Annotated in this window: 54 protein-coding genes and 1 pseudogene; 47 read left to right on the top strand and 8 right to left on the bottom strand. The window is 29.8% G+C overall.

Annotation, left to right across the window (positions count from 1 at the left end):
* Positions 1–70: 70 nt before the first annotated feature.
* Positions 71–439: a MerR family transcriptional regulator gene (locus NNC19_RS17545; protein ID WP_310939976.1), complete on the bottom strand. Its 369-nt coding sequence runs from the start codon at positions 437–439 to the stop codon at positions 71–73.
* Between the two features lie 113 nt (positions 440–552).
* On the opposite strand from NNC19_RS17545, the gene NNC19_RS17540 reads away from it, so the two are divergent.
* Positions 553–891 carry a multidrug efflux SMR transporter gene (locus tag NNC19_RS17540; protein ID WP_310939975.1) on the top strand — a complete coding sequence of 113 codons (339 nt, stop codon included), beginning with the start codon at positions 553–555 and terminating at the stop codon, positions 889–891.
* 3 nt (positions 892–894) lie between these two features.
* Positions 895–1,209, top strand: coding sequence for a multidrug efflux SMR transporter (locus NNC19_RS17535; protein ID WP_310939974.1), 315 nt, complete (start codon positions 895–897; stop codon positions 1,207–1,209).
* Positions 1,210–1,333: 124 nt separating this feature from the next.
* On the opposite strand, the gene NNC19_RS17530 is transcribed toward NNC19_RS17535, so the two are convergent.
* Positions 1,334–1,654, bottom strand: coding sequence for a helix-turn-helix domain-containing protein (locus NNC19_RS17530; RefSeq protein WP_310939973.1), 321 nt, complete (start codon positions 1,652–1,654; stop codon positions 1,334–1,336).
* Between the two features lie 155 nt (positions 1,655–1,809).
* On the opposite strand from NNC19_RS17530, the gene NNC19_RS17525 reads away from it, so the two are divergent.
* From NNC19_RS17525 to NNC19_RS17510, 4 genes are all read left to right on the top strand, one after another.
* Entirely contained in the window at positions 1,810–2,619 is an 810-nt protein-coding gene (locus tag NNC19_RS17525; protein ID WP_310939972.1) for a protein-ADP-ribose hydrolase, read from the top strand.
* Complete coding sequence (locus NNC19_RS17520; protein ID WP_310939971.1) at positions 2,570–3,475, top strand: NAD-dependent protein deacetylase, SIR2 family; 906 nt, start codon at positions 2,570–2,572, stop codon at positions 3,473–3,475. Before NNC19_RS17525 ends, NNC19_RS17520 begins: the two co-directional genes overlap by 50 nt.
* A 187-nt stretch (positions 3,476–3,662) precedes the next feature.
* Positions 3,663–4,064, top strand: coding sequence for a pyridoxamine 5'-phosphate oxidase family protein (locus tag NNC19_RS17515; RefSeq protein ID WP_310939979.1), 402 nt, complete (start codon positions 3,663–3,665; stop codon positions 4,062–4,064).
* 140 nt (positions 4,065–4,204) lie between these two features.
* Positions 4,205–4,831 (top strand): 4Fe-4S binding protein, encoded by a 627-nt coding sequence (locus tag NNC19_RS17510; RefSeq protein ID WP_310939970.1) that lies wholly within the window; start codon positions 4,205–4,207, stop codon positions 4,829–4,831.
* A 94-nt stretch (positions 4,832–4,925) separates the two neighbouring features.
* On the opposite strand, the gene NNC19_RS17505 is transcribed toward NNC19_RS17510, so the two are convergent.
* Positions 4,926–5,816: an AraC family transcriptional regulator gene (locus NNC19_RS17505; protein WP_310939969.1), complete on the bottom strand. Its 891-nt coding sequence runs from the start codon at positions 5,814–5,816 to the stop codon at positions 4,926–4,928.
* Positions 5,817–5,965: 149 nt separating this feature from the next.
* Between NNC19_RS17505 and NNC19_RS17500 the strand changes: the two genes are divergently transcribed.
* Positions 5,966–6,751 (top strand): histidinol-phosphatase HisJ family protein, encoded by a 786-nt coding sequence (locus NNC19_RS17500; RefSeq protein WP_310939968.1) that lies wholly within the window; start codon positions 5,966–5,968, stop codon positions 6,749–6,751.
* A 98-nt stretch (positions 6,752–6,849) separates the two neighbouring features.
* Complete coding sequence (locus NNC19_RS17495) at positions 6,850–7,464, top strand: sugar O-acetyltransferase (RefSeq protein ID WP_310939967.1); 615 nt, start codon at positions 6,850–6,852, stop codon at positions 7,462–7,464.
* 173 nt (positions 7,465–7,637) lie between these two features.
* On the opposite strand, the gene NNC19_RS17490 is transcribed toward NNC19_RS17495, so the two are convergent.
* Positions 7,638–8,531 (bottom strand): LysR family transcriptional regulator, encoded by an 894-nt coding sequence (locus NNC19_RS17490; protein WP_310939966.1) that lies wholly within the window; start codon positions 8,529–8,531, stop codon positions 7,638–7,640.
* Positions 8,532–8,777: 246 nt separating this feature from the next.
* Here NNC19_RS17490 and NNC19_RS17485 point away from each other — a divergent pair, with 246 nt between their 5' ends.
* A complete protein-coding gene (locus NNC19_RS17485) occupies positions 8,778–9,641 on the top strand; it encodes an MBL fold metallo-hydrolase (protein ID WP_310939965.1) in 864 nt (287 codons plus the stop codon).
* A 64-nt stretch (positions 9,642–9,705) separates the two neighbouring features.
* On the opposite strand, the gene NNC19_RS17480 is transcribed toward NNC19_RS17485, so the two are convergent.
* Positions 9,706–10,281 carry a PadR family transcriptional regulator gene (locus NNC19_RS17480; protein ID WP_310939964.1) on the bottom strand — a complete coding sequence of 192 codons (576 nt, stop codon included), beginning with the start codon at positions 10,279–10,281 and terminating at the stop codon, positions 9,706–9,708.
* Positions 10,282–10,459: 178 nt separating this feature from the next.
* On the opposite strand from NNC19_RS17480, the gene NNC19_RS17475 reads away from it, so the two are divergent.
* The 18 genes from NNC19_RS17475 to NNC19_RS17390 all read left to right on the top strand — a co-directional run bounded on the left by NNC19_RS17475 (position 10,460) and on the right by NNC19_RS17390 (position 25,935).
* A complete protein-coding gene (locus tag NNC19_RS17475; protein WP_310939963.1) occupies positions 10,460–11,914 on the top strand; it encodes an MDR family MFS transporter in 1,455 nt (484 codons plus the stop codon).
* Positions 11,915–12,160: 246 nt separating this feature from the next.
* Positions 12,161–12,565, top strand: a complete 405-nt coding sequence (locus NNC19_RS17470) for a MerR family transcriptional regulator (protein ID WP_310939962.1) — start codon at positions 12,161–12,163, stop codon at positions 12,563–12,565.
* Between the two features lie 119 nt (positions 12,566–12,684).
* Positions 12,685–13,218, top strand: coding sequence for a flavodoxin family protein (locus NNC19_RS17465; protein ID WP_310939961.1), 534 nt, complete (start codon positions 12,685–12,687; stop codon positions 13,216–13,218).
* Between the two features lie 314 nt (positions 13,219–13,532).
* The gene (locus NNC19_RS17460) at positions 13,533–13,904 is read left to right on the top strand and encodes a cupin domain-containing protein (protein WP_396136451.1); all 372 of its coding nucleotides are present in this window, start codon (positions 13,533–13,535) and stop codon (positions 13,902–13,904) included.
* A gap of 45 nt (positions 13,905–13,949) precedes the next feature.
* A complete protein-coding gene (locus NNC19_RS17455; protein ID WP_310939978.1) occupies positions 13,950–15,122 on the top strand; it encodes an iron-containing alcohol dehydrogenase in 1,173 nt (390 codons plus the stop codon).
* Between the two features lie 21 nt (positions 15,123–15,143).
* Positions 15,144–15,467 carry a carboxymuconolactone decarboxylase family protein gene (locus NNC19_RS17450; protein ID WP_310939959.1) on the top strand — a complete coding sequence of 108 codons (324 nt, stop codon included), beginning with the start codon at positions 15,144–15,146 and terminating at the stop codon, positions 15,465–15,467.
* A 258-nt stretch (positions 15,468–15,725) separates the two neighbouring features.
* Positions 15,726–16,127, top strand: coding sequence for a MerR family transcriptional regulator (locus tag NNC19_RS17445; protein WP_310939958.1), 402 nt, complete (start codon positions 15,726–15,728; stop codon positions 16,125–16,127).
* 42 nt (positions 16,128–16,169) lie between these two features.
* Positions 16,170–17,930, top strand: coding sequence for a 1-deoxy-D-xylulose-5-phosphate synthase (locus NNC19_RS17440; RefSeq protein WP_310939957.1), 1,761 nt, complete (start codon positions 16,170–16,172; stop codon positions 17,928–17,930).
* 43 nt (positions 17,931–17,973) lie between these two features.
* Positions 17,974–18,828: a DUF3737 family protein gene (locus NNC19_RS17435; protein WP_310939956.1), complete on the top strand. Its 855-nt coding sequence runs from the start codon at positions 17,974–17,976 to the stop codon at positions 18,826–18,828.
* Entirely contained in the window at positions 18,818–19,981 is a 1,164-nt protein-coding gene (locus tag NNC19_RS17430) for a MalY/PatB family protein (protein WP_310939955.1), read from the top strand. Before NNC19_RS17435 ends, NNC19_RS17430 begins: the two co-directional genes overlap by 11 nt.
* 304 nt (positions 19,982–20,285) lie before the next feature.
* Positions 20,286–20,588, top strand: coding sequence for an urease subunit gamma (gene ureA, locus NNC19_RS17425; RefSeq protein WP_310939954.1), 303 nt, complete (start codon positions 20,286–20,288; stop codon positions 20,586–20,588).
* Between the two features lie 15 nt (positions 20,589–20,603).
* Entirely contained in the window at positions 20,604–20,963 is a 360-nt protein-coding gene (ureB, locus tag NNC19_RS17420; RefSeq protein WP_310939953.1) for an urease subunit beta, read from the top strand.
* A gap of 22 nt (positions 20,964–20,985) precedes the next feature.
* A complete protein-coding gene (gene ureC, locus NNC19_RS17415) occupies positions 20,986–22,707 on the top strand; it encodes an urease subunit alpha (RefSeq protein WP_310939952.1) in 1,722 nt (573 codons plus the stop codon).
* Positions 22,708–22,721: 14 nt separating this feature from the next.
* Positions 22,722–23,201 carry an urease accessory protein UreE gene (locus NNC19_RS17410; protein ID WP_310939951.1) on the top strand — a complete coding sequence of 160 codons (480 nt, stop codon included), beginning with the start codon at positions 22,722–22,724 and terminating at the stop codon, positions 23,199–23,201.
* Positions 23,202–23,209: 8 nt separating this feature from the next.
* On the top strand, positions 23,210–23,887 hold the full coding sequence (locus NNC19_RS17405) for an urease accessory protein UreF (RefSeq protein WP_310939950.1): 678 nt from the start codon (positions 23,210–23,212) through the stop codon (positions 23,885–23,887).
* A gap of 9 nt (positions 23,888–23,896) precedes the next feature.
* Positions 23,897–24,505 (top strand): urease accessory protein UreG, encoded by a 609-nt coding sequence (gene ureG / locus NNC19_RS17400; protein ID WP_310939949.1) that lies wholly within the window; start codon positions 23,897–23,899, stop codon positions 24,503–24,505.
* Positions 24,502–25,308, top strand: a complete 807-nt coding sequence (locus NNC19_RS17395) for an urease accessory protein UreD (protein WP_310939948.1) — start codon at positions 24,502–24,504, stop codon at positions 25,306–25,308. Before ureG ends, NNC19_RS17395 begins: the two co-directional genes overlap by 4 nt.
* Positions 25,309–25,368: 60 nt before the next feature.
* Positions 25,369–25,935, top strand: a complete 567-nt coding sequence (locus tag NNC19_RS17390; protein WP_310939947.1) for an FtsX-like permease family protein — start codon at positions 25,369–25,371, stop codon at positions 25,933–25,935.
* Positions 25,936–26,045: 110 nt separating this feature from the next.
* On the opposite strand, the gene NNC19_RS17385 is transcribed toward NNC19_RS17390, so the two are convergent.
* Entirely contained in the window at positions 26,046–26,444 is a 399-nt protein-coding gene (locus NNC19_RS17385; RefSeq protein WP_310939946.1) for a MerR family transcriptional regulator, read from the bottom strand.
* A gap of 132 nt (positions 26,445–26,576) precedes the next feature.
* On the opposite strand from NNC19_RS17385, the pseudogene NNC19_RS17380 reads away from it, so the two are divergent.
* The 16 genes and pseudogenes from NNC19_RS17380 to NNC19_RS17305 form a co-directional block, all read left to right on the top strand.
* A pseudogene (locus NNC19_RS17380) lies at positions 26,577–26,822 on the top strand (aldo/keto reductase); the annotation flags it as partial.
* A gap of 158 nt (positions 26,823–26,980) precedes the next feature.
* Positions 26,981–27,817, top strand: a complete 837-nt coding sequence (locus NNC19_RS17375) for an SDR family oxidoreductase (protein ID WP_310939945.1) — start codon at positions 26,981–26,983, stop codon at positions 27,815–27,817.
* A gap of 27 nt (positions 27,818–27,844) precedes the next feature.
* A complete protein-coding gene (locus tag NNC19_RS17370; RefSeq protein ID WP_310939944.1) occupies positions 27,845–28,822 on the top strand; it encodes an aldo/keto reductase in 978 nt (325 codons plus the stop codon).
* A gap of 361 nt (positions 28,823–29,183) precedes the next feature.
* The gene (locus NNC19_RS17365; RefSeq protein WP_396136450.1) at positions 29,184–29,903 is read left to right on the top strand and encodes an ABC transporter ATP-binding protein; all 720 of its coding nucleotides are present in this window, start codon (positions 29,184–29,186) and stop codon (positions 29,901–29,903) included.
* A gap of 17 nt (positions 29,904–29,920) precedes the next feature.
* Positions 29,921–30,745: an ABC transporter permease gene (locus tag NNC19_RS17360; protein ID WP_310939942.1), complete on the top strand. Its 825-nt coding sequence runs from the start codon at positions 29,921–29,923 to the stop codon at positions 30,743–30,745.
* Between the two features lie 11 nt (positions 30,746–30,756).
* Positions 30,757–31,524 carry a hypothetical protein gene (locus tag NNC19_RS17355; RefSeq protein WP_310939941.1) on the top strand — a complete coding sequence of 256 codons (768 nt, stop codon included), beginning with the start codon at positions 30,757–30,759 and terminating at the stop codon, positions 31,522–31,524.
* A 137-nt stretch (positions 31,525–31,661) separates the two neighbouring features.
* Positions 31,662–32,174 (top strand): sigma-70 family RNA polymerase sigma factor, encoded by a 513-nt coding sequence (locus tag NNC19_RS17350; RefSeq protein ID WP_310939977.1) that lies wholly within the window; start codon positions 31,662–31,664, stop codon positions 32,172–32,174.
* On the top strand, positions 32,171–32,623 hold the full coding sequence (locus NNC19_RS17345) for a hypothetical protein (RefSeq protein ID WP_310939940.1): 453 nt from the start codon (positions 32,171–32,173) through the stop codon (positions 32,621–32,623). Before NNC19_RS17350 ends, NNC19_RS17345 begins: the two co-directional genes overlap by 4 nt.
* Positions 32,604–33,128, top strand: a complete 525-nt coding sequence (locus NNC19_RS17340; RefSeq protein WP_310939939.1) for a hypothetical protein — start codon at positions 32,604–32,606, stop codon at positions 33,126–33,128. Before NNC19_RS17345 ends, NNC19_RS17340 begins: the two co-directional genes overlap by 20 nt.
* Complete coding sequence (locus tag NNC19_RS17335) at positions 33,121–33,414, top strand: LiaF transmembrane domain-containing protein (RefSeq protein WP_310939938.1); 294 nt, start codon at positions 33,121–33,123, stop codon at positions 33,412–33,414. Before NNC19_RS17340 ends, NNC19_RS17335 begins: the two co-directional genes overlap by 8 nt.
* A gap of 65 nt (positions 33,415–33,479) precedes the next feature.
* A complete protein-coding gene (locus tag NNC19_RS17330) occupies positions 33,480–33,626 on the top strand; it encodes a hypothetical protein (protein ID WP_310939937.1) in 147 nt (48 codons plus the stop codon).
* On the top strand, positions 33,605–34,996 hold the full coding sequence (locus NNC19_RS17325) for a S8 family peptidase (protein WP_310939936.1): 1,392 nt from the start codon (positions 33,605–33,607) through the stop codon (positions 34,994–34,996). The genes NNC19_RS17330 and NNC19_RS17325 overlap by 22 nt, the downstream gene beginning before the upstream one ends.
* A gap of 374 nt (positions 34,997–35,370) precedes the next feature.
* On the top strand, positions 35,371–36,006 hold the full coding sequence (locus NNC19_RS17320) for a response regulator transcription factor (protein ID WP_310939935.1): 636 nt from the start codon (positions 35,371–35,373) through the stop codon (positions 36,004–36,006).
* 260 nt (positions 36,007–36,266) lie between these two features.
* On the top strand, positions 36,267–36,854 hold the full coding sequence (sipW, locus tag NNC19_RS17315) for a signal peptidase I SipW (protein WP_310939934.1): 588 nt from the start codon (positions 36,267–36,269) through the stop codon (positions 36,852–36,854).
* A 109-nt stretch (positions 36,855–36,963) separates the two neighbouring features.
* On the top strand, positions 36,964–37,461 hold the full coding sequence (locus NNC19_RS17310; protein WP_310939933.1) for a TasA family protein: 498 nt from the start codon (positions 36,964–36,966) through the stop codon (positions 37,459–37,461).
* A 102-nt stretch (positions 37,462–37,563) separates the two neighbouring features.
* Entirely contained in the window at positions 37,564–38,223 is a 660-nt protein-coding gene (locus tag NNC19_RS17305) for a hypothetical protein (protein ID WP_310939932.1), read from the top strand.
* Positions 38,224–38,343: 120 nt separating this feature from the next.
* Here the strand turns inward: NNC19_RS17305 and NNC19_RS17300 are convergent, their stop codons facing one another.
* Entirely contained in the window at positions 38,344–39,402 is a 1,059-nt protein-coding gene (locus NNC19_RS17300; protein ID WP_310939931.1) for an AraC family transcriptional regulator, read from the bottom strand.
* A 327-nt stretch (positions 39,403–39,729) separates the two neighbouring features.
* Here NNC19_RS17300 and NNC19_RS17295 point away from each other — a divergent pair, with 327 nt between their 5' ends.
* The 4 genes from NNC19_RS17295 (at position 39,730) to NNC19_RS17280 (ending at position 45,894) form a co-directional block, all read left to right on the top strand.
* On the top strand, positions 39,730–41,109 hold the full coding sequence (locus NNC19_RS17295; protein WP_310939930.1) for an MFS transporter: 1,380 nt from the start codon (positions 39,730–39,732) through the stop codon (positions 41,107–41,109).
* A gap of 28 nt (positions 41,110–41,137) precedes the next feature.
* A complete protein-coding gene (locus tag NNC19_RS17290) occupies positions 41,138–44,023 on the top strand; it encodes a family 78 glycoside hydrolase catalytic domain (RefSeq protein WP_310939929.1) in 2,886 nt (961 codons plus the stop codon).
* Positions 44,024–44,106: 83 nt separating this feature from the next.
* Positions 44,107–44,943 carry an MBL fold metallo-hydrolase gene (locus NNC19_RS17285; protein WP_310939928.1) on the top strand — a complete coding sequence of 279 codons (837 nt, stop codon included), beginning with the start codon at positions 44,107–44,109 and terminating at the stop codon, positions 44,941–44,943.
* A gap of 45 nt (positions 44,944–44,988) precedes the next feature.
* A complete protein-coding gene (locus NNC19_RS17280; protein ID WP_310939927.1) occupies positions 44,989–45,894 on the top strand; it encodes an ROK family protein in 906 nt (301 codons plus the stop codon).
* A gap of 184 nt (positions 45,895–46,078) precedes the next feature.
* Here NNC19_RS17280 and NNC19_RS17275 read toward each other — a convergent pair whose 3' ends face one another.
* The gene (locus NNC19_RS17275; protein ID WP_310939926.1) at positions 46,079–47,977 is read right to left on the bottom strand and encodes a cellulase family glycosylhydrolase; all 1,899 of its coding nucleotides are present in this window, start codon (positions 47,975–47,977) and stop codon (positions 46,079–46,081) included.
* Positions 47,978–48,072: the final 95 nt, after the last annotated feature.

Genomic DNA, 48,072 nt, shown 5'->3' with positions numbered 1-48,072 from the left:
AATGTGAAGTTTGTCTCTATTTTTTTATAAAATTTTTTAACTGTAAATATATGTTATGATATTTTCTCAACTATAGTATATTAAATAAAGATTCAGTAGTTTTTACTTTATTAGAGATTAGTTCTTTTATAGCAACAAGTCTATTAATTTCCTTATCTATTTTTTTATTTTGCTTATTTAAAAGGGATATCAATTCTTTTGGATTTCTTATATCTAAATATGTTTTAATTTCTTTTAATGGCATTCCTAATTCTTTTAATGCAGATATTACAAAAAAAGGTTCAACTTGAAAAGCAGAATAATATCTATATTCATTTTCTCCTTTTACTTGTGGAGAAAATATTCCTAATTTATCATAATGAAAAAGTGTATGTTTTGTAACTCCAACAATTTTTGCAAATTCACCAGTTGTAAAATAGATTTTTTGATTTTTATTCATAATGTTAAACCTCCTTGACTATCGTGTAACACTATACTTTATTATATGAGATATAAAAGTATACTTCAATGTGAAGTATAGAATATAAAAATTTATAGGAGGAGCAAAATTTAATGAATAAAAATTGGATCTTTACCATTTTTGCAGGAATTATAGAAGTACTTTGGGCTATAGGTTTAAAACATGCCAATAGTTTCAGTAGTTGGATTGGAGTTGGTATACTTATTTGTTTGTCTTTTTTATTGTTGTTTGAGGCTACAAAAAAATTACCTGTGGCAACAGTTTATGCTGTCTTCACAGGAATAGGAACAGTAGGTACAGTTTTAATTGGAATGCTTTATTTTAATGAAGCTTTTAGTTGGAGCAAAATAGGTTTTATTATTATTCTTTTGATAGGGATATTAGGTTTAAAGATTGTCACAGCAGAAGTAGATAAGAAAGGAGAAAATTAATATATGGGTTGGATATTTCTAATTTTAGCTGGTTGCTTCGAAGTAATTGGTGTTGATAGTATGAATAGGGTGATAAAATATAAAAATATACAGTCTTACATAAGATTATTTGTTGGGTTTATATTAAGTTTTACTTTTTTATCATTAGCAATGAAAACTCTTCCAATGGGACTTTCTTATGCAGTATGGACAGGAATTGGAACTGTAGGAGGAACACTTGTAGGGATGATATTTCATGGTGAATCAAAGGATTTTAAGAGAATTGTATTTATAGGTATGATTTTAATTGGAGTAATAGGATTGAAGCTAACATCATAAATACAGCAAAATTATAATTTGAAAAAATCTCATCTATTGCTAAAAAAATTACTAATATGTAGATTATAAATTTTATAGTTTGGAGCAGCAGTTATTCTTTATAGTTGAATAGCTGCTGTATTTATTATTTAATATTATTTTTATATGAAGTACCCCATTCAATCATAGAATTAAGTATAGGCTTTAAACTGTATCCAACCTCAGTTAATGTGTAGTCAACTCTTGGAGGAACTTCAGCATAAACCTTTCTAGTAAGTAATCCAGACTCTTCCATCTCTCTTAAGTTTTGAGTAAGAACCTTTTGAGTTATTGAACCAACAGATTTCTTTAATTCTCCAAAACGTTTTGTTCCTTCAAGCAAATCCCTAATTATAAGTACCTTCCACCTATTACCTATAAGTTGTAGGGTCATTTCAACAGGGCATGCAGGTAATTCTTTAGTCATCTAAACACACTTCCTTTTTTAATAGTTTCTTTTTAGATACTATAGCACTTTTAAGTGCTTACTTTACATTAGATATCATAAAATTTATTATAAAATCAAAGATTAGGAAAATCAATATAAATTAAAAACAATTAGGTCAGGGAGCGTAAGTAGATATGAATAAAATGGAACAGTTAGATTTTTTAATTAAAGAATTAATTAGTGAGGATGAAAGATATAAAAAGCTTAAAATTCCAAAAGATTATAAAGAAAAACGGAAATTACTAAGAGCTTTAATGAACGTTAGAGAGCCTTATAGAGCAAGTGAAGAATTTATTAAAGTTCAAGATGAATTTCTTAAAAAAGAATGTGAAGAAAAAGGAATAGTAGAACTAAAAGATTTAACTATATTAAATGAAATGTTTCCAGAGAAGAGCAATAAATATGGAAACAAGATAATTTTATGGCAGGGGGATATTACAAGATTAAAAGTAGATGCAATTGTAAATGCAGCTAATAATCAAATGCTAGGATGTTTTGTTCCTTGTCATGGATGTATTGACAATGCAATTCATTCTGCATCAGGAATACAGTTACGTAATGAATGTAATGAGTTAATGAATAAACAAGGAGTTATAGAGTCAATAGGAAGTGCTAAAGTAACTAAAGCGTATAATCTTCCATGCAAACATGTTATTCATACAGTAGGCCCAATTGTAAGTGGACCATTAACATATGAAGATTGTAATAAGCTTGAATCTTGCTATAGATCCTGCTTGCAAATAGCTGTAAAAAATAATATAAAATCAATTGCTTTTTGCTGTATATCAACAGGGGAATTTCATTTTCCAAAAGAAAAAGCAGCAGAAATAGCTATAAATACAATAAATAATTTTCTAGAGATGAATAATGAAAAAATTGAAAGGGTTGTTATAAATGTTTTCAAAGAAGAAGACTTCGAAATATACAAAAACTTATTGGGATAATATTGGAGATGCTATAGATCTAATTAAAAATGCTGATCGTGTGTTGATTGGAGCTGGAGCAGGACTTACTGCATCTGGTGGTATTTATTATGGAGATAAAGAGTTATTTAAAAAATGGTTTCCTAAATATTTTGAAATGGGATTTGAGAGTATTCTTGAGTTGCAGTCAGTGTTTTGGGAATTAAATGAGAAAAATGTACTTTCATATTGGGGATATTGGGCAAGGCATATTGAAAATATTCGTTACAATACTCCTGCAACTAAGCCTTATTTAATGTTATTTGAATTGTTAAAGGATAAAGAATACTTTATTTGTTCTACTAATGTAGACAGTCAATTTCAAAAGGCAGGTTTTCCAAAAGAAAAGATTTTTGCACCACAAGGAAACTATGGACTATTTCAATGTTCAAGGGCTTGCACACAGGATGTGTATGATAATAAAGAAATGATAGATAGAATGATTAATAATATGGGAGAGTCACTTAAAATCAGAGAAGAAGACATTCCAAGATGTCCAAAATGTGGCGAGTTTTTAGTGCCTAATCTTCGTGTAGATGATTCGTTTGTGGAAAAACCACATTATTTTAATGTATCAAGTTATGAAAATTTTGTTAGAGAAGCTAAAGAAAAAAAGCTTGTACTATTAGAATTGGGGGTAGGATTTAATACTCCTGGAATTATAAGATATCCATTTGAAAATATAACTTATCACTATTCATTGGCTAATTTAATAAGAATTAATATGAGTGATGCAGGTGTATCTATAGAAATTGAGAAAAAGTCAGTTGTAATTTCAGAGGATATTGGAAAAGCATTGAGTGATATTCTTAATTATTCCTGTGAAAAGTTAGAGTGAAATGAAAAAAGTCAATTAATAGTATCTTATTGGAAACTATACCACTTTAAAGTGCTTACTTCACAGTAGAAAGCTAAGTACTTATAATGAAAATATAGGAAGTGGCCACTTCGTAAAATAAGGAGCTTATAATATGAGTTTTAAAGAAATAATTAAAAATGTTTTTGAAAATAAAGGAGATAACAAAATGAAAGAAGTAGTTGAATTTTTACAAGCAAATCCTGTTCAATATTTAGCAACTGTAGGACGTGACGGAAAAGCAAAATGTCGTCCATTTATGTTCTGTTTTGAACAAGAAGGAAAGTTGTGGTTCTGTACAAATAATACTAAGGATGTTTACAAGGATCTTAAAGCAAACCCAGAATTAGAAGTATCTGTTTCAAGTCCAGAATATGCTTGGATTAGATTAAATGGGAAAGCTGTATTTGAAAATAACATGACTGTTAAAGAAGGATGTATGGCAAATCCTATAGTAAAAGGACAATACAATGAAGCTTCAAACCCGATTTTTGAAGTGTTCTACTTAGAAAATGCAAAAGCAGTAATAGCAGATTTCTCTGGTAATCCACCAAAAGAATACAAGCTATAAGATAAAATGTTACGTTTAAGAATGCAAATAATATTCTTAGAGTGCGTAAAAACTTATAACAGCAGCCTTGAAATGTATTTCATTTTAGGGCTGTTGTTGTATTGAAATAGTTCAATATAAAAGATTAATGGAGGAAAGTTATGGGGACAAAAGAGTATTTAAATATCTTAAAGGAAGAAATTCATTCAACTGTATTTGCAACAGTAGATGAAAATGGACAGCCACAAACTAGAGTTATTGATATTATGCTTGTGGATGATAATAGCTTGTATTTTATTACTGCTAAAGGGAAAAAGTTTTATCATCAGCTAATGGATAAAAAATATGTAGCAATAAGTGGAATAACTGGTGGAGAGGGATCATTAAGCAAAAAGGCAATTTCTATTGGTGGAAAAATTAGAAATGTTGGGCAAGAATTATTAGAAAAAGTATTTGAGGCTAATACATATATGGATGATATATATCCAAGTAAAGAAAGTAGGATGGCTTTAGAAGTTTTTCAATTGTATGAAGGACAAGGTGAGTACTTTGATTTATCTACAAAGCCAATAACAAGAGAAGCTTTTGCACTAAGGGGACAAGTAGAAGCAAAAGGAGGATATTTTGTTACTGATAAATGTAGGGGATGTAAAATATGTTATTCAAAATGTCCACAAAAATCTATTGATATATCAGTAAAACCAGTGGTGATTAAACAGGAAAATTGTTTGCATTGTGGAAATTGTATGGCAGTATGTCCATTTGGCGCAGTTGAGAAAAGAATTTAAAAGCTGGAAAGGAGTTTTATAAGAATTATTATTAAAACAATTCTTATAAAACTCCTTGAAGGTATATAAATAACTTCAAGGAGTCATCTGAATTTTAATTATTAAATTTAGCTTTTCTATATTCAGAAGGTGTACAGCCTAACTTTTTATGGAATATCTCGGTAAAATAACTAGAACCAGTAAATCCACATTGAAGAGCTACGTCAGTAACAGAAAGTGAAGGAATATTTAGCAATTCAATACTTTTTTCCAACCTATAGTCTTTTAAATAGGAGACTGGGGTTTTATTTAAAATAAGCTGAAAGATATTGCAGCAACTACTACGACATACATTTCCTGATGCAGCAATTTCATTTAAAGTGATTTTTTTCTGATAATTATGTTGGATATAACCTATCATATTGTGCAATGACTTTAATTTTTTATCATCGTTTGTTTCTGGAGTTGAAATATCACTATTCATATTTTGATAGAGACTAGAACACAAAGAATAAGAAAGGCTTATTATATTTAATTCAAAGCAATCTTTTTCTTCAGTACATAATTTATAGATATTTTTTAAAATTTCAATCATGTTTCTTTGCCAAGATATCTCAGGGCGCAATATACAAAAGGGATGAGAAGAATCTGAACAGATTGGTACTACATAAGTTTCTTTGATTTTTTTTATATGAGAAAGAATGGAAGGGGGAATCTGAATATATATGAAGTTACAATCAGAACCATCAGTAGAATATCCATAATGCATTTGTTTAGAATTTATAAAAATTCCTTGTCCTTCTTTCAATTCATAGCTTTTTGCATTTACAGAATACCACATGGTACCTTCTAAAATTAATATAAACTCCCAATCATTATGCCAATGGTTAACAGCGGCCATAGCTGGATAGTATGAAAGCCAGTTTCTTTTTGCAGCAATAGGAAAATCTGAGAAATTATAAGATATAACTTCTGAATTATCACTTAATAGTTTTATTTCAAACATAACTTATCCTCCTGAAGTTGTGAATATACGATTGTTATAATAGTGTAGCTTATTCTTATATCATTAGCATATAATATGAAATATCATTATAGTATAGATATTTTAAGAAAGCAATTTGAAAATTACATTTAATGGAGGGATATTTTATTATGTTAGCAGATTATCATGTACATACAGAATTTAGCGATGATTCTGATTATTTCATGGAAGAATGTATTAAAAAAGCAATTGAAATAGGTCTTGATGAATTATGTTTTACAGAGCATATTGATTATGGTGTGAAAACTGATTTAAATTGTAATCTTAAGGAATATCAAAAAGAATTTCTTAGATGTAAGGAAATTTATCAGGATAGAATTAAATTAAGATTTGGAATAGAGTTTGGTATACAGACAGGGACAGTGAAAAGGTTTCAAAAAGATTTTGATGAGTATCCATTTGATTTTGTAATTTTATCATGTCATCAAGTGGATAACAAAGAATTTTGGACACAGGATTTTCAGAAAGGAAAAACCCAAAAAGAATATCAAGAAAAATATTATGAAGAAATTCTTCGTGTGATAAAGAAATATAAGGACTATAGTGTATTAGGGCATCTGGATATGATAAAGCGTTATGATAAACAAGGTGAATATCCTTTTGAAAAAGTAAAACCTTTGATTGAAGAAATCTTAAAGATTGTTATAGAAGATGGTAAAGGAATAGAAGTTAATACATCATGTTTTCGTTATGGAATTAATGACTTGACACCATCAGTTGATATTTTAAAGTTATATAAAACCTTAGGTGGTGAAATTATCACAATTGGCTCTGATTCACATGAAGAAGGACATTTGGGATGTAAAATCTCTGAAGTTAAAGAGATCTTAAAGGAGCATGGATTTCAATCTATATACACATTTGAAAATATGATGCCAATATCAAATCCACTTTAGAATCTAGTATTTATTACTAAGTAGTATTACTTAAGGGGATAATAAGTTAATGTAAATAGGTAAAAAATAGTTAAGAAATAAGAAAAGGAGTGCAAAATATGAATCATAAACAGAGAATGTTAGCAGGATTACCATATAAGGCTTGGTTAGATGGACTTAGTGAAGAAAGAATGGAAAATAAGTTAAAAATACATGAGTATAATTTACTCGCTCCAAATGAAACTGATAAGATAGAAAAATTGATTAAAGATATATTAGGGAAGACTGGAGAAAAAATTTCTATAGAACAACCATTTCACTGTGATTATGGTAAAAACATTGAAGTTGGTAATAACTTTTATGTTAATTATAATTGCACAATATTAGATGTTGGAAAGGTGATAATAGGTGAAAATGTTATGTTTGCACCTAATGTATCAATTTATACAGCAGGTCATCCAATTCATCCAGAATCAAGAAACTCAGGTTATGAGTATGGAATTGGAGTAACAATTGGAGATAATGTATGGGTTGGGGGAAGTGTTGTAATAAATCCAGGAGTTAAAATAGGTAATAATGTTGTTATTGGTTCTGGAAGCGTTGTAACAAAGGATATTCCAGATAATGTTATAGTAGTTGGGAATCCATGTAAGGTTATTCGTGAGATTACAGAGGCAGATCGTAAATATTATTATAAGAATCAAGAATTTGATGTTGATGATTATAATGATTAGTTATATAGAATGAAATATATTAAAGTTATATTAGAAAATAGATTGAAAAATTGTATTATTCAAAAGTTGAATAATACAATTTTTTTATCAAATATTAATGATATTTAAATAGATAGATTTTGTTTTAACTTAATATATTCATATAATCATTACAAAATTAATTGCAACTAAATTTATTCTGATAAGTTCATAAACCACATTTTTATATAATTTATAAAGTTTTTGGTTGAATGTGATAGATACGAGCCTTTTTTTGTAATCAAATAGACATCCCAAGTGCAAGTAGTATCTTCTAATGGCAAATAAAGAACATTATCAAATTTAATATCTGAATTTATATAATCAACAGTAAAAGAAATACCATAATCCATATGGCATAATTTATACGCAGAACTAATTTCAGATATATCAAAACTAATATTAGGACTAAATCCAAAGTGATTACATTTTTCTACAATAATATTATGTGTTTTAAAATTCTTATTAAACAATATAAAAGTCTCATTTTTTAAATCTTCAAAGGATATGGTATCTTTTTTTGATAGTGGATTTTTAATATTAACAAGCAAGTTAAGGTTATGTTTTTGAAGATGTATATAATCAAATTTATCTGTATTAATTGGACCTAAGGTAAGGCCTAGAATGAAATTTTCTTCAGAAATAGCTTTATCAACTAAAAGATCAGGATATTCAATTATTTTCAATTTTATATTAGGATTAGCTTTTTGGTATTTAAGTAAAAATTCAGGGGATAAAGCATTTATTACTCCATAGGCACATGAAATTACTAATTCTTCTTGTAGTGCATTATTTGAATTTATAAGTTCAGAATGCATACCTTCAACATCACTTAATATATATTCAGCATGTTTTTTTACAATCTCTCCATATTCAGTTAAAATTAAGCCGTTAGTTGTTCGATAAAAAAGTTGAAATTGTAGTTCATCTTCCAAATTTTTAAGTGATTTGCTAAGTCCTTGTGGAGTAATATAAAGTGGTTTAGCTGCTTTCCTTATGCTTTTATCTTTGCAAATTTGTAAAAAAAATTTTAAGTCTTTTATATTCAATATATCATTCCTCTTATAATTATTTAACTAAATATATTTTATACTTGTTTGAAAATATCTTCAAGAATCAACACTAAATTTGTAAACTTTTGGTTTAATGGTGAAAAAAAATAGATTATATCTAGTTAGAAATTAGTAATGTTATAATAAAATTATTGGAAGAATAAGTCTATTTATATATTAATGTTTTTACAAGTTGAAATAAAAATTTTATTAGAGATTTGATAAAGTGAGGTAATAATTAATATGAAAGAAAAATTACAAACAAAAGTATTCATAAGTAGTGATCAATATGATGGATTTGGTGTTTCATCAACTATCATATATGGACCAACTGAAGCGTTATTATTTGATGCACAATTTAGTCGTTCAAATGCACACCGTGTAGTTGCTGAAATTCTAGAAACAGGCCGTAAATTGAAGCTAATATTCATAAGCCATTTTCATCCAGATCATTATTTAGGATTAGGAGTTATAAAAGAGGCATTCCCAGATGCTCGTGTTATAGGATATAAAGAAACAGCTGATGAAGCAAATGATGCATTCAAACACAAAGTTGAGTATTGGGGATCAGAAGTATTAGGCAATAATGGCTGTAAGACAGTAGTAAATATTGAACGTATTAATGAACAATATATTACTATAGATAATGAAAAAGTTGAAATACTTGGATTAATGAGAGGAGATTGTGAGAATTTAGCGGCTTTGTGGATTCCATCTACTAAAACATTAATTGCAGGTGATTTTGTATTTTCTGATGCACATCTATGGATAGCTGATGCTAGAACACCAAAAGAACGTCAAGATTGGTTAGATAGTTTAGATAAATTAGAAAATTTAAAACCTAAATTAGTTATTCCAGGGCATGCTTCAAATAATAAGCCAATTGATCCAAATTGCATAGAATTTTCACGTCGTTATATAAAGAATTTTATAAGAGAACTTAAAGATTCAAATAATTCTGTTGATTTAATTGAAAGAATGAATAAAATATATCCAGATCTTGCAGTACCAATATGCTTAGAAATGAGTGCTAAAATATTGAAAGATAGAATACATTGGGAAGGAGATTGGCCTGTTTCTCTTCGTAATAAAGAAGTTATCATTTAAGTTAAAATAAAAAATGTTCTATAGTGTTAGAATTTCTATAGGACATTTTTTTAATAAGTAATGATTATATAAATGGATTTTCTTCGAAAAGGTCAGTAATATTTTCTTTATCATATAAATTATAAGCCCACCTACACCATTCCATTCCCCATTTTGCGTCACCAATTATTTTATTTAATATAACAAATCTACTAAAGTAGCCTGAGCTAGTTGTAGTAAGTTCTTCAACACATTCCTTTTTTAATTCTTCAAGACTTTGTTGATAACGAAGAAATTTTTCTTTATACATTTCTTCTCTTTCTTTAATTAAACTTTTAGCTTTTTCCTTGTCTAATATGTGCAGACAGTATGTCTTTAGTAGCATTTCATCCTTTGAAACAGGAGCATTAGTATCATCAACAAGCCAAAGTTTTATAGCATCAATTCCTTTTTTAGTTGGAGTATATATTTTTTTATCAGGTTTACCAGATTGATTAACTAATATAAAGTCAACATACCCTTCTTCCTCTAACTTGGCAAGTAAAGGGTATATATGGCTATGTCTAGTATGCCAAAATAAATTCATCTTTAAGTTTAAATCATATCCTGACATGGATTCATTTGCTAAAAATCCTAAAAGACCGTAAGATAACGTGTTCATAAAAAACCTCCTTATATGTACAAATTGACATATTAATTTTTAAGTAGTAATATTTTATATTATATGTCCATTTGGACATATAATCAAATGATATAAGGGACAATCAAAAATATTCATGGCAACTTTGGACTCGTTATTTATTTTCATGTCCCTAAATTAAGAATTGAGGATGATATATTTGAAAATTACACAAGATAAAAAAACAACATTTTGGGCAGTAATGTTCCCCTTATTTTTAGGAGTATTTTTAAGTTCTTTTAATACAAGTGCTATAAATATTGCATTGCCTTCATTTATGGAAACTTTTAATACAAGTTTGGAATCTGTAAAGTGGATATTAACAGGATTTATGCTAGCAACAGGAGTAGCATGTCCATTAGCTGGTTATTTAGGAGAGAGGTTTAGCTGTAAGAAGTTATATCTATTAGCTCTTATAGGATTTACTTTATCATCAATTTTATGTTCTTTTTCATTTAACATTGTTATGCTTGTAACATTTCGTGTTATGCAAGGGATTTTTAGTGGATTAATTATACCTACAACTATGACCATTATATATCAAGTTGTTTCAAGGGAAAAACAGGCATTAGCAGTAAGTTTATGGAGTATGGCATCTATGCTTGCACCTGCACTTGGTCCAACTATAAGTGGTTGGTTAGTTCAATATTATAATTGGAAAGCCATTTTTATGGTTAATGTACCAATAGGTATTATAGCTATTATTTTAGTTATTTATTTTATACCCAAATATAATCTATCTAATGATAGTTCCTTTGATTTTGTAGGACTTTCAGCTGTTGTTGTTTTAAGTTTAACTATGTTAGTTGCTTTTAGTGAAGGCTCTGCATGGGGATGGACATCACCACAAATAATTATTTTACTCACTATTAGCATTATTTCCATGGTAATTTTTATTAGAAGAGAGTTAAAGGTAAGTTCACCAGCTCTTGATATAAGATTATTTAAATATTCAAAATACACCATAAGTATAATAGCAATAAGTATAGTTACAATGGCTTTGTATGCAGGGACTCTATTAACACCACTATATCTACAAAATACACAACATTTGTCAACTTTAGATACAGGACTAATATTATTGCCACCATCACTTGTTATGGCACTTATGATGCCAATTGTAGGAACTTTATATAGTCGTATAGATCCAAGAATTATAATAGGAATAGGTATTTGTTTTATGGCTTTAGGTTCATGGGAAATGTCAAATTTATCATATAATACATCACATTTATATATAATATTTTGGATGACAGTTAGATATATTGGAATTTCATTTTCAACTATGCCTATAACAAACTCAGGAATGTCAATTATACCAAAAGCATTATCAGGACATGCATCATCTATTAATAACTGGATTCGTCAAGTATCGAGTTCTTTGGCTATAGGTGTCTTTAGTTCATTACTTGTAATGCGAACAGCTTTTCATACAAATGAATTAGGTAATGGGGTAGATTTAATTCAAGAAAAAGCATTTACTATGGGGATTAATGATATATATTTAATTTCTACAGTAATAGTTCTTATTGGATTGCCTTTAAGTTTTATGCTTAGAAAAGATAAAGCAGATAAAAAGGTAACTTCAGAAGAAATTGCATCCTTAACAAATTAATATTCTAAATTTAGAAACTCATTGTATAGATATTTTTATATTTGTACAATGAGTTTTTTATTTTAGTGAATTACTTACTTAAAGCTTAAAAATTTGGACAATTTATAGTAGTGAAAGTTTATAGTAGTGAAAGTTTATAGTAGTGAAAGTTTATAAAAAAATATAGATTTATATAGCTTAAAAAAGTATTGACTTGAAGTTAACTTAAAGATTTATACTTTATTTATTATAAAGGAGGTAATGTATATGACTATAAAAGAAGCATCTGAAATAACAGGTATTTCAATAGATAACTTACGATATTATGAAAGAATAGGTCTAATACCAAAAGTTCCTAGAACAGAGTCTGGTATTAGAAATTATGATGAAATGTCAATTCACTGGATTGAGTTTGCCATGAAGTTTAAAAGGGCAGGGGTTTCATTGGAATCTATTCATGAATATATACAACTTGCTATTCAAGGGGAATCAACAAAAGAGGCAAGAAGAGAAATATTACTTGATACAAAAACAGAGTTAGAAAAAAAGATGTATAGCATACAACAAACATTAGATGTTATTAATTATAAAATTGATACTTATGACAAGAAATGTGAACCTATTACAAATGAATTGATAGCTTTATGGAAAGCAAGTAAAGAAGAAAAATAAAAAAATTTCAAAAAGTACTTGACCTTAACTGGACTTAAGGTTTTACAGTTAGTATATGGCTAAAAAGCAAGTACAATTAATCATAAAAATATGATTTTTAATTTGGAGGGAGAATAACGATGAAGGTAACAGTTATTACAGGAAGTCCACATAAGAAGGGAACATCTGCTTTATTGGCAGATAAATTTATTGAAGGAGCTAAAGAAGCAGGACATGATGTATTGCGTCTTGATGCAGCATTTGAAGATGTAAAACCATGTTTAGCATGTGATTATTGTGCAAGTCATGATGGAGAATGTGTACGTAGAGATGCAATGAATACATGGTATGATAAGCTGATAGATTCAGGGATGATAGTATTTGTAACTCCATTATATTATTATACAATGTCAACACAAATAAAAGTAGTTATAGATCGTTTCCATGCAAATAATGCAAAATTAGCAGGAAATAAAAAAGCAATGCTTCTTGCAACATCTTATGGTGCAGATGATTGGACAATGGAAGGATTGGAGAAAACTTATGAATCTATACTTCGTTTTATGAATTGGGAAGATGCAGGAAAATTATTTGCAACTGGATGTCCAGTAAGAGAAATTATTGAACAAAGTAATTTCCCAGTTAAGGCCTATGAATTAGGAAAATCTATATAAATTATAAGTTTATAAAAGAAAAGGAGAGAAAGATATGCTCTAACCATCAGATTTAAAACCTGGTGGTTCTTTTTTTAAAAGCTTAACTTATGGATGATAGAAATAAGAATTTGACAAATGAATAAATTATAAAAATTATAAAAAAGCACTTGACTTGGAGTTAGGTCCAAGTATTAGGATAAAAATATAACATTTTTATGTTGCATGATTAAATAAGTATAAAATTCACAACATAAATGTAGGAAATAGTATAAAACTTGGAGGCGATATTAATGAGAAGTTTAGAAGAAATAAAATCAACTACAGTATTCTCTATGGGAGAAGAAAATAAAATGTTTGAAAAGTATTTTATAGGAAAAAGTTATTTAAACATGCTTACTATGGAAAGAATAGGAATAGGTAATGTAACCTTTGAACCAGGGTGTAGAAATAATTGGCATATTCATCATAAGGGTGGTCAAGTTTTATTATGTACTGCTGGTAGAGGCTATTATCAGGAATGGGGAAAAGAACCACAAGAGTTACATCCAGGAGATGTAGTGAATATTCCACCAGAAGTAAAACACTGGCATGGAGCTGCACCAGACAGTTGGTTTGCACATCTTGCAGTAGAAGTTCCAGCAGAAGGAGCGTCTAATGAGTGGTTAGATCCTGTATCTGATGAGGAATATGGAAAATTAAAATAATAAAAATTATGGATGTGCAAAATAGGCACAGGAATGGAGAAAAGAATGAATTTAGATTTTACTTATGAAAATCCAACAAGAATACATTTTGGGAAAGCATCTTTAGAAAACCTAAAGAATGAACTTAAAAGTTATGGAAACAACGTTATGCTTACTTATGGAAAAGGGGCTATTAAGAAAAATGGACTTTATGATTTAGTTGTATCTATATTAAAGGAAAGTGGTAAAAACATAGTTGAATTATCTGGAGTTATGGCAAATCCAACTTATGAAAAAGTAATGGAAGGATCTAAGCTTGTAAGTGAAAATAATGTAGATTTGATTTTAGCTGTAGGTGGAGGTTCTGTAATTGACTGTGCAAAGGCAATTTCTGTTTCAGCATATTGTGAAGGAGATGCTTGGACACGTTATTGGATAAAATTTGAACCTGTAGATAATAAAATTGTACCAGTTGCATCTATTCTTACATTGGCAGGAACAGGATCTGAAATGAATGGTGGTTCAGTTATTACCAATGATGATATGAAACTTAAAATGGGTAGAGTTTTTCCTTCAAATATGAATCCTAAATTTTCAATATTAAATCCTGAATATACATTTACATTACCTAAATACCAGATGGTTAGTGGAATCTTTGATATGATGTCACATTTGATGGAAGCTTATTTTTCAGGTGAAGATGATGTTACTAGTGATTATTTGATTGAAGGACTTCTACGTTCTATCATTAACAGTGCGAAGGTTGCAGTAGAAAATCCTAATGATTATGAAGCAAGAAGTAATTTAATGTGGAGTTCTACTCTTGCAATGAATCCTATTATGGGATTAAGTAAAACACAAGACTGGGAAGTGCATATGATTGAACATCAACTTGGTGCTTATACTGATTGTGCACATGGTATGGGACTTGCAGCAATTTCTCTTCCATATTACAGATATATATATAAATTTGGTTTAGATAAATTTGTTCGCTTTGCTAAACAAGTATGGGCTGTAGATGAAACAGGAAAGACAAAGGAAGAGATTGCTTTAGCTGGAATTGATGCTATGGAAAACTTTATGAAAGAATGTGGCATAGTAACTAATATCAAGGAACTTGGAGCAACAGAAGAAATGCTTCCACTAATTGCAAATTCAACTGTGCTTTTAGGTGGATATAAAGTATTAACATCAGAAGAAATATTAGAAATTTTAAAAACTGCATATAAAGCAGTATAGTAAAGGAAGAAGGAATATATTATGAAAAAGCAAACAGCAGGTAGAGATGCTCTTGGAGAATTTGCACCAAAATTTGCAGAATTAAACGATGATGTTCTTTTTGGAGAGGTATGGGCAAGAGAAGATAAATTATCATTAAGAGATCGCAGCATTATTACTGTAACTGCACTAATAACAAAGGGAATATTTGATAATTCTCTAAAATATCATATTGCTAATGCCAAGAATAATGGTGTTAGTGCTGAGGAAATATCAGAAATTATAACACACCTTGCATTCTATGTAGGATGGCCAAATGCATGGGCAGCCTTTGGATTAGCTAAAGAAGTATATGATGAAAAATAGACAAAATAAATAATTGAAGAAGTATCTATCATATTGAAAGAAAAGAAATAGAAAGCTAATGGATAATGGTATACAGACCACAAATTAAGAAGAGGAAGTTCTTAAAAAGTGGTCTTTTACTTTATCAATAAGGGTGACAAGGCAATTAAATTTTTTTGAAAATAAGGTATTGACATAAAGTTAACTTTACCATTTATCATAAAGTTGTGGACACATTTAATCATAATTAATATTCACTTAGTGGGAAGGAAGTGTTTTATGAATTATACAATAAGACAAGTTGCAGAAAAAATAGGAGTTACAGTTCCAACTTTGCGTTACTACGATAAGGAAGGACTTTTACCCTTTGTGGATAAGAAACCAAATGGCACTAGAGTTTTTAAGGATGAAGATTTTCAAGGGCTAGCTATAATAACATGTATGAAAAATTCTGGAATGCCTATAAAGGAAATAAAGAGGTATATGGATTTATGCCAATTAGGTGATAGTACATTAAAAGAACGTCTAGAGATTTTTTTTGAAAGAAAAGAGGATGTTCAAAAGCAGCTTGATAAATTAAATAAGGTTATGGAAACCATTGAACATAAGATATGGTACTATGAGACAGCAATTGAAGCAGGCACAGAAGAAATCCATAGAGAAAACAAAGAGCATGAATAAGAAAAAGTATATTCAATAAAATTAATTTTAGGAGGATAAAATATGTATTTAGAAAAAATAAATTCACCAGAAGATGTAAAAAAATTATCAGTAAATGAAATGAAAGATTTAAGTGCAGAAATACGTCAGGTACTACTTAAGAAATTAAGTGAACATGGGGGACATATTGGTCCAAATCTTGGAATTGTAGAATTGACTGTTGCATTACATTATGTATTTAATTCACCAGAGGATAAGATCATTTATGATGTTTCTCATCAAAGTTATATTCACAAAATCCTTACTGGAAGAAAAGAAGCATTTATAAATTCTGAAAAATATGATGAGGTGTCTGGTTATTCTAATCCAGAAGAAAGTAAGCATGACTTTTTTAATATAGGGCATACTTCCACATCCATAAGTCTAGCATGTGGCCTTGCTAAAGCAAGAGACTTAAAAGATGAGAAAGATAATGTTATTGCTATTATTGGAGATGGTTCACTAAGTGGTGGAGAAGCATATGAAGGACTTAATAATGCTGCAGAAGCAGGAACAAATATGATTATTATTGTAAATGATAATGATATGTCTATTGCAGAAAACCATGGTGGCTTATATAAAAATCTTAAGGAACTTAGAGATACAGAAGGTAAAGCTGAATGTAATTTCTTTAAGGCAATGGGATTAGACTACTATTATGTAAAAGATGGACATGATTTTGATGAATTAATAAGTGTACTTAAGAAGGTTAAGGATACAGAACATCCAGTAGTTGTTCATATTCATACAGTTAAAGGAAAAGGCCTGGAATATGCTGAAAAGAATAAGGAACAATGGCACTGGGGAATGCCTTTTGTATTAGAAACAGGAGAATCAAAGTTCTCAATGGGTGATGCAGAAGACTATGGAGACCTTACAGGAAAATATTTATTAGAAGCTATGAAAGAGGATTCAAAGGTGGTTGCTATAACATCAGGAACTCCAGCAGTACTAGGTTTTGGTCCAGAAAGAAGAAAGGAAGCAGGCAGACAATTTGTTGATGTTGGGATTGCAGAAGAACATGCTGTTGCTTTAGCTTCAGGAATTGCAAAAAATGGTGGAAGTCCAGTTTATGGAGTATATAGTACATTCCTTCAAAGGACATATGACCAGCTTTCACAAGATTTATGCATAAACAATAATCCAGCAGTATTACTAGTAAATATGGCATCTGTTTATGGAATGAATGATGTAACACATCTTGGATTATATGATATTGGTATGATGAGCAACATCCCTAATATGGTATATCTTGCTCCAACATGTAAGGAAGAATATTTTGCGATGTTTAAGTGGGGAATGAATCAACAAGATTATCCAGTAGCTATACGTGTTCCAGCAATGGGAGTAATCACAAGTGGAGTAGAAGATAAAACAGATTATTCTAAATTAAATAAATATCAAGTGACAAAGGTAGGAAAAGATGTTGCAGTTATTGCACTGGGAGATTTCTATCAACTTGGGCAGGCAGTTGTTACAAAGCTTTCCAAGGAAAATGGAATTGAGGCTACTCTCATTAATCCAAAGTATATCACAGGTATTGATGAAGAATTACTTGAAAGCTTGAAGAAAGAACATAAACTTGTAATTACCCTTGAAGATGGTATCTTAGATGGTGGTTTTGGAGAAAAAATTGCCAGATACTATGGTCCTTCTGACATGAAGGTATTAAATTATGGAATCAAGAAGGAATTACTAGATCGTTATATTCCAGAGGAACTTATGAAAAAGAATAGAATTACAGATGTTCAAATGGTGGAAGATATCATAAACATCATAAAGTAAAATCTATATAGGGAGAAAGTTTTTTAATGGGAGGATAAATTAAATGGAACTAATAAAACAACAGTTACTTACAGGTGAAAGAGCATTATTTAATAGAAAGGATTTGCAAGTTTCCTATTCAACCTTTGCAGATGGGGAATCTCCATTAAAGGAAAGTGAAAATATAAAAATAGATCATAGTATATTTAAATGGAAATATCCATTATGGTATTGTAAAAATATTGTTGTAGAGGACAGTACATTTTTTGAAATGGCTCGTTCAGGAATTTGGTATACAGAGAATATTTCCATAGCAAACACTATAATTGAAGCACCAAAAAATTTTAGACGTGCAAAGGATATTAAACTAGAGAATGTTAATATGCCAAATGCAGGTGAAACTTTGTGGAATTGTGATGATATTTCTTTAAAAAATGTAACAGCCAAGGGAGATTACTTTGGCATGAATAGTACAAATATTAAGGTTGATGGATTTCAATTAGTAGGAAATTATTCCTTTGATGGAGGGAAAAATATTGAAATTCGTAATGCAAAAATGATATCAAAGGATGCATTCTGGAATTGTGAAAATGTAACAGTTTATGATTCATTTATCTCAGGAGAATACTTAGGATGGAATTCTAAGAATATTACCTTTGTAAATTGTACTATTGAAAGCTTGCAAGGGTTATGCTACATTGACAACCTTGTAATGAAAAACTGCAGATTATTAAACACTACACTAGCCTTTGAGTATTCAACAGTAGATGTACAAGTTAAAAATAGCATTGATAGTGTAATGAATCCAGCTAGTGGAGTAATTCGAGCAGAGGGGATTGGGGACCTGATTATGGATAAAACTAAGATAGATCCTAAGAAAACACAGATTATAACAGAGGCGATAAAGTATGCAGTATAATTTTGGAGAATTAACAGACAGACGTAATACAAATTCTTTAAAGTGGGATATTGATGAAAATGTGCTTCCTATGTGGGTAGCAGATATGGATTTTAAAACAGCACCAGAAATTATAGAAGCAATACAGGAAAAAGTGGCAAAAGGAATATTGGGTTATACCATTGTACCAGATACATGGTATCAGGCCATTAGTAACTGGTGGGAAAGAAGACATAACTTTCAGATAGATAAAGAATGGTTGATTTTTTCCACAGGAGTTGTCCCTACGATATCAAGTGTAGTAAGGAAAATGACATCAATAGGAGAAAATGTATTGATTCAAACTCCTGTATATAATATTTTTTTCAATTCTATTGTGAATAATGGAAGAAATGTTGTGGAAAATAAGTTGCTCTATGATGGAAAAGAATACAGAATTGATTTTAAAGACTTAGAAAATAAACTTTCTAACCCACAAACTACTATGATGATTCTCTGTAACCCTCACAATCCAATAGGAAAGGTATGGGATAAAGAAACATTAGAAAGAATCGGGGAAGTATGCTTTAAACACCATGTGCTTGTTCTTTCAGATGAGATTCATTGTGATTTAACAGATACGCAGCATGAATATATTCCATTTGCATCTGTTTCAGAAATATGTGCAAAAAACAGTATTACCTGTATTGCACCAACAAAAGCATTTAATATAGCAGGTTTACAAACTTCAGCTGTAGTGGTTCCAGATGAAGTCATTAGGCACAAAATAAATAGAGCACTAAATACAGATGAGGTAGCAGAGCCAAATGCAGTAGCTATGGAAGCAACAGTAGCAGCATTTAAGAAAGGAGAATCTTGGCTCAATGAACTTCGAATTTATCTTGAAGAAAATAGAAAAGTTGCAGGAAGATTTATAGAAAATGAATTGCCAGAGTTATATTTAGTGCCAGCTCATGGAACCTATCTTTTGTGGATTGATTGTAGCAAAGTCACAAAGGATACAACTAGTCTATGTGAATTTCTCCTTAGTGAAGTTGGATTATATGTTTCAACTGGAAAATCTTATGGAGAAACAGGAAAAGGCTTTATTAGAATTAATATGGCATGTCCAAGAGAACGTCTAGAAGAGGGACTTAAACGATTAAAAAGAGGAATTGAATTATATAAAAATTAAGAGATTTGTGAAGAGCATTACAAAAAAATGTATCTATATTTAATTAAAATAGTATAAAATAAACAGATAATTAGCCCATGACATTTGTTGTGGGCTAATTAGTTTTTAGAGAACAGTTTAATATATATAATACTTTACTTAAAAAATATTAGTAAAATGTAGGATTATAGTTATTTAATTAAGAGCTATAAATGGTAAAATAGTAAATATAAGTTATAATATAAGAATAATTTATGTATATAAAATTTAAAGATAGATAGAATTGAGAATAAGTAAAATATAATTACAAAGGAGAGTTTAGAATATGAGAATAACACCAAGAGAACAAGAAAAATTAATACTTCATATGGCAGGAAATTTAGCTAAAGAAAGAATGGATAGGGGACTTAAGCTAAATTATCCAGAAGCTGTTGCATATATAAGCGCTGAATTAATGGAACTTGCAAGAGATGGCAAGGATGTTTCTGAACTTATGCATTTAGGAACAAATCTATTAACCAAGGAAGATGTTATGGAAGGTGTTTCGGATATGGTGTCAGAAGTTCAAGTGGAAGCAACATTTAGAGATGGAACAAAGCTTGTAACAGTCCATAATCCAATAAGATAGAAGGGAATAGAATTTATGAAGATAGGTGAAATAATATCGTGTAATGATGAAATTATTCTTAATGAAAATAGAGATACTTGTAAGATAGATGTTTCTAACATAGGTGATAGGCCTATTCAAGTTGGATCTCATTTTCACTTTTTTGAAACGAATAAATTACTTAAATTTGATAGAGAAAAAGCTTATGGATATCATCTAAATATTCCTTCAGGTACATCTATAAGATTTGAACCAGGAGAGACAAAAGAAGTGGAGCTTGTTTCTATGGGAGGTAATAAAAGAATATTTGGATTGAATGATTTAACATGTGGTCAAGCAACAGAAGCAACAATAAAAAAAGCATTAGAAAATGCTAAACTTAAAGGAATCTTATAAATAGAGGAGTGTTAAGAGAATTATGAGCTTTAAAATATCAGGTGATAAATATGCTATGATGTATGGTCCAACAAAAGGAGATAAAGTAAGATTAGCAGATACAGATTTAATTATAGAAGTTGAAAAAGATTTTACTACCTATGGTGATGAAGTTAAATTTGGTGGTGGAAAGACAATACGTGATGGTATGGGGCAATCAGCGCTTACAACAAGTGAAGATGGTGATTTAGATTTAGTTATTACTAATGCTCTTATAGTTGATTACACAGGAATAATCAAAGCTGATATTGGTATAAAAAATGGAAAAATATCAGGCATTGGGAAGGCAGGAAATCCAGATATAATGGATGGGGTTACTCCAGGCATGATAATAGGAGCATCAACAGAAGCTTTAGCTGGAGAAAATCTTATAGTTACAGCAGGGGGAATTGATACACATATTCATTTTATCAGTCCACAACAGATTAATTGCGCATTATATAGTGGAGTGACAACAATGATTGGTGGAGGAACTGGTCCAGCAGATGGAACAAATGCTACTACCTGTACTCCAGGTCCTTGGAATTTGAAGATGATGCTAAAGGCAGCAGAAGAATATCCTATGAATTTAGGATTCTTAGGGAAGGGAAATTGTTCAAGTGAAAAGCCTCTTTTAGAACAAGTTAAAGCTGGTGCGATGGGGCTTAAAATTCATGAAGATTGGGGCTCAACTCCTGCAGTTATAAATCATTGTTTAAATGTTGCAGATGAATGTGATGTACAGGTTGCAATTCATACAGATACTTTAAATGAAGGTGGATGTGTAGAAGATACTATAGATGCCATTGCAGGACGCACAATTCACACTTATCATACAGAAGGAGCAGGTGGAGGTCATGCACCAGATATTATAAAGGTAGCAGCTTTTCATAATATTCTTCCTTCATCAACGAATCCAACTATGCCATTTACAGTTAATACTTTAGATGAACATTTAGATATGCTTATGGTATGTCATCACTTAGATAATAAGATTCCTGAAGATGTAGCTTTTGCAGATTCAAGAATAAGACCAGAAACAATAGCAGCAGAGGATGTACTTCATGATATGGGAGTATTTAGTATGATGAGTTCAGATTCACAAGCTATGGGTAGAGTTGGAGAAGTTATAACTAGAACTTGGCAAACAGCACATAAAATGAAACTTCAAAGAGGAGAACTTGAAGAAGATAAGGGAAGTGGAAATGATAATTATCGTGTTAAAAGATATATTTCAAAATATACAATCAATCCATCTATAACTCATGGAATATCAGATTATGTAGGTTCAGTTGAAACAGGAAAATATGCTGATTTAGTTCTATGGAGTCCAGCTTTCTTTGGAATAAAGCCAGATATAATTATTAAGGGAGGAATGATTATTGCAGCTAAAATGGGAGATGCAAATGCATCAATTCCAACAACACAGCCAATAATCTATCAACCTATGTTTGCAGCTCATGGGAGTGCAAGGTATGAATCATGTTTAACATTTGTGTCAAAGATGGCTTATAAAGATGGGATAAAAGATAAATTACAATTAAAGAAACAAGTTCTACCAGTGAAAAACTGTAGAAAAATAGGGAAAAAGCAAATGCTTTTTAATGATAAGACACCTAACATCACAGTAGATCCAGAAACCTATGAAGTTTGTGCAGATGGTGAGCTATTAACAGCTGAGCCAGCAAAAGAATTACCACTTACACAGCTTTATAACTTGTTTTAGAAAGGCGAAATAATATGTTGTGTGAAAAAGTATTAGGAAATTTAAAAGAAGATAGATTTAGAAATTTAAGAATAGATTATGTTGATTTTGAGTGGCATGAAACATATAAAAAGCTTCATAGAAAGAGAACACATTCAGGAGTTGAAGTTGGTATTAGATTTGATAATGATATCTTGCTTAATGGCGTTAAACAAGATGATGTTATATATGTAGATGAAAATACAGTCGTTGCAGCTAATATACTTCCATGTGAATCAATTGTTATTGATATAGATAAAAATCATGAACATATGATAGCAAAAGTATGTTATGAAATAGGAAATAAGCATGCTTCTTTATTTAGAGGAGAAAATTATTTGCAATTTATAACTCCATATAATGAACCAACAAAAGTTTTGCTTGAAAAACTTCATGGTGTAAAAGTTCAAGTTAAAGAAGTGAAGTTTGACTTTATGAAATCTGTTTCATCTACAGTTAATAATCACACACACTAGGAGGAAGTATGGATAAATTTATGCTTCTTCAAATCAATGATACACTTTTCCCTATTGGAGGGTATTCTCATTCTTATGGGCTTGAAACATATATAGAAAAAGGTCTGGTTCATGATGAAAAGAGTGTGGAAAATTATATAATCAGTAAAATTTCAAATAGTTTTTTATATAGTGAACTTTTATGTGCAAAACTTGCTTATAAATATGCTGAAGGTAATAATATAGAGAAACTTATAGAACTAGAAGAGATAATGGAGGCTAGCAGAGTTCCAAATGAAATAAAGTCTGCTAACAAGAAATTAGGTTCAAGATTCAAAAAAACTATATTAGCAATGGATATAAAATTTAATAATCATATATTTGAGGAATATGTTGAAAAGGTAAAAAATCCATCATATTCATGTATTTATGGAGTATTTTGTGTTTCATATAATATAGAATTTAAAGAAGCCTTGGAAACTTATTTATATTCACAAACATCTTCTATGATTACCACCTGTGTGAAAAGTGTTCCATTAAGTCAGATGACAGGGCAAAAAATAATGTATAGATGTCATAATATTTTTAGAGATATATTAAATAAAGTTGAGAATTTAGATGAAGATATGCTGTGTGCATCATGTCCAGCCTTTGATATAAGAAGCATGCAGCATGAAAATTTATATTGCAGAATTTACATGTCATAGGAGGGGAAAATGTATACAAAAATAGGAGTTGCAGGGCCAGTTGGATCAGGAAAAACAGCTTTAATAGAAGCATTAACAAGAAAACTTTCTAAAGAGTATTCAATAGGAGTAATTACAAATGATATTTATACAAAGGAGGATGCTGAATTTCTATCTAAAAACAGTGTTCTTCCAAAGGAGCGGATTATAGGAGTTGAAACGGGTGGATGTCCACATACTGCTATAAGAGAAGATGCATCTATGAATCTTGAAGCAGTAGATGAACTTATAGAAAGATTCCCAGATATTGAACTTATGTTTATTGAAAGTGGTGGAGATAACCTGTCAGCAACCTTTAGCCCTGAGCTGGTTGAAGTAACCATATTTGTAATAGATGTTGCAGAGGGAGATAAAATTCCAAGAAAAGGTGGACCAGGAATTACACGTTCAGATCTTCTTATTATAAATAAAATTGATTTAGCAGAAATGGTTGGAGCTGACCTTGGAGTAATGGATAGAGATTCTAAAAAGATGCGTGGGGAAAAGCCATTTATTTTTACTAACATTAGAAATGGTGAAGGTGTAGAGGAAATTATTCAATGGATTAAGAAAAATGCATTATTTGAGGATATAAAATGAGTGTAAATAAATTTGGAAAAACTTCTAAAGTAGTTTTAGAGGTAGCTAGAAAGGATAATGCAAATTATTTAAAAGATGTATATTTTACAGCTCCATTTAAAATAATGAAACCTTTTATAAAACCTGATGGAGGTTTAAAGGTAATGATTCTTACTGCATCAGCAGGTATTATGGAGGGAGATACTCAAGAGATAGAGATTAAGGTGAATAGGGAGAGTTCATTAGAATATACATCACAAGCTTATGAAAAAATTCACAAAATGAAAGCAGGAGAAGCTATAAGGAAAACTACAATTATTGTAGAAGAAAAAGCAGAAATGAAATATAGACCACTGCCAACAATACCTTTTGCAGATTCAGCTTTTAGAAGTGAAACTAATATTTATCTTAAAGATGAAACTTCAAAATTTTCTATGATAGAAATACTAACTTCAGGAAGGGTTGCAACTGGAGAAAGCTTTAAATATAGATATTATATTTCAAAGACAAGTATAAGAATAGGTGAAAAATTGATTTATCGTGATAATTCTGTGTTTAACCCTGAAATATTTGGTTTAAAAGATATAGGAATGTTTGAGGGCTACACACATTTAGGAAACTTAATATTGTGCAATTATAATATTGGTGATGAAAAGATTAAAAATATAAGAGAATATATTGATAATGAAGCAGATATCTGTGTTGGAGCTACAAGGTTTTCTAAGTATGGAATATCAATAAAAATATTAGGAAGTCAATCACAAAAGATCTTGGAACTTTGTAACTATATAATAGCAAATTATATAGAAAGAGAACCCATATGATTTGTAAAAATACAAATGTGATATAATAAGGGAATGTTTGTATAAAGGAGTGGTGGAGTTATGAAGATTAATACATTTAAACAGTTATTTTTAGATTCAATGGTTAGTTTAAAACGTAATATTACACTAACTATAAGTTCAATTATCACTATATCTGCAACTCTTTTTATTTTTGGATTATTCATAATGTATTTACAGTCAGTTGATAAAAATATTACTAATGAAGGCTTGGCTAGAGCCTTTAGATATCTTAAGGTGGCAGTAGTTTTTTTCTTAACACCTATTTCATGTATTTTAATTGTAAATGAACTTAAAATGGTTGTATTTTCAAGAAAGAGTGAAATAAGTATAATGAAATCTATTGGAGCTACAAATTGGTTCATCATATGGTCATTTGTTATGCAAGGAATAGTTATGGGAATTATAGGAGCTTTCATAGGTAACTTATCTCTATTTTTGTTATATGGATTTACTAGTGATAAAATAATGGATTGGATATCAGTATTAAAACTTGAAAGAGCAGATATTATAATAAATTCAATGCTTATTCCATTTATAATAGCTGGTATATTTATTGGAGCAGTAGGAAGTATGTTAGCTTTGAGAAAAACACTTAGAAATGCATGAGTTATACATAAATAAAAAATGTAGGATAGACAATTAAAAAGTCTATCCTATTTTTTATTGTAACTTATGGAGCATAATTATGAATTTACTTGAGTTTATGAAGAATAGAATTAGTCATCTACAGAAATTAAATTGCTAACATAAGGAGTTTTTCCTGAGGTTACATCATTATAAAAGCCTTGTTTCCAATCAATATAAGCAACAGCTTGGTTTAATTTTTCAATGGAAGCTAGAAGTTCTTCTTTTTTTGAGTCAAGAATTACTTTGCGATCAGGGATTGAGCTTTGACCTTCTAAGCAAAGGCCCAAGTAAACTTTCATTTCTTGGATACCCATACCACAATTTTTCAAGCAGCTAAGGCTGTTAATCCAGGCGACATTTCTATCATTAAAGATACGATGACCATTCTTATTTCTTTTTATATCTGGAACCAATCCTTCATTACAGTAATATTTTAATTTTTCGTAGGTCATACCTGTCTTTTCGCAGGTTTCCTTCATTGTGTACATATTATCTTCTCCATTCGTATAATTACAAATTTATGAATAAAAAAACTTGACCGGTAGCTACTACCGAGTCTTATAGTTGTAGTATATCAAATTAGAAATCTTTATTCAATTATTAGTCAGGAGGTAAGAGCCATGGAATATGTAACATTAAATAATGAAGTTAAAATGCCAGTTTTAGGATATGGTGTATATCAGGTGACAAAAGAAGAATGTGAGAGATGTGTATTAGATGCATTAAAGGTTGGTTATAGGTCATTGGATACAGCTCAAAGCTATTTTAATGAGAAGCAAGTTGGCAGTGCAATTAAGAAAAGTGGGATACCAAGAGAAGAGATTTTTCTTACAACTAAAGTATGGATTGAGCATTATGGATATGAATAAAATTTCAGCTCTGGACCAGGAGAAAAGTACATTTTTCTCTCATTAAGACCCTGCAATGGTGGAATGGTTTGTAGAAATGGTAGAAGAGAGAAAAAAGCAGGCATAATATTTTTTTTGAGGCTGAAAATACATTTAGGAAGGAGAAGGAACAAGTTATGAGGAAAAAAGATGTAATGATTTTAACAGGGGCAGGTCAGATTGGTATGGCTATTGCAAGAAGAATGGGATATGGTAAGAAGATTGTTATGGGAGATAAAAATATAAACAATGCCAATATTATTATGGAAATTATGAATAATGCAGGATTTGATGTAGAACCAGTAGAGATGGATATTTCATCTAGAGAGTCTATACTGAAACTCATTGCAAAAGCACAAGAATTTGGTGATATCAAGATGTTTGTAAATGCAGCAGGGGTATCTCCAAGTCAGGCATCAATGGAAACAATTTTAAAAGTTGATTTATATGGAACAGCTATACTTTTGGAGGAAGTAGGTAAGGTAATTGCAGAAGGTGGTGTTGGAGTGACTATTTCAAGTCAATCTGGACACAGGATGGCACAGCTTTCTCCAGAGGCAGATGAACAGCTAGCAATTACCCCAACAGAAGAACTATTAAGTCTGGAAATTCTACGACCAGAAAATATAAGGGATACACTTCATGCGTACCAAATGGCAAAACGTTGTAATGAAAAACGTGTTATTGGAGAGTCTGTAAGATGGGGAGAAAAAGGTGCAAGAATTAATTCTATCTCTCCAGGAATTATTGTAACACCACTTGCGATTGATGAATTCAATGGACCAAGAGGAGATTTCTATAAGAACATGTTTGCAAAATGTCCAGCAGGACGCCCTGGAACTGCTGATGAAGTAGCTAATGTGGCAGAACTTTTAATGAGTGACAAAGGCGCATTTATTACTGGAGCAGATTTTTTAATTGATGGAGGGGCTACAGCGTCCTACTTCTATGGACCATTGAAACCAGAGGTATAGGAGTTATTAAATGGAGGTGAGTAAATAATGGAAAAAAGAATATTAGGTAAAGAATTATTGGTGTCAGCAGTTGGGTATGGCTGCATGGGTCTTAGTCATGCTAGTGGAGCACCAACAGAAAGAAAAGAAGCGGTAAAAATTCTTCGTGAAGCATACGATATTGGTTATACATTCTTTGATACAGCAGAATGTTACACAGGAGAATATCCAGATGGAACAATCTCTTATAATGAAGAATTGGTTGGTGAAGCTTTTCGTGATAGGAGAGATAAAGTTGTCATTGCATCAAAATATGGTGTAAAGCATGGAGGAGATCATTTAATCCTTGATAGTAGTAAAGAAACAATTCGTAAATCAGTAGAAGGAAGTCTTAAGAAATTACAAACTGATGTTATTGATCTGTATTATCAGCATCGCATAGACCCCAAGGTATCGCCAGAGGAAGTAGCAGAAGTAATGAAAGAATTAATTAAGGAAGGTAAGATTCGTTACTGGGGAATTTCAGAGACAAATGAAGAGTACTTGAGACGTGCTCATGCAGTGTGTCCAGTGACTGCTATTGAGAATCGCTATTCTATGATGGCAAGATGGCATGAGAATCTATTTTCAGTAGTTGAAGAACTTCAAATTGGATATGTAGCATTTTCACCAATGGCGAATGGATTTTTAAGTGGAAAGTACAATGAAAATAGTTCTTTTGATAAAAAGTCTGATTTTCGTGCCCATATGCCACAGTATACAGGAGAAGGCATAAAGCAGAATCAAGAATTACTTGAATTATTATATCATATGGCAAAAGAAAAACAGGCAACTTCTGCACAGATTTCTATGGCATGGATAATGTGTAAAAAGCCTTGGATTGTACCAATACCAGGGTCAAGAAAATTAGATCGTATGAAGGAAAATGCAGGTGCCGCAGATATTAAATTAACAGAAGCAGAAATTAAGGAATTAGATGAGATCCTTGAAAAAATACCAATGTCAAAAGTGTTTGGAGGACATTGATATGTAAAATAGAGTATTTACAATTACTTTCTGAATGATGAAAAGGTTACAAATTAAGTAGAGAAATGATGTCTATAATTATTTTTATTAACATGATACCCTATCACTATAGAAATTAAATAGTGAAGGGTATTTTTTATTCTGTATGAAATTATAATTTATTTATTTTTTTATATGCTATTTTCTAAAGTCATTAGAAATATATTGAATAGTTACTATTTATGCTTTATTGTAAAACTATGTATAATTATATATAATTTATAATATATGTATATAAATTCATAAGTATAATGAATTTAGAGTAAGAAGTATAACAAGGTGTAGAAAGAAGGAATAGATTGTGTGTAATGAAGTTCTATTTGTGAAAAATTTAATTAAACGTTTTAGGAAAAAAACAGTAATAAATGATATAAGTTTTCATGTGAACAGTGGAGATATTTGTGGTTTTATAGGACCTAATGGTGCAGGAAAAACCACTATGATGCGCCTATTAACAGGACTTATTTTACCCAATTCAGGAACTATTTTAATAAATGATACTGATGTAAATAAGGATAGAGAAATAGCATTAAAGGATTTAGGAGCTATAGTAGAAACACCTATATTTTTTGAATATCTATCAGCAGAAAAAGCCCTTTTAAATTTAGCTATGCTAAATGGAAATATGACAAAAGAACAAAGAAAAGAAAAAGTTAATGAAGTAATTGAAGTTGTAGGACTTAAAGGAAGAGAAAAAGAAAAAATAAGTACTTATTCATTAGGAATGAAGCAAAGACTTGGAATAGCTCAAGCGTTACTTAATAATCCTAAAATAATTTTCTTAGATGAACCTGTTAATGGGCTTGATCCTATGGGAATAATTGAATTAAGAAATTTGATATTAAAACTTAATGAAGAACAAAACATAACATTTTTTATTTCTAGTCATCTTTTAGACGAGCTTCAAAAGATATGTAACCAACTAGTAATAATAAAAGAAGGAAAATTAATTTGGAATGGAAAAACTGAAGAATTACTTAATGAAGTTAGTGAAAATAATAGTTTAGAAGATGTGTTTGTAAAACTAATGACAGCTATATAAAAAGTGGAGGTTTAAACATGATAAATGTATTCAAAAGTGAATGGCAGAGATTATATAGTAAAAAAACTACATGGTTTTGTTTTATATCTATTCCTATTTTACTTATATGTGCAGCAAAATTTTTTTTAGGTCATAATTTAGGTTTGGATCCAAGTAGTTCTAAATTTACGGTATGTTATAACTTTCCTGTATTAGCATTACAAGATAATTTAGCATTACCAATTAATTCAATACTTATTTTACTAACTGTATTATGTGTAACTGATGAATTTAGAAGTGGGTCAATAAGAATGGTTCTTATTAGACCTGTAAAGAAAATACATATATTTTATGCTAAATTTTTAGTTATAATTTCAACTGTATTTCTATTTTTAGTTACTTTTTTTGTTATAGCATATATAATTGGATTTTTTACTTTTCCTAAGGTATCCAATATCACCATGTTATACTGGAATAATACTTTTGGCCCCATGGAAGTATTTATATATACAATAAAAGCATATTTTATAGCATTTTTAACGTTAGTAGCTTTGAGTTCTATAGTATTTTTTATAAGTATTATTAGTAAATCAGTAATTATAGCACTAGGATCTAATTTAGCAATAGTTATTTTAAGTAATGTGGTGATACAGATATTAAGAATGATTGTGGGAAAAGAAAATATACTTTTAGTTAAATTAGAATGGCTTATAATTCCACAGATGCAGATAGAAGCTATACCTAATATATTAGGAGAACATTCAAATTTATGTTTATATGGTTTTGAAGTTATGCTAGGTTATATTATTCTATTTGTGATAATTAATCATTTAATTTATCTGAAAAGTGACAATTTAGTTTAGGGGGGACAAAGATGAGAAATTTAATTAAGAGTGAGTTATATAGAATGTTGCATAGTGTTACCGTAGTTGGAGTGTTTATTTTAGCTATACTTGTATTTGGGCTTGCTACATTTAGTGTGGTAGCTTTTAAATTAGGGTTCTATGATTCAGGGATAAGTACTCCATTAAATTCGTTGAACCTTTCTCCTTTCATATTACGAGATGCAGAACTATTTAATACATTTATTTTTTGTCCTGTATTGTTTTGTAGCAGTTTTAATTATGAAAGTACAAGTGGTGCTTATAGATTATATTTACTTAGGGGATATAATAAAACAAAATTTATTTTAAGTAAAATGATATGTTGTGCTATTATAAGTTTTTTGTTAACAATTATTTTGTTTATTATTGGAACAATATTTGGCTTGATTTTTGAAACAAAAGTAGAGTCTACAACTTATTTTAATGGGCAGAATTTCAATTTAGTACAAGCTTTATTCTATAATTTTATGATTTATCTTGTAAATTACTTAGTTATATTAGTTATTATGTCAGTATTTTCAGTTGTTGGAGTGTTAGCATCTCATGTAGCCATCACATTTGTTTTAGGGAGTGGTGTTTGTGCTGGACTTGTAGGGGTAAGCTCTACTAAATTTGAATTTTTAATTTCCAGTGTAAAAACAGCTTTTAATGTATTCGATGGCAAAAATAGTTCTTTTATTGTAACTGCTTTATGTATGATAATTGGGCTTTGTACTTTAACAACTATTATATTTAATAGAAAAGATTATCTCTACTAAATATTATGTAAGTTAAATTTATATTTAAAAGGTAGTTTAAATTTTGAACTACCTATTTTTTATAAAAATATTTTACAGAAGTTGAAGTGTTTTCAAATTATTGGTCGTTATATTTAATGTAAGGATAAAATGAGGTGGTGATAGTTATTGATAAAGAAGAATTTGCAAAATTAATAAAACAATATGAACGCTTAATTATCACTATTTGTCTAACCTTTACTAAAAATTACTTTGATGCTGAAGACTTGGCGCAGCAAACTTTTTTATCTGCATATCAACATTTTGAAAAATTTGATGGAAATAATATTAAAGCTTGGCTTACTACAATTGCTGCCAATAAGTGTAAAGACTATGTTAAGAGCAAAGCAAGGACAACAGTTACCCTATCAGAAGAGGATTTTGAGTGTTTTGAGGATAAGGGAGATTTACCAGAAGATATAGTGGTAAATAGAAATACTGAAGAGAGAATACAAAATATATGTAGTAAGCTAAAGGAACCATATAAAACTGTAGCTATAAGTTATTTTTGTAAAAATATTAAACTTTCACATTTAGCAAAAGAAACAGGACAGAATATAAAAACATTAGAAACTCAACTTTATAGATCAAAAAAGCTATTAAGGGATTTGTGGAAGGAGGAGTTTATGTGAATGAAGATTTATTTAACAAGAAAGAACACTTATCAGAAGAAACTTTAAATAAGCTTAAATTTGGAATGTTAAAAGATGAAGAGGTAATTTTAGCATTAGGTCATATAGGTGAGTGTGAAAAGTGTGCTGGTGTTTTTGCAGATAACTTTGAAGACAATGAACTTGTAGATGTTCCTTTAGGGTTTCAAGAAAAAGTGCAAATAAAAATAAAAGGAGAAAGACAAAGTAATCTTAAATTTGGGTTTTATTGTTTTAAGGTTGTAGCTGCAGCTAGTATTGCATTGATGATACTATTTTCGAATGGACTAAGTTTTTTTGCTAGCACAGGGAAAAGTTATATAAAATCACCTAATTTAAGTATAGTAAGTTCAATAAATGAAAATTTGAGTACATTTTCTGAAAAAATAACTAAGTTGGAGGTTTTTAATAATGACAAAGAAAAAAAGTAGATTTTTAACTTTTATATGTTCTTTATTGCCAGGAGCTGGACATATGTATATAGGATTTATGAAGACAGGTGTATCATTTATGGCCGCATTTTTCTTTATAATATTTCTTTCATCTTTTCTTAAAATAAACGAGCTTATTTATATAGTACCATTAATTTGGTTTTATTCATTTTTTGATTGTAATAATAAAGCTAATTTAAATGATGAAGATAGACTAGTTACTGAAGACAAATATTTATTTTCTTTAGAGAAACTACCTAAAATAGACAATAAGATGTCTGGAAAAAGTGGAGTTACCATAGGAATAATATTACTATTATTAGGTGTATATTTAGTCTTTAACAACATTATAGAAGTTTTGAGGCCATATATGGATTGGGGATTTTATTCTATTCTTCGCAATTTATTTAGGCAAGTTCCTCAAGTAATCGTTGGAGTAGTTATAGTTGTAATTGGAATAAAGCTTATTCAAGGTAAGAATAAGGAGCGTAAGGCTAATGTATAAAGGGAGAAGAGTGGGAACATTTACTGCTGGAATAGTATTAGTTTTGTTTGGGATATTGTTTTTACTTAGATTAGTAACTGATAGTATAAATATTATTTTTATTGCATCTCTTTGGCCTCTTATTTTGGTTCTTTTAGGAATAGAAGTTATTATGGCGTGTATAATAAATAAGGAAGAAAAGATGCAATATGATTTTGGAGCAATAATATTAGTAATTATTTTAGCTTTCTTTGCTATGGGAATGGGTGGAGCTGAATTTGTATATACTCATGCAAGGTTTAATTAAAAGAATTTGTTAAAAATTCATTAGATGATACTATGTAATCCACAAGAATCTAGGGTTAGATTCTTGTGGATTATTATTTTGAAGATGTACATGTTGGAGAAGTTTCATTGACACCAACAAGTAGTCCCTTTGAATATAATAAAGTTATAAAGAACTTTAAGATAAATTACAGTTTAAAGGGGGAAAATAAGTGTATAATTACAGAAAGTTAAAATATATTATTTCTATTGCAATTACTCCTTTACTAATGTTTTGCTTATTTTCAATTCCAGTGAAAGCAGAAACTTCAATTTCTCAAAGCACAAAGAAATATGTTGATGGAGAATTTATAGTCAAATTTAAATCAGATTCATCTTCCAAAAGCTTAAATAATATAGAAACTATGAAAAAAGATTTAAATAGAAAGACAATACCTTTTGGGGTTGAGGTGCTTTCTACTGATAATTTAGGATATACAGGTTCAAAGTTAGTTAAATATAAAGGTAATAAAAATCCTGAAGAATTAGCTAAAATTATAAAATCTAATTATGGTAATAATGTAGAATATATTGAACCAAATTATATTTTAAATTCTTTAGATATAAATTCTAGTTGGGTACCATCAGATCCATATTATCCTAACTTATGGGGATTAAAAAATACTGGACAATATTTTTTGGGGCAATTTGGGACTCCTGGCGTTGATATTAATGTTGAAAAAGCCTGGGATGTTACTAAAGGAGATTCCGGTGTTGTGGTAGCAGTAATTGATTCAGGAGTTGACTATACTCATCCTGATCTAAGCAATAATATGTGGAAAAACACTAAAGAAATACCTAATAATAATATTGATGATGATGGTAACGGATATGTTGATGATGTTAATGGTTGGAATTTTTATCAAAGTAGCAATAATCCAATGGATGATTATGGACATGGTACTCATGTTGCTGGAACTATAGCAGCTTTAGATAATACAATTGGTGTAATAGGTGTAGCTCCACATGTAAAAATAATGTCTTTAAAGTTTTTGGATTCCAATGGCAAGGGTTCTATAGCAAATGCAATTAAGGCTATAAATTATGCAAAGAAAATGGGTGCAAAAATAATTAATAATTCTTGGGGTGGTGGAGATTACAGCCAAGCACTTTATGATACTATTAAGAATTATGATGGTTTATTTGTAGCCGCAGCTGGGAATGTGGGAACAGATAATGATTTATATCCAAATTATCCAGCATCCTACAACTTGCCAAATATACTTTCAGTTGCAGCAATCGATAATATAGGTTCTTTAGCTGATTTTTCAAATTATGGAGTGACTACAGTGGATGTAGCTGCACCTGGAGTAAGAATATATAGTACTAAGCCTTCTAATTCTTATCAATCTCTAAGAGGCACTTCTATGGCTACTTCTCATGTTTCAGGAATTGCTGCATTAGTATTAAGTGCAAACCCATTAGATTCTGCAGCAAATATTAAAGATTCTATTACAGAATCTGTTGTAAAGCTTCCTAGCCTTAATGGGAAGATTGCCACAGGAGGAATGGTTAATGCTTATGGAGCTGTGACAAGTAAAAAAAATGTACAAGCTACACCATAAATCCAACTTCATTTTATTACAACAAGATGAAGTTCAAGTAGTATAAAATTTGATTGGCAATGTAGTAAATGCTTCATCTGACTATGAAGTAGACTGATTTTATGTAAGGTTAATCACTCATATTTAATATTTTGTTTAGGCTGTTGCACTAAAATAATTAGTGCTCAGCTTTTTTATGATTAATAATTAAAATGAAACTCAGAATAATCAATATTCAGTTGTTTGTAATTAATGGAATCTTTTTTGTGTTTTACAATATAATTATAAAGAATTACCAAGGTTAATATATAAGAAATACAAGGTGAATTATTTTTTGCAGGTGTTTAATTCGTATTTATAATCAACAAATTAGCCAATAAAGCAGGAGGAATGTTATGAAGGTAATTATTGTAGATAGTCATCCAGTAGTAAGATGGGGGATTAAATCTATGTTAAGTTCTAATGAAAAGAATATAGAAGAAGTAAAAGAAGCTTTAAATATTAAAGAGGCCATGAACATAATAACAAGTGAATTGATAGAAATAGCAATAATTGATCTAAAACTAAATCAAGAAGATGGACTGGAAATAGTTAGAAAAGCAAAAGAGTTAAATTTGAAGACTAAGTTTATAATATTAACAGAGGCTATGTCAAAAGAAAATTTTGATAAAGCAGAAAAGTTAGGAGTAGATGGATATATATTGAAGGAGGCATTTGTTGAAGATATATTATATGCAATAGATATAGTTTGTAGAGGGAAAAGATATTATTATTCAGAAATTTTAATACAAAATAATAAATTAAATAATAAAGGAATAATTAATAAATTAACAGATAGGGAAAAAGAGGTGTTAATGGAAGTTAGAAAAGGCTTAAGCAATGGAGAGATAGCAAGTCATTTATATATTTCAGAATGTACAGTAAAAAAACATGTCAGTAATATTTTATCTAAGTTGGAATTAAGTAATAGAACACAGGTGGCCTTTATAGCTAATAATGGTGAGATGTGTAAGACATTAAATAGATATTGATTACAGAGCTTATAGGCTCTGTTTTTTTATGCCTAATTATATGTAAATAGAAATATATAGTTCAAAAGGAGTAGTCAATGTATCAAAAAGTATTATATAAAATAACCATAATTTGGTATGTGAAAGTAGACTTTCGACGTTAGAAAATAGTTTGTATTGAATTTATAATCAATAATGGAAGTTGGGTGATGACAAATTATTTACCAAATATAAAACAGTTTAATTCTAAATAACTAATATAGAAAAGGAGATATGAAAAGGTGAAGATAAAAAAGTGGATTAGTAACATTATATCAATAGTGATTATGACAATGTTTATACTTGTTGTAGTAATTATGCTCTCTTCAAAAATTTATGGTGGGAAACCTAAAGTTTTTGGATATGAGTTATTGACAGTGCTTTCTGGGTCTATGGAACCTAGTATAAAAACAGGGTCTATAATTGCAGTAAAACCTATATCAACTACTGATAAATGTGATATTGGAGATGTTGTTACGTATCAATCTTTAGAGGATACTAATACTTTGATTACTCATAGAATTACAGATGTAGAGAATACAAGTAATGGAGTTCAATACATTACAAAGGGAGATAACAATGACTCAGAAGATCCTAACCCAATACCATCAACAAAAGTTGTTGCTACCTATGCTAATTTTACAATTCCTGGGCTTGGATATATATTTAATTTTATTAAATCAAAAAATGGAATTATATGTTTATTGATTATACCTGGAATGCTATTAATTATTTCACAGCTCATTAATATGTGGAAGGTAATTACAAAGGTGGAGGAAGAAAAAAAGGTAGGAGAGGCAATTCAAGATCAATCCTCTAAAAATGTTTAATAATCTCCTGAAATTCCTATAAAAGATATTATAGTGAAAGTGAGATTTTTAATAAATTATCGATATAAGGGTAAAAATAAAATTTTTAAAATTAAAGGGGGACATGTAAATGTTAAATGTTAAAAAGAAAGTTGCTATGCTTTTAGCAACTACTGCTTTAGGGTCAATGTTGGTTGGAGTAGGGACATTCTCTTTATTCACAGATAGTGCTACCAATACAGGAAACACTTTTACTTCTGGAAAGCTAGATATCAATTTAGATAAAGCTGATGGAACAAAATATTTTGATGTTACCAATATGGCACCTGGGGATTCAGGTCAAGCTAATGTTACTGTTTTTAATGATGGTACTTTAGACCTTAGATATGATATAGCAGAAACTTTAACAGGGGGACTAGCAGAAGGAACAACTCCACTTCAAATAACAATTAAGGATTCAGAGGGCAATGTTATAACTCCTGGTGATAATAATAGATTACTTGCAGCAGGTGGATCTGAAGTTTTAACTGTTGAATATAAGCTTCCTTTACAAGCAGATAATTTCTATCAAGGAAAAGAAGCAACTCTTGGGTTGACAGTTAATGCAGAACAAACTAAAAACAACTAAATGTTTGCATAAGGGAATAAGGGTACAAATAATAAATTTAACATTTCTTTTAAATTATGAGGGTGGTCAAAGATACCACTCTCATCTATTAGGAGGTGAAATATGTTTTCAAAGAAAACATTAGTAGGTATTGCATTTACAAGCGTTTTAGCTATTGGATTTACTATAGGTGGAGCAACTTATGCTATTTTCACTGATTCAGCAACTAATAGAAATAATTCATTTAAGACTGGTAGTATAATATTAGAACAAAATAGAGATCATGGGGATACTATCAGTTTCCCAGGGCCTATGTTTTATTCAGCTAAATCTGATCCAACAGGTCACTTCCCTTATGATAGACCAAAAAGTGATAGTTCTGAAAGTTCAGCACTAGGTGGTGAAGATGTAGGAGGCTGGGCCCCAGGAGATATAGCTACTCGTGCAATGAATATATATAATAAAGGAACTTTAAAGGCTAAAATTACTAAATTAAAGGCAACTGTAAATCCAAAAGGAGTCACTTCTGGCGATGCATATAATGAATTTACAGATAAAATGAATATAAAGGTAACCTACTTAAGTACAACTCTATATGATGGAAAGATAAGTGAATTGTTAAATGGGGTTAATATAATAACTCCTATAATAGCAGTTCCTAATAGTGAGCCAGTTAATATAGCATTTACAGCTTCATTAAGTAAGGATACAGGAAATATAATTCAAGGCAAAGATTTTATATTTGATTTTACATTCTCTGGAGAACAAATAAAAAATAAATAGCAATAAATTAATAATAGAATTTAGCTGCAGTAAAAATTCTGTGGCTAAATTTATTTTCTTTTTTACTATTTTAAATTGAATTTTCAGTTAACTAGAGTTTTTAATCAGTTTAATGAAATTTTACTTAAATAAATTTTTTCTATAGTCAGTAGGTGTGCATCCATAATGCTTTTTGAATATTTTATAGAAAAAGTTAGTGTTTTCATAACCTATATTTCTAGAAACTTCAACTACTGGAAGCTTTGAATTTTTTAAAAGAAAACAAGCTTTTTGTAATTTGGCATCTTGTAAAACGGAGGTAAAATTATGGCCTTGAAATTTCTTTATTATTGAATTTAGATAATTAGGATGAAAATGAAAGTGTTCGGCAACAGAAGCTAAAGTTGCATCTTTACAGTTATTTTGTATATAAAGAATTATATCTGTTATTTTTGTATTCTTTAGTAAATCATAATTTTCAGAATTTGTTTGTTTTTGAAATACTTTAAGAAGTTCTGAAAAAATTATTACCATATAACTATTAATGACTTCAGTGGAACAAATGGAATTATCAAAATACTCACAAAGAACATCTTCCATTAGTCTAGCAAGCTTTTTAGAATCTTTAGATTTAAAAAGAATATAATCATTATAATCATTGCTTTGATAAATTGCATGAATAAAAAAGCTTGAAAGTAAGTTGTTTTCAGATAGCCGATTTAATAAAATGTCATCAAGGTGCTTTTTACTCATAATACAGTTTATAATGATATCATTTTCAGATGTTGGTTCAATTGAATGAAGTACATTTGTGTCTAATATACAAACTTCTCCTTTATTCATAACAATTTTGGTACCGTTTACTATTTGGTGGAATTTACCTGAATATACATATACCATTTCAATATAATTATGATGATGTTCTTCTGTATTAGCAAAACGAGGATGGGAGACAAAGACAATATCATCAATCCTATTAATTATAGTCTTATCATTATTTATTTCCTTTGAATCAGTAAGGAACTCTTCAATAGATTTATCAGAAGGAATAGGAAACTTTCTCATAATATTCTCATCTAATTCATTATTTTTAAGAAAAGATTTTAATGATTGTATATCATTAGGGTTTATATTACTTAATATAAACTTTTCATAAAAAGTATACTCTCGTAAAAAAATATCAAGATCAAATGAATTCATATTACCACCCTTATTTTAAAAATTGTTTATATTGATATTTAATCAATATTCATAGTAGTAATCTAACATAAGAATAAATAAAAGACAAACTTATTTTAAGTAAAATACTAATTTATGTTCTAAATTAAATACACAAATTTGAGTTAGTTGTACAACATATTTGAATCAGTCATTAAATAAATGAATAGAAAATGTTAAAATGTTTACATGAAAAGCTTTTCAAAAAAGTTGTTATTGAATAGTAAATTAAAAGTGTAAGAAAATTATAGTAAATTAGCGAATTTATATTTATGTGAGATACAGAAAAAATTCAATGGAGGAATTCTTATGTTAAATTTAGAGACAAACAAATCACTTAATAATACTACAAAAATTTCTTTTTTTGAAAAGTTAGCTTTTGGAGGGGGAGGCTTTGCTGCTAATATATTAATTCAATCGATTAATATGTATTTAATATTTTTCTATACAGATGTTTTTAAAATTAGTGCAATTACTGCAGGAACTCTATTTCTTGTTGCAAGAGTAGTAGATTCAATAGTTGATTTTAGTATGGGATATATAATTGACAGAACAAAAAGTAAATGGGGAAAATTTAGACCATATGTAATGTTTGGTTGTTTACCACTTTGTGTGCTAGGAATTTTGTGTTTTACAGTACCTGAATTTAATGATATAGCAAAAGTAGTATATGCATATGTGACATATTTGCTTGTAATGGTATTTTATTCGATAGTAACAATACCTACTACTGCTATACTGCCAGCAATTACACAAGAGCCAACTGAAAGAATTAAGCTTAATAATTTTGCTCAATTTTTGGGAATGACAGGAATGATGATTGTAGCAGTTGGAACAATGCCATTAGTAGGAATTCTTGGTGGAGGTAATCAAGCTAAAGGATTTTTCTTTACAATAAGTTTGTATAGTGTAGTATCATTTATACTTTTTGTGATTTGGTCTTTCAAGGTAAGAGAAAGAGTTGTAGTAAAGAAGCAACATGAAAAAATAAAATTAAAAGAAGCATTTCCAATTATATTAAAAAATAAATATTTATTATTATTATCAGGTGCATTTGTATTCTTTATGTCAGGATTTACAATTAGAAATAATTCTCAAATGTATTATTTAACATATTCTCTTCAAAGACCAGATTTAGTATCAATCGTGGGGTTGCTTTCTATGCTTCCATTAATTTTAATTATCCTTTTAGTGCCATTCATAGTTGGAAAAATTGGTAAAAGGAATGCTTTAATATTAGGAATGATTATTGTAATAGTGGCAAATACTAGTCAATATTTTGTAGGGTTTGATAACGTATCTATGTTGTTGACTTTAACAGTAATTTCAGCAATTGGCTCAGGGTTATTTGTACCATTAGTATGGGGACTGTTACCAGATACTGTTGATTATGCTGAGTGGAAATTTGGAAAACGTGCAGAAGGTATCATAAGTTCAACATTTATATTCCTTCAAAAATGTTCATCAGGTGTGGCTGGTTATGTTGCAGGAGTTGGATTAGTTGTTTTTGGATATATCCCAAATGTTATTCAATCTGTAGATACAATGAAGGGAATATCATTTCTATATAATGTAGCAGGATCTATATTATCCATAATTGCAGTAGTATTTATGATATTTTATGATTTAGATAATAAAAAATACAATAAAATTATTCAAGAATTGCATGAAAGAGAGAATGAAAATTAATATTTAAAATAGAAATGGAAGGTTAATTATGAAAATAGTTAGATTAAGAGCTAATCATTTTAGAAATCCACTTGGTTGTAATTTAAGTGATTTAAGTCTAACCTGGGTAGTTGAAGATACAGAATCAAAAAAACAGGAAAGTGTACAAGTTATTATTTGTAGAAATGATAGATTTCATTCAGAGTCTATAATATATGATAGTGGAAAATGTAAAGATGCAGATAGTCGTTCTTTCAAACCAGGAATTAAACTCGAACCATGTACTTGTTATTATTGGAAGGTAAGAGTTACAGGTGATAATGGAGAAACTGCAGAGAGCTATATAGCTACATTTGAAACAGGAAAATTAAATAAACCATGGAAAGGTATTTGGATTACACCTGATTTAGATAAAGATATTCATCCATATATGAGAAAATCTTTTGAAATTGATGGGAAAATTAAATCAGCTAGAGTTTATGCTTCAGCGGCAGGTATTTATGAAATGGAGATTAATGGTGAAAAAATCTCTGACGAGTATTTACTTCCAGGTTATTCAGTTTATGATTGCTGGATGCAGTATCAAACATTTGATGTAACAGAACATATTAAAGAAGGAAAGAATGTTATAGGAGCAATACTTGGAAAAGGGTGGTTTTCTGGACGTTTTGGTCTTGGAGGAATGGAAGATACTTATGGTGATAGAATGGCACTTCTGTGTGAACTTGTTATAACTAAAGAAGATGGAAGTGAGATTGTTATTGGAACTGATGAAAGCTGGAAATCTAAAGCAGGACCAGTTTCTAAAAGTGGAATCTATGATGGAGAGTACTATAATGCAAATGATGAAATAGCAGACTGGTCAATGGTAGTTTGTGATGATGAAAGTTGGACAAATGTTAAGATAGCAGATTTGAAGCTTGGTGATATGGAAGAGCGTTTAAGCCCTCCTATTATAAAACATGAATCCTTTAAATCAAAAAAAATTATCACTTCAAAAGGAGAAATAGTTTTAGATTTTGGTCAGAATATGGCAGGATGGGTAGAATTTAATGTGAATATTCCCAAAGATGATAGAGTTTTAATACAATATGGAGAACTTCTTCAAAAGGGATGTTTTTATAGAGACAATTTAAGGAGTGCAAAAGCAGAATATAAATATATTTCTAATGGTAAGGCAGCACATGTAAGACCTCACTTTACTTATTATGGTTTTCGTTATGTAAAAGTTGAGGGGATAGATGAAGTAAATCCAGAAGATTTTACTGCATATGCTATTTATTCTCATATGGATGAGCTGGGAGAGATAAAAACTTCTGATGAAAGGGTCAATCGTTTGATTTTAAATGCAAAGTGGGGAGAAAAAAGTAATTTTGTTGATATTCCAACAGATTGTCCACAAAGAGATGAACGTATGGGGTGGACAGGAGATACTCAAGTCTTTTCTGGAACAGCAAGCTTCTTTACTGATACATCAGCATTTTATAATAAATATATGAAAGAGCTTAGAGAAGAACAGAAATTAATAGATGGATCAGTACCTGTGATTATCCCACGTGTTAGAAATCAAAGAGAAGTAGGGACTGGACACGGTTCTAGTGCCTGGGGAGATGTAGCGACAATTCTTCCATGGACAGTTTATCTATATTTTGGAGATAAATCTATGCTTGAAAAACATTATGGTGCTATGAATGATTGGGTTCAGTATATTATAAGGCAAGATGAAGAAGATGGAGGAAAACGCTTATGGCAGACAGGAAATCATATAGCAGACTGGCTGGCATTAGATAACCAAGATACAAGTGATATGTTTAATGGTGGAACAGATCAGTATTATGTTGCAACTGCATACTATTATTATTCAGTAAAGCTTATTGGTGATGCAGCAGAGGCTCTTGGAAAGAAAGAAGATGTTACATATTATAGAAAGATTCAGAAAGAGATTAAAGAAGCATTTTGTAATGAATACATCACTCCAAATGGAAAGATTTCAGTAGATACTCAGACAGCTCATATATTAGCCTTATTTATGGATTTACTTCCACAAAAACATCGTAGTCGTGTAGCAGAAGCCTTAAAAACAAAGTTAGTTGATAAAGGTACACATTTAGATACTGGATTTGTTGGAACACCATATATCTGTAGAGCACTTTCAAGTGTAGGCGCAAATGATTTTGCTTATAAGTTACTACTCAATGATGATTTCCCAAGTTGGTTATATAGTGTGAATATGGGAGCAACTACAATTTGGGAACGATGGAATTCAGTAAATCAGGATGGTTCTGTTAGTAGCACTGGGATGAATAGTATGAATCATTATGCCTATGGTTCTGTTGTTGAATGGATTGCTAGAGATATTTGTGGGTTAAATCCAATTTTTGATGAGCCAGGATTTAAGAAAGCTCTTATTAAACCTAAACCATTTGCATACTTAAAAAATGCCTATATTCGTTATAAATCAGTATCAGGAACTTATATAAGTAGTTGGGAAATGATGGAGGATGAAAAAATAAATTTCTATTTTCAAGTGCCATTTAACTGTGAGGCTGAAATAATTCTTCCTGATACAAAAATTCAGGATATAGAAATTAAAGAAGGACAACCTGTAATTAGTGAACAAAAGGATGGCAATGTAATATTAAAAGTAGAGGCAGGTAAACTTCAGATATCTTATAAACCAACTAGAGATTATTATCCTTATCTAAGTATAAATAGTTCTTTAAAAGATGTATTGGAAAACAAAGAGGGAATAGCAATTCTTCGTAAATATATAGGTGGGCAGCTAGATAATATTAAAGAGATCCCTGAGTTACTAGACTTATCACTAAATAAACCACTTACAGCTAACCCTATTTTTGGACCATTATCTCTTTTGAATCAAGAGCAGATTGAAGCTTTGTCAGTAGAATTAAGTAAATGTAGGGTGAAAGTTTAAATTAAATAGATAGAAGTTAGGAATGTTGTGATATTTTACAACATTCCTATAAAAATTTTAAGGTATAATATGGAGGAAATATAATGTCATTAAAATATTTTAAATCTAAAAAGATTTCAGAAAGTACTACCAGAATATTTGGACCAACTGGTGAATTGATGTATTTAGTGGAAGGAAGTAAGCAGGCTGTTCTTATAGATACTGGAACTGGTGTTGGCAATTTAAAAGCTTATGTTGATAAACTAACAGATAAACCATATTTTATTTTATTAACTCATGGACATGTAGATCATGCTATGGGAGTAGCTGCGTTTGATAATGTTTATATGAATTTAGCAGATAAAGATATATTTATAGAGCATAGTGATATGTCTGTTCGAAAGGGATATCTTGAGATGGGAATGGGAAAAAGTTTTCAGCTGGTTAAAGAAGAGGATTATATTTCAGAGGCATCTGTTAATAATTTCAACTCTATTCTACCAGGAGACACCTTTGATCTTGGAGGAATAACATTAGAGATTCTTGTTGGAGAAGGGCATACACCTGGAATGATAACAATTTTATTAGTAGAAGAGAGAATATTATTTTTAGGAGATGCTTGTAACTTTTTTACATTCCTCTTTGATAAAAATGCTAGTGGAATAACTTCCTATGAAACAACTATGAAAAAGTTAGATAGTTGTACTAAAGGGTGTTATGATAAAGTTTATTTATCACATGGAGATGGAGATGCTCCAAAGGAGATGCTAGAGTCTATTATTAAGTTATGTGAAGAAATTAAAACAGGAAAAAGTGATGAAGTACAATTTGAATTTATGGGGGAAATAGCATATATTGCAAAAAAAGTTGATTCAAATATGATTCGTTTAGATGGTGGGATAGGTAATATTGTGTATAATAAGAAGAAAGTTAATAAATAAATTCATTCAACAAGAAAATATAATGAAAGAAAAGGAGCAATTTTTATGGATTTTTTAGTTATAGATGTTGGTGGTTCAGCTATAAAATATGCTGTAATGAATGAAAAAGCAGAATTTATTGAAAAGGGGAAAACACCAACTCCTATGGATAGTATAGAACATTTCATTGATGTCATTGGTGAAATTTTTGATAAATACAAAGATAGAATTGGTGGTATGGCTATGAGTATGCCTGGGCGTATAGATAGTGATCGTGGTTATTTATATACAGGAGGAAGCCTAGAGTATAATACAGAGATTGAAATTGTTGAGTTACTTAAAAAGCGTTGCCCAGTACAAATAACTGTAGAGAATGATGGGAAATGTGCAGCTTTAGCTGAAGTTTGGATGGGAAGTCTTAAAGATTGTAATGATGGAATAGTAGTAGTATTGGGAACTGGTGTTGGTGGTGGTATTATTAAGGATAAAAAGTTGCATAAGGGTAAGCATTTTACAGCTGGAGAATTCAGTTTTATTTTTACTAATAATGCTGCCTTTGAGAGTAAGTTTTCACATATGTGGGGATCACAAGCTGGAGTATCTGGATTATGTATACCAGTAGCAAAAGTCAAAAATTTGCCTATAAAAGAGGTAGATGGATGCAAGGTTTTTGAGTATGTAAAAAATGGTGATCAAGAAGTAATTGATATATTAGATGATTATTGTTATAGAATGGTTTTGCAGCTTTACAATTTGCAATATATTTATGATCCAGAGAAAATAGCAATTGGTGGAGGAATAAGCAAGCAAGAGAATTTAATTAAATACATTAAAAAGAATATTGAAAAACACTACAATAATCTAGAGCCCAATATAATGATAAAACCAGAAGTAGTTCCTTGTCAGTTTTTTAATGATTCAAATTTAATTGGGGCATTATACAATTATTTAACAAGATATAAATTAATTTAGATAAAGTTGACTTAATTACAAGTAAATTGAGATTTAAAATAGGGTTAAAGATAAAGAATTACAAGTGAATTTTTGAAAATAAAATTACTTGTAATTCTTATTTTGATAGGAAATATTAACCAAAATATCAGCTTAAGCTTAAAAAAATTGTTAAGAAAATGAATAATAAATCTATTAGAATTACTTATATTAAATTACGAAGTTCTAATAAATCTACAATATTTAATTTTCCATCCCCATTGATATCTGAATTTTTTTCATTTATAACATACTTAGAATTTGTTAAATACTTCTTTAATGCAAGATAATCTGTAATGGATACTTGACCATCATCATTAACATCTCCTAAAAGTACTGGCGGATTATTTTGTCCTATAGCTTTACCAGTAACATTTTTTCCGGATTTATTTAACACATATTCAGTAATGTCACCATTTTTCCAATGAAATTTCAAATTAATTGTTCCATCGTTGCATTCAGCAAAAAATTTATCTGTAATTGTTAGTGTGTTATTATCATAATTTGGACTAAATGTAGTACCAAATTCTTTATAAGTTGTCCAATTATTAGGGCCAGCTCCACTACCATTAGAATAAGAAGCTTCCATTGTTGATAATATTGAACCATTAAATTTCATAGGAATAACTAGTTTATCTGTTGTACCTGTTGAATCACTTGAAATAGGTTTGTTATTAAATGTAACATCTATTTTCCAATCAGGACCATTAGAAAACTTAAGGTTTAAAGTTCCATTAATACCATACTTGTTAGCTATTATACTATTAACATAACTTCCCTTAAATGTGACTGTCTCATTCTCATAAGTATAATCAGTGCCTAGTACTAATTGTCTATTTTGATCTGAAATGGACATTAATTTGTTACCATTTAAAGTGAGTTTAGTACTAACATCTGCATTTCTATTTTTTTCAGTTACAAATATTCTATCAGATGCTGCATATGAAGAGCGTAATGAGTTTGCACTTGTCATAATGATATCATATGCATTTTTATCACCCCAAGTGTAATTATATCGATCAATATCTCTACCGTTATTCCACATTATCATTCCAATTCCATTAGCTTTTCCATAAGAAGTAATATACTCTATATACTTTAAATATTCTCCATGGTCAATATGGCTAAGGTCACCAAGAACACCATATTCACCACAAATAACTCCTATACCATTTTGTATAAAGTTATTATGCATTATATCTATTGATTTTTTAGCATCATCTAAAGTTTGACCATCAAAAGTAGTATATCCTGCAAGATTTACACTAAATGGCCAATAACCATAGTAATGATATGTTGCCATAATATTTTTATCATTTAAGTTTAGAATTGTTTCAGAAGAAGATTTACTTTCAGCATCTCCAGCATTAGTTTTTAAATTTGGAAATACCAACATTCTAGTAGCATTTTTCCCACCAGAATTTCTAACCACTTCATAAAAAGCCTTATTAACTTCATTATTAATTTTGATTTGTTCTTCATCACTTCCATTATAATAAGGTTCATTTAAGGATTCAAAACATACCTTATCAGAATAATCCTTAAAATAATCAGCAACTTGTGTCCAAAGTGCTTTAAACTTTTTCATTGCAGTGCCATCGTCAGAACCAATATTATGTCCCCAAATAGAAGGATCGACATGCTGTGCATCAATAAGAACGTAAAGACCTTCATTTAATGCCCAATTAACAACTTCTGCATAACGATTTAAATAATCAGCTTTTATTGTATAAGTAGGTGCATCTCCTGTACGAGTATAGCAAGTAAATGGCATACGTATACTTTTAAACCCAAATTCCTTAATACTATGTATAAGTTCTTTTGTTACAATAGGATTTCCCCATGCTTGTTCACCAAGGTCTTTCCAATAGGGATTACTTGTATTAGTATCAACACTATCAAATGTATTGCCAAGATTCCAGCCAGGGCCCATTGCATTTGCATAAGCCTGAGAAGCAGTTGTTGTATTTTCTGCTGCTTTTGCTACAACCTGTGTTTTCGTTGAACCAATGAAAATAAAGCCTAAAAATAATGACAAAATAAAAAGTTTTCTAAATTGATTCATTTTTTTTACCCCTTCATAATATCTCGTGTACACGCTTGTACACGGCTTGACTTTACTTATTTTATGCATGGGTTACATATAAACCATGCAACCCA

The sequence above is a fragment of the Clostridium sp. SHJSY1 genome, from assembly GCF_031626875.1.
Classification (GTDB): domain Bacteria; phylum Bacillota; class Clostridia; order Clostridiales; family Clostridiaceae; genus Clostridium.
This window is presented reverse-complemented; position numbering and strand designations above follow the sequence as displayed.

Coding starts and splice junctions, on each gene's coding strand:
- NNC19_RS17520 (WP_310939971.1), top strand. CDS start 2,570: ATGTTTTCAAAGAAGAAGACTTCGAAATATACAAAAACTTATTGGGAT.
- NNC19_RS17480 (WP_310939964.1), bottom strand. CDS start 10,281: ATGAACACGTTATCTTACGGTCTTTTAGGATTTTTAGCAAATGAATCC.
- NNC19_RS17470 (WP_310939962.1), top strand. CDS start 12,161: ATGACTATAAAAGAAGCATCTGAAATAACAGGTATTTCAATAGATAAC.
- NNC19_RS17500 (WP_310939968.1), top strand. CDS start 5,966: ATGTTAGCAGATTATCATGTACATACAGAATTTAGCGATGATTCTGAT.
- NNC19_RS17530 (WP_310939973.1), bottom strand. CDS start 1,654: ATGACTAAAGAATTACCTGCATGCCCTGTTGAAATGACCCTACAACTT.
- NNC19_RS17460 (WP_396136451.1), top strand. CDS start 13,533: ATGGGAGAAGAAAATAAAATGTTTGAAAAGTATTTTATAGGAAAAAGT.
- NNC19_RS17445 (WP_310939958.1), top strand. CDS start 15,726: ATGAATTATACAATAAGACAAGTTGCAGAAAAAATAGGAGTTACAGTT.
- NNC19_RS17465 (WP_310939961.1), top strand. CDS start 12,685: ATGAAGGTAACAGTTATTACAGGAAGTCCACATAAGAAGGGAACATCT.
- NNC19_RS17355 (WP_310939941.1), top strand. CDS start 30,757: ATGAGAAATTTAATTAAGAGTGAGTTATATAGAATGTTGCATAGTGTT.
- NNC19_RS17340 (WP_310939939.1), top strand. CDS start 32,604: ATGACAAAGAAAAAAAGTAGATTTTTAACTTTTATATGTTCTTTATTG.
- ureB (WP_310939953.1), top strand. CDS start 20,604: ATGAAGATAGGTGAAATAATATCGTGTAATGATGAAATTATTCTTAAT.
- NNC19_RS17540 (WP_310939975.1), top strand. CDS start 553: ATGAATAAAAATTGGATCTTTACCATTTTTGCAGGAATTATAGAAGTA.
- NNC19_RS17395 (WP_310939948.1), top strand. CDS start 24,502: ATGAGTGTAAATAAATTTGGAAAAACTTCTAAAGTAGTTTTAGAGGTA.
- NNC19_RS17295 (WP_310939930.1), top strand. CDS start 39,730: ATGTTAAATTTAGAGACAAACAAATCACTTAATAATACTACAAAAATT.
- NNC19_RS17510 (WP_310939970.1), top strand. CDS start 4,205: ATGGGGACAAAAGAGTATTTAAATATCTTAAAGGAAGAAATTCATTCA.
- ureA (WP_310939954.1), top strand. CDS start 20,286: ATGAGAATAACACCAAGAGAACAAGAAAAATTAATACTTCATATGGCA.
- ureC (WP_310939952.1), top strand. CDS start 20,986: ATGAGCTTTAAAATATCAGGTGATAAATATGCTATGATGTATGGTCCA.
- NNC19_RS17280 (WP_310939927.1), top strand. CDS start 44,989: ATGGATTTTTTAGTTATAGATGTTGGTGGTTCAGCTATAAAATATGCT.
- NNC19_RS17525 (WP_310939972.1), top strand. CDS start 1,810: ATGAATAAAATGGAACAGTTAGATTTTTTAATTAAAGAATTAATTAGT.
- NNC19_RS17385 (WP_310939946.1), bottom strand. CDS start 26,444: ATGTACACAATGAAGGAAACCTGCGAAAAGACAGGTATGACCTACGAA.
- NNC19_RS17450 (WP_310939959.1), top strand. CDS start 15,144: ATGAAAAAGCAAACAGCAGGTAGAGATGCTCTTGGAGAATTTGCACCA.
- NNC19_RS17390 (WP_310939947.1), top strand. CDS start 25,369: ATGAAGATTAATACATTTAAACAGTTATTTTTAGATTCAATGGTTAGT.
- NNC19_RS17485 (WP_310939965.1), top strand. CDS start 8,778: ATGAAAGAAAAATTACAAACAAAAGTATTCATAAGTAGTGATCAATAT.
- NNC19_RS17410 (WP_310939951.1), top strand. CDS start 22,722: ATGTTGTGTGAAAAAGTATTAGGAAATTTAAAAGAAGATAGATTTAGA.
- NNC19_RS17455 (WP_310939978.1), top strand. CDS start 13,950: ATGAATTTAGATTTTACTTATGAAAATCCAACAAGAATACATTTTGGG.
- NNC19_RS17310 (WP_310939933.1), top strand. CDS start 36,964: ATGTTAAATGTTAAAAAGAAAGTTGCTATGCTTTTAGCAACTACTGCT.
- NNC19_RS17535 (WP_310939974.1), top strand. CDS start 895: ATGGGTTGGATATTTCTAATTTTAGCTGGTTGCTTCGAAGTAATTGGT.
- NNC19_RS17275 (WP_310939926.1), bottom strand. CDS start 47,977: ATGAATCAATTTAGAAAACTTTTTATTTTGTCATTATTTTTAGGCTTT.
- NNC19_RS17440 (WP_310939957.1), top strand. CDS start 16,170: ATGTATTTAGAAAAAATAAATTCACCAGAAGATGTAAAAAAATTATCA.
- ureG (WP_310939949.1), top strand. CDS start 23,897: ATGTATACAAAAATAGGAGTTGCAGGGCCAGTTGGATCAGGAAAAACA.
- NNC19_RS17430 (WP_310939955.1), top strand. CDS start 18,818: ATGCAGTATAATTTTGGAGAATTAACAGACAGACGTAATACAAATTCT.
- NNC19_RS17285 (WP_310939928.1), top strand. CDS start 44,107: ATGTCATTAAAATATTTTAAATCTAAAAAGATTTCAGAAAGTACTACC.
- NNC19_RS17405 (WP_310939950.1), top strand. CDS start 23,210: ATGGATAAATTTATGCTTCTTCAAATCAATGATACACTTTTCCCTATT.
- NNC19_RS17435 (WP_310939956.1), top strand. CDS start 17,974: ATGGAACTAATAAAACAACAGTTACTTACAGGTGAAAGAGCATTATTT.
- NNC19_RS17305 (WP_310939932.1), top strand. CDS start 37,564: ATGTTTTCAAAGAAAACATTAGTAGGTATTGCATTTACAAGCGTTTTA.
- NNC19_RS17515 (WP_310939979.1), top strand. CDS start 3,663: ATGAAAGAAGTAGTTGAATTTTTACAAGCAAATCCTGTTCAATATTTA.
- NNC19_RS17545 (WP_310939976.1), bottom strand. CDS start 439: ATGAATAAAAATCAAAAAATCTATTTTACAACTGGTGAATTTGCAAAA.
- NNC19_RS17370 (WP_310939944.1), top strand. CDS start 27,845: ATGGAAAAAAGAATATTAGGTAAAGAATTATTGGTGTCAGCAGTTGGG.
- NNC19_RS17320 (WP_310939935.1), top strand. CDS start 35,371: ATGAAGGTAATTATTGTAGATAGTCATCCAGTAGTAAGATGGGGGATT.
- NNC19_RS17290 (WP_310939929.1), top strand. CDS start 41,138: ATGAAAATAGTTAGATTAAGAGCTAATCATTTTAGAAATCCACTTGGT.
- NNC19_RS17300 (WP_310939931.1), bottom strand. CDS start 39,402: ATGAATTCATTTGATCTTGATATTTTTTTACGAGAGTATACTTTTTAT.
- NNC19_RS17505 (WP_310939969.1), bottom strand. CDS start 5,816: ATGTTTGAAATAAAACTATTAAGTGATAATTCAGAAGTTATATCTTAT.
- NNC19_RS17375 (WP_310939945.1), top strand. CDS start 26,981: ATGAGGAAAAAAGATGTAATGATTTTAACAGGGGCAGGTCAGATTGGT.
- NNC19_RS17495 (WP_310939967.1), top strand. CDS start 6,850: ATGAATCATAAACAGAGAATGTTAGCAGGATTACCATATAAGGCTTGG.
- NNC19_RS17335 (WP_310939938.1), top strand. CDS start 33,121: ATGTATAAAGGGAGAAGAGTGGGAACATTTACTGCTGGAATAGTATTA.
- NNC19_RS17360 (WP_310939942.1), top strand. CDS start 29,921: ATGATAAATGTATTCAAAAGTGAATGGCAGAGATTATATAGTAAAAAA.